The 56,396-nt window shown below is 63.1% G+C and carries 53 protein-coding genes and 2 tRNA genes (2 of these 55 cut by a window edge); 37 read left to right on the forward strand and 18 right to left on the reverse strand.

Annotation, left to right across the window (positions count from 1 at the left end):
• A protein-coding gene (locus tag EYW45_RS07290; protein WP_161134736.1) for a riboflavin synthase crosses the window boundary here: on the forward strand, window positions 1-339 show its 3' portion. 312 nt of this gene lie to the left of the window's left edge; the window shows 339 of its 651 coding nt (coding positions 313-651); its start codon lies beyond the left edge, outside the window; its stop codon occupies window positions 337-339.
• A 204-nt stretch (window positions 340-543) separates the two neighbouring features.
• Window positions 544-633: transfer RNA gene (locus tag EYW45_RS07295), tRNA-Ser, on the forward strand.
• Between the two features lie 159 nt (window positions 634-792).
• Here the strand turns inward: EYW45_RS07295 and EYW45_RS07300 are convergent.
• The 3 genes from EYW45_RS07300 to EYW45_RS07310 all read right to left on the reverse strand — a co-directional run bounded on the left by EYW45_RS07300 (window position 793) and on the right by EYW45_RS07310 (window position 4,719).
• A complete protein-coding gene (locus EYW45_RS07300; RefSeq protein WP_161134737.1) occupies window positions 793-1,749 on the reverse strand; it encodes an arsenic resistance protein in 957 nt (318 codons plus the stop codon).
• A gap of 203 nt (window positions 1,750-1,952) precedes the next feature.
• Window positions 1,953-3,329 carry a methyltransferase domain-containing protein gene (locus EYW45_RS07305; protein ID WP_328703601.1) on the reverse strand — a complete coding sequence of 459 codons (1,377 nt, stop codon included), beginning with the start codon at window positions 3,327-3,329 and terminating at the stop codon, window positions 1,953-1,955.
• Between the two features lie 496 nt (window positions 3,330-3,825).
• Window positions 3,826-4,719, reverse strand: a complete 894-nt coding sequence (locus EYW45_RS07310; RefSeq protein WP_161134739.1) for a hypothetical protein — start codon at window positions 4,717-4,719, stop codon at window positions 3,826-3,828.
• 357 nt (window positions 4,720-5,076) lie between these two features.
• On the opposite strand from EYW45_RS07310, the gene EYW45_RS07315 reads away from it, so the two are divergent.
• The 6 genes from EYW45_RS07315 to EYW45_RS07340 all read left to right on the forward strand — a co-directional run bounded on the left by EYW45_RS07315 (window position 5,077) and on the right by EYW45_RS07340 (window position 11,285).
• Window positions 5,077-5,970, forward strand: coding sequence for a DUF3034 family protein (locus EYW45_RS07315; RefSeq protein ID WP_202444634.1), 894 nt, complete (start codon window positions 5,077-5,079; stop codon window positions 5,968-5,970).
• A 19-nt stretch (window positions 5,971-5,989) separates the two neighbouring features.
• Window positions 5,990-6,433 carry a group I truncated hemoglobin gene (locus tag EYW45_RS07320; RefSeq protein ID WP_161134741.1) on the forward strand — a complete coding sequence of 148 codons (444 nt, stop codon included), beginning with the start codon at window positions 5,990-5,992 and terminating at the stop codon, window positions 6,431-6,433.
• Window positions 6,434-6,466: 33 nt separating this feature from the next.
• Window positions 6,467-7,207, forward strand: a complete 741-nt coding sequence (locus tag EYW45_RS07325) for a methylamine utilization protein (protein WP_161134742.1) — start codon at window positions 6,467-6,469, stop codon at window positions 7,205-7,207.
• 10 nt (window positions 7,208-7,217) lie between these two features.
• Window positions 7,218-9,593, forward strand: coding sequence for a putative bifunctional diguanylate cyclase/phosphodiesterase (locus EYW45_RS07330; RefSeq protein ID WP_328703602.1), 2,376 nt, complete (start codon window positions 7,218-7,220; stop codon window positions 9,591-9,593).
• Window positions 9,590-10,516, forward strand: coding sequence for a flagellar brake protein (locus tag EYW45_RS07335; protein WP_161134743.1), 927 nt, complete (start codon window positions 9,590-9,592; stop codon window positions 10,514-10,516). The genes EYW45_RS07330 and EYW45_RS07335 overlap by 4 nt, the downstream gene beginning before the upstream one ends.
• A 70-nt stretch (window positions 10,517-10,586) precedes the next feature.
• A complete protein-coding gene (locus tag EYW45_RS07340; RefSeq protein ID WP_161134744.1) occupies window positions 10,587-11,285 on the forward strand; it encodes a TVP38/TMEM64 family protein in 699 nt (232 codons plus the stop codon).
• Window positions 11,286-11,342: 57 nt separating this feature from the next.
• Here EYW45_RS07340 and pepE read toward each other — a convergent pair whose 3' ends face one another.
• A complete protein-coding gene (pepE, locus tag EYW45_RS07345; RefSeq protein WP_161134745.1) occupies window positions 11,343-12,071 on the reverse strand; it encodes a dipeptidase PepE in 729 nt (242 codons plus the stop codon).
• A 24-nt stretch (window positions 12,072-12,095) separates the two neighbouring features.
• Window positions 12,096-12,863 carry an IclR family transcriptional regulator gene (locus EYW45_RS07350; RefSeq protein WP_161134746.1) on the reverse strand — a complete coding sequence of 256 codons (768 nt, stop codon included), beginning with the start codon at window positions 12,861-12,863 and terminating at the stop codon, window positions 12,096-12,098.
• 234 nt (window positions 12,864-13,097) lie between these two features.
• Between EYW45_RS07350 and EYW45_RS07355 the strand changes: the two genes are divergently transcribed.
• The 10 genes from EYW45_RS07355 to EYW45_RS07400 all read left to right on the forward strand — a co-directional run bounded on the left by EYW45_RS07355 (window position 13,098) and on the right by EYW45_RS07400 (window position 22,246).
• Complete coding sequence (locus tag EYW45_RS07355; RefSeq protein WP_161134747.1) at window positions 13,098-14,363, forward strand: ABC transporter substrate-binding protein; 1,266 nt, start codon at window positions 13,098-13,100, stop codon at window positions 14,361-14,363.
• Between the two features lie 108 nt (window positions 14,364-14,471).
• A complete protein-coding gene (locus EYW45_RS07360) occupies window positions 14,472-15,359 on the forward strand; it encodes a branched-chain amino acid ABC transporter permease (protein WP_161134748.1) in 888 nt (295 codons plus the stop codon).
• 10 nt (window positions 15,360-15,369) lie between these two features.
• Window positions 15,370-16,350, forward strand: coding sequence for a branched-chain amino acid ABC transporter permease (locus EYW45_RS07365; RefSeq protein WP_161134749.1), 981 nt, complete (start codon window positions 15,370-15,372; stop codon window positions 16,348-16,350).
• On the forward strand, window positions 16,347-17,084 hold the full coding sequence (locus EYW45_RS07370; protein ID WP_161134750.1) for an ABC transporter ATP-binding protein: 738 nt from the start codon (window positions 16,347-16,349) through the stop codon (window positions 17,082-17,084). Before EYW45_RS07365 ends, EYW45_RS07370 begins: the two co-directional genes overlap by 4 nt.
• Window positions 17,065-17,781: an ABC transporter ATP-binding protein gene (locus EYW45_RS07375; RefSeq protein ID WP_161134751.1), complete on the forward strand. Its 717-nt coding sequence runs from the start codon at window positions 17,065-17,067 to the stop codon at window positions 17,779-17,781. The genes EYW45_RS07370 and EYW45_RS07375 overlap by 20 nt, the downstream gene beginning before the upstream one ends.
• Before the next feature lies 1 nt (window position 17,782).
• On the forward strand, window positions 17,783-18,616 hold the full coding sequence (locus EYW45_RS07380; RefSeq protein WP_161134752.1) for a transketolase: 834 nt from the start codon (window positions 17,783-17,785) through the stop codon (window positions 18,614-18,616).
• A 16-nt stretch (window positions 18,617-18,632) separates the two neighbouring features.
• Window positions 18,633-19,592 (forward strand): transketolase family protein, encoded by a 960-nt coding sequence (locus EYW45_RS07385; RefSeq protein WP_235938960.1) that lies wholly within the window; start codon window positions 18,633-18,635, stop codon window positions 19,590-19,592.
• A 1-nt stretch (window position 19,593) separates the two neighbouring features.
• On the forward strand, window positions 19,594-20,700 hold the full coding sequence (locus EYW45_RS07390; protein WP_161134754.1) for a glycerol dehydrogenase: 1,107 nt from the start codon (window positions 19,594-19,596) through the stop codon (window positions 20,698-20,700).
• Window positions 20,701-20,712: 12 nt separating this feature from the next.
• Window positions 20,713-21,429 carry an SDR family NAD(P)-dependent oxidoreductase gene (locus tag EYW45_RS07395; RefSeq protein WP_161134755.1) on the forward strand — a complete coding sequence of 239 codons (717 nt, stop codon included), beginning with the start codon at window positions 20,713-20,715 and terminating at the stop codon, window positions 21,427-21,429.
• 28 nt (window positions 21,430-21,457) lie between these two features.
• The gene (locus tag EYW45_RS07400) at window positions 21,458-22,246 is read left to right on the forward strand and encodes an IclR family transcriptional regulator (RefSeq protein WP_161134756.1); all 789 of its coding nucleotides are present in this window, start codon (window positions 21,458-21,460) and stop codon (window positions 22,244-22,246) included.
• Here EYW45_RS07400 and EYW45_RS07405 read toward each other — a convergent pair.
• Window positions 22,235-23,401 carry an epoxide hydrolase family protein gene (locus EYW45_RS07405; protein WP_161134757.1) on the reverse strand — a complete coding sequence of 389 codons (1,167 nt, stop codon included), beginning with the start codon at window positions 23,399-23,401 and terminating at the stop codon, window positions 22,235-22,237. The two genes, EYW45_RS07400 and EYW45_RS07405, sit on opposite strands and share 12 nt — an antisense overlap.
• 180 nt (window positions 23,402-23,581) lie before the next feature.
• Here EYW45_RS07405 and EYW45_RS07410 point away from each other — a divergent pair, with 180 nt between their 5' ends.
• From EYW45_RS07410 to EYW45_RS07430, 5 genes are read left to right on the forward strand one after another with little or no spacing between them, the layout of a single operon-like run.
• Complete coding sequence (locus EYW45_RS07410) at window positions 23,582-24,367, forward strand: enoyl-CoA hydratase/isomerase family protein (protein ID WP_161134758.1); 786 nt, start codon at window positions 23,582-23,584, stop codon at window positions 24,365-24,367.
• Between the two features lie 12 nt (window positions 24,368-24,379).
• A complete protein-coding gene (locus tag EYW45_RS07415; RefSeq protein ID WP_161134759.1) occupies window positions 24,380-26,041 on the forward strand; it encodes a class I adenylate-forming enzyme family protein in 1,662 nt (553 codons plus the stop codon).
• An 8-nt stretch (window positions 26,042-26,049) separates the two neighbouring features.
• Window positions 26,050-27,060 (forward strand): quinone oxidoreductase family protein, encoded by a 1,011-nt coding sequence (locus EYW45_RS07420; protein WP_161134760.1) that lies wholly within the window; start codon window positions 26,050-26,052, stop codon window positions 27,058-27,060.
• A 14-nt stretch (window positions 27,061-27,074) separates the two neighbouring features.
• Window positions 27,075-28,256, forward strand: coding sequence for an acyl-CoA dehydrogenase family protein (locus EYW45_RS07425; RefSeq protein WP_161134761.1), 1,182 nt, complete (start codon window positions 27,075-27,077; stop codon window positions 28,254-28,256).
• An 8-nt stretch (window positions 28,257-28,264) separates the two neighbouring features.
• A complete protein-coding gene (locus EYW45_RS07430; RefSeq protein WP_161134762.1) occupies window positions 28,265-29,338 on the forward strand; it encodes an acyl-CoA dehydrogenase in 1,074 nt (357 codons plus the stop codon).
• Window positions 29,339-29,412: 74 nt separating this feature from the next.
• Here the strand turns inward: EYW45_RS07430 and EYW45_RS07435 are convergent, their stop codons facing one another.
• From EYW45_RS07435 to gloB, 5 genes are all read right to left on the reverse strand, one after another.
• Window positions 29,413-30,219 (reverse strand): HpcH/HpaI aldolase family protein, encoded by an 807-nt coding sequence (locus tag EYW45_RS07435; RefSeq protein WP_161134763.1) that lies wholly within the window; start codon window positions 30,217-30,219, stop codon window positions 29,413-29,415.
• A 188-nt stretch (window positions 30,220-30,407) separates the two neighbouring features.
• Complete coding sequence (locus EYW45_RS07440; RefSeq protein WP_202444635.1) at window positions 30,408-31,196, reverse strand: tellurite resistance TerB family protein; 789 nt, start codon at window positions 31,194-31,196, stop codon at window positions 30,408-30,410.
• 379 nt (window positions 31,197-31,575) lie between these two features.
• Window positions 31,576-32,361, reverse strand: coding sequence for an enoyl-ACP reductase FabI (gene fabI, locus EYW45_RS07445; protein ID WP_161134764.1), 786 nt, complete (start codon window positions 32,359-32,361; stop codon window positions 31,576-31,578).
• A gap of 40 nt (window positions 32,362-32,401) precedes the next feature.
• Window positions 32,402-33,808 (reverse strand): transglycosylase SLT domain-containing protein, encoded by a 1,407-nt coding sequence (locus EYW45_RS07450; protein ID WP_161134765.1) that lies wholly within the window; start codon window positions 33,806-33,808, stop codon window positions 32,402-32,404.
• A 7-nt stretch (window positions 33,809-33,815) separates the two neighbouring features.
• On the reverse strand, window positions 33,816-34,631 hold the full coding sequence (gene gloB / locus EYW45_RS07455) for a hydroxyacylglutathione hydrolase (RefSeq protein WP_161134766.1): 816 nt from the start codon (window positions 34,629-34,631) through the stop codon (window positions 33,816-33,818).
• 17 nt (window positions 34,632-34,648) lie between these two features.
• Here gloB and EYW45_RS07460 point away from each other — a divergent pair, with 17 nt between their 5' ends.
• Entirely contained in the window at window positions 34,649-35,422 is a 774-nt protein-coding gene (locus EYW45_RS07460) for a class I SAM-dependent methyltransferase (RefSeq protein ID WP_161134767.1), read from the forward strand.
• Window positions 35,423-35,451: 29 nt separating this feature from the next.
• On the forward strand, window positions 35,452-35,916 hold the full coding sequence (rnhA, locus tag EYW45_RS07465) for a ribonuclease HI (protein ID WP_161134768.1): 465 nt from the start codon (window positions 35,452-35,454) through the stop codon (window positions 35,914-35,916).
• A gap of 15 nt (window positions 35,917-35,931) precedes the next feature.
• Here the strand turns inward: rnhA and EYW45_RS07470 are convergent, their stop codons facing one another.
• The 4 genes from EYW45_RS07470 to EYW45_RS07485 all read right to left on the reverse strand — a co-directional run bounded on the left by EYW45_RS07470 (window position 35,932) and on the right by EYW45_RS07485 (window position 40,042).
• Window positions 35,932-37,044 carry an ABC transporter ATP-binding protein gene (locus EYW45_RS07470; RefSeq protein WP_161134769.1) on the reverse strand — a complete coding sequence of 371 codons (1,113 nt, stop codon included), beginning with the start codon at window positions 37,042-37,044 and terminating at the stop codon, window positions 35,932-35,934.
• A gap of 3 nt (window positions 37,045-37,047) precedes the next feature.
• Entirely contained in the window at window positions 37,048-37,851 is an 804-nt protein-coding gene (locus EYW45_RS07475; protein ID WP_161135371.1) for a carbohydrate ABC transporter permease, read from the reverse strand.
• Window positions 37,852-37,912: 61 nt separating this feature from the next.
• Complete coding sequence (locus tag EYW45_RS07480; RefSeq protein ID WP_161134770.1) at window positions 37,913-38,818, reverse strand: carbohydrate ABC transporter permease; 906 nt, start codon at window positions 38,816-38,818, stop codon at window positions 37,913-37,915.
• A 3-nt stretch (window positions 38,819-38,821) separates the two neighbouring features.
• Window positions 38,822-40,042 carry an ABC transporter substrate-binding protein gene (locus EYW45_RS07485; RefSeq protein WP_202444660.1) on the reverse strand — a complete coding sequence of 407 codons (1,221 nt, stop codon included), beginning with the start codon at window positions 40,040-40,042 and terminating at the stop codon, window positions 38,822-38,824.
• A gap of 428 nt (window positions 40,043-40,470) precedes the next feature.
• Between EYW45_RS07485 and EYW45_RS07490 the strand changes: the two genes are divergently transcribed.
• The 5 genes from EYW45_RS07490 to EYW45_RS07510 all read left to right on the forward strand — a co-directional run bounded on the left by EYW45_RS07490 (window position 40,471) and on the right by EYW45_RS07510 (window position 46,888).
• Window positions 40,471-41,514 carry a glucokinase gene (locus EYW45_RS07490; protein ID WP_161134771.1) on the forward strand — a complete coding sequence of 348 codons (1,044 nt, stop codon included), beginning with the start codon at window positions 40,471-40,473 and terminating at the stop codon, window positions 41,512-41,514.
• 149 nt (window positions 41,515-41,663) lie between these two features.
• Window positions 41,664-42,758 carry an efflux RND transporter periplasmic adaptor subunit gene (locus EYW45_RS07495; RefSeq protein WP_161134772.1) on the forward strand — a complete coding sequence of 365 codons (1,095 nt, stop codon included), beginning with the start codon at window positions 41,664-41,666 and terminating at the stop codon, window positions 42,756-42,758.
• Window positions 42,759-42,768: 10 nt separating this feature from the next.
• Window positions 42,769-45,852 (forward strand): efflux RND transporter permease subunit, encoded by a 3,084-nt coding sequence (locus EYW45_RS07500; RefSeq protein ID WP_161134773.1) that lies wholly within the window; start codon window positions 42,769-42,771, stop codon window positions 45,850-45,852.
• A gap of 41 nt (window positions 45,853-45,893) precedes the next feature.
• Window positions 45,894-46,631, forward strand: coding sequence for a DNA polymerase III subunit epsilon (gene dnaQ / locus EYW45_RS07505; protein ID WP_161134774.1), 738 nt, complete (start codon window positions 45,894-45,896; stop codon window positions 46,629-46,631).
• 182 nt (window positions 46,632-46,813) lie between these two features.
• Window positions 46,814-46,888 (forward strand) — tRNA-Val (locus EYW45_RS07510).
• Between the two features lie 214 nt (window positions 46,889-47,102).
• Here EYW45_RS07510 and EYW45_RS07515 read toward each other — a convergent pair.
• On the reverse strand, window positions 47,103-48,227 hold the full coding sequence (locus EYW45_RS07515; protein ID WP_161134775.1) for a saccharopine dehydrogenase family protein: 1,125 nt from the start codon (window positions 48,225-48,227) through the stop codon (window positions 47,103-47,105).
• Between the two features lie 171 nt (window positions 48,228-48,398).
• Between EYW45_RS07515 and EYW45_RS07520 the strand changes: the two genes are divergently transcribed.
• Together EYW45_RS07520 and EYW45_RS07525 are read left to right on the forward strand one after the other, a co-directional pair.
• The gene (locus EYW45_RS07520) at window positions 48,399-48,851 is read left to right on the forward strand and encodes an Lrp/AsnC family transcriptional regulator (protein ID WP_161134776.1); all 453 of its coding nucleotides are present in this window, start codon (window positions 48,399-48,401) and stop codon (window positions 48,849-48,851) included.
• A 213-nt stretch (window positions 48,852-49,064) separates the two neighbouring features.
• Window positions 49,065-49,976, forward strand: coding sequence for a TIGR01777 family oxidoreductase (locus EYW45_RS07525; protein WP_161134777.1), 912 nt, complete (start codon window positions 49,065-49,067; stop codon window positions 49,974-49,976).
• Between the two features lie 140 nt (window positions 49,977-50,116).
• Here the strand turns inward: EYW45_RS07525 and EYW45_RS07530 are convergent, their stop codons facing one another.
• Window positions 50,117-51,625, reverse strand: coding sequence for a SulP family inorganic anion transporter (locus tag EYW45_RS07530; RefSeq protein WP_161134778.1), 1,509 nt, complete (start codon window positions 51,623-51,625; stop codon window positions 50,117-50,119).
• Window positions 51,626-51,724: 99 nt separating this feature from the next.
• Complete coding sequence (locus EYW45_RS07535; RefSeq protein WP_161134779.1) at window positions 51,725-52,033, reverse strand: hypothetical protein; 309 nt, start codon at window positions 52,031-52,033, stop codon at window positions 51,725-51,727.
• On the opposite strand from EYW45_RS07535, the gene EYW45_RS07540 reads away from it, so the two are divergent.
• The 5 genes from EYW45_RS07540 to EYW45_RS07560 all read left to right on the forward strand — a co-directional run.
• Window positions 52,032-52,811 (forward strand): IclR family transcriptional regulator, encoded by a 780-nt coding sequence (locus EYW45_RS07540; protein WP_235938961.1) that lies wholly within the window; start codon window positions 52,032-52,034, stop codon window positions 52,809-52,811. The genes EYW45_RS07535 and EYW45_RS07540 overlap by 2 nt on opposite strands.
• Entirely contained in the window at window positions 52,808-53,941 is a 1,134-nt protein-coding gene (locus EYW45_RS07545; protein WP_161134780.1) for a thiolase family protein, read from the forward strand. Before EYW45_RS07540 ends, EYW45_RS07545 begins: the two co-directional genes overlap by 4 nt.
• A complete protein-coding gene (locus EYW45_RS07550; protein WP_235938962.1) occupies window positions 53,938-54,309 on the forward strand; it encodes a Zn-ribbon domain-containing OB-fold protein in 372 nt (123 codons plus the stop codon). Before EYW45_RS07545 ends, EYW45_RS07550 begins: the two co-directional genes overlap by 4 nt.
• A gap of 119 nt (window positions 54,310-54,428) precedes the next feature.
• Window positions 54,429-55,415 (forward strand): tripartite tricarboxylate transporter substrate binding protein, encoded by a 987-nt coding sequence (locus EYW45_RS07555; protein WP_161135375.1) that lies wholly within the window; start codon window positions 54,429-54,431, stop codon window positions 55,413-55,415.
• Between the two features lie 77 nt (window positions 55,416-55,492).
• Window positions 55,493-56,396, forward strand: the start of a protein-coding gene (locus EYW45_RS07560) for an acetate--CoA ligase family protein (RefSeq protein ID WP_161135376.1). 1,277 nt of this gene lie beyond the right edge of the window; 904 of the gene's 2,181 nt are visible here — the first part of the coding sequence; its start codon is at window positions 55,493-55,495; its stop codon lies beyond the right edge, outside the window.

The following is a 56,396-nucleotide window of genomic DNA, read 5'->3' on the forward strand; positions in this document are numbered from 1 at the left end:
CACGTTGACGGCATGGGCGACGTGCTGCGGTTCGATGCCGTGGGCGAGTCGCGCGAATTGGTGATCCGGGTGCCGGAATCGCTTGCCAAGTTTCTGGCTTACAAAGGTTCGGTGACGGTGAACGGCATCAGCCTCACGGTCAATCGCGTGGAAGACACGCCCGACGGTTGCGAGATCAGCATCAACATCATCCCGCACACGCAGGAGGTCACCACGCTGCGCCATATGCGGCCCGGCGACCGCGTCAACCTCGAGATCGACACGATTGCCCGGTATGTGGAACGCATGATGAGTGCGGGCGCCGCCGACGGCGATTCCCGGTCGGTGGCCTGGCTCTGATCGCGATTTGTCAGTGGCCAACGCTGATCGCGATTTGCGCTCCGCGGCATGGCGCTGACGGACTTTCCCGCAATCTGCTAGAATCGCGGGCTGATGTTTTGATGGACAGGTTTTAACGAACCGCGGCGATGCCGTATCGTTTGCCGAGGCATCAACCGATCGAAGTGGCTACGTCGAAGTTGTCGTAGCCGAGATCACGAATCAGGACAGGTGGCCGAGCGGTTGAAGGCGCACGCCTGGAAAGCGTGTATACGTGCAAACGTATCGGGGGTTCGAATCCCCCTCTGTCCGCCAAGAATTTGACGGTGTTGCCTCGCAATGCCTTGAAACCCGCACCAGTGCAAGCTGTGCGGGTTTTTTAACGCCCCTGTTTTCCTGGCTGCGTATGTTTTCGCTGATGCGATATGCCGGTGCCGTGTTTTAAATAGCCGCCAGCGTGCCTAAAAATCCCGCTTAATCCCGCCCAAGCCGCGGCATCACTCGCACGTAAACCAGCTGACTCAGCAACTCCACCAGTGTTTGCGTCACGATCACCACCGGCAGGATCGGCATGGCACCCGGCACGGCCAAGGCAAGCGGCAGCACCACCAGCGAATTGCGGGTGCCCGAACTGAAGGCCACGGCGCGCGCCGCGCAGGCATCGAGCTTGAAGCATCGACCGGCGAGCCAGCCGATCGCAGGCGCGCACGCGGCGAAGGCGACATAGATCGGAAGCACAGCCAGCACCGTATCGAACGCCGACTCAAGTTGCGGCATGACCGTCGCGATCACGATAAACAACACGAGTGCGGTAGCGGGGACCGGCAGTACGCCAAGCCCGGTTGCCACACGCTTTCCACGATCGCATTTATTTGCCCAGTACTGTGTGAGTGCGGCGAAGATCAAGGGCAGCGCGATCAACCAGACGAATGCGTGAACGAAGGGGCCGGGTTCGACGAGACTTGCCGCATCCCCGCCGAGAAACAGTCTCAGGTAAGCAGGCAACAGCAGCATCTGAACGATCAGCAGGCTGGGCGTGGCCGCGAGCAGCAACCGCGCGTCGGCGCGGCCCAGATGGGCGAACGTGACGACGTAGTCGATGCAAGGGGTCAACAGCACGAAGAGCACGCCTAACCGGATCATTGGATCGTGCGGCGCCATCTGCAGCAAGACCGCCGCAAGCCCCGGAATCAAAATGAAGTTGGCGATGAGCAAGGCGCTCAGGAAGCGCATGTTGCCCAACGCCTGACGAAGCTGGGCCATCGGCACTTGCAGGAAGGTCACGTACAACATCAACGCCAACGCGGGGTTGATGAACGGGTCCAGTCGGTTGGTGCCGGGCACGCTCCAGGCGAGCGCCGCTGCTGCGATGATCGCGCAAAAGTAAATGGCGATCTGGCGGTGCTCCAGAAAGTCTCGGGTTTGTCCCATCGATGTTCCGTTTGGCGTGTCGTCGCCAGGGCATTGTATGGGGGACGATGACCGCATTGCGAGCACACGTGGCGGCGCGGAATCCTGAGCAGTAATGTTTGCACCTGGGTTTCAGCCTTTATTGCCGGCGTCGCTTTCTGAGCGGGTCAACTTCTGTGTGCGGGCAACTCCCGATGTGGGCGCGAAACCAACAGCGATCTCCGTTACGTCATCCGGCGGACCGCATTCATCAAGCGTCTCAATGGTGCCGTCACTTTCCAGCTGGTTGACATTCGCATGGCCAACACCGTCGCGTTGAGTCGTTGAATGTCGTCGGTCAGTCGTTGGCGCTCATCGCTCAGGCGCTGGCGTTCTTCCTGGGCAGCGGTCAACATTGCAGCGTGCGAATGTTGCGCGCTGTGCTGCGCCTCAATCGCCCGGTTGATGTCATCAAGACGTTGTGCCGAGCGCGCCGCGATGTCGCGTAAATTTTCGAGCGTGCTCTCCAGCCCTGACGGTCGCGCTGGTTGGGAAGTCGCCTCGTCCGCTGTAGACGCAACCTGAGGCGGGGTCGGGTCGGGCTGAGTCGCGTTCAGTCGTGCGGTTGCCCCTTGTGTGGAGGTTTCTGCCGCTTCATCGAGAATGCGATGCAGCAGCTCATTGCGAAGTATCTCGTAGTCGGCAGGCCGCAAAACAGCAGGATCCGTGGCGACGCGAAGATGAGCGAAAAAGTCGACGCCGGGGGAATCGGACATTTCCACGATTTCGAAGTCGATCAGTCCAAGGTAGGCGCAATCGCGCACCAACAGCTCGAAAGAAGATGGCGTGAAGACCGAGCAATGGGCATCTTCATACGCCCGGTCGTTCGAGGATGCGTTCGCCTCCCATTCTTTGAAATGGCGCTCGAACGTCATCGCGGGTGTAACAGCAGCGGGCGGAGCCCCTCGGAAAAAGCTCCCATAGGGCACGCCGTGATGGTCGTAACTCGCGCGCACCCATTTTTCGTCGAAGTTCTGGGTCAGGGTAGGTTGGTTTCGATCGGCGAAGTATGCCTCGAGCCAAGCTGAAAGCGGCGTAGCGGGCCGGAAGTAGTCATAACACGCGCGACGATCGGGTATGGCCATCGAAAGCATGCCGCCAGGCTTGAGTACTTTGGCGCAGCCCTGGAGAAAGCGGATGGGATTGGGCAGATGTTCGAAATTGTGCGACGACACCAGGTAATCGAATTGCCCCAATTTTCCGTGCTGTTCGACGACCTTGTCGATATGAGTGGATGAACCCAGCAAATCGACATCTTCCAGCAACTCGCATTGCTCCTCGGAAATGCCGACGTTTTCTCTGGCCATCTTTTTCAGCGTGGCCAAATCGAAAACATCCATCACCAAGCAGTTATAGCCGTCCCGCTTTGGCGTCAGTGGCGAATGGAACGGTCCAATCTCGATACCCTGTTTCTCTTTGGTGATGTACTTCAGAATAACCTCGCGACGATCCATGCAACTCTCCCGTAATCGATGAAAGTACTCACGCTTACCAGGCCGGAGGTTGTCGTTATATTGTGTCGGACGGTTTGTTGCGCTTGATCGGTCACTGCAATCATGCACTGTAAAGGAGTCGGCGGCGGGACGCCAGACTTCACCGAAGTTCGGTAGCGGCAGCTTCCATCTCTAGTGGGCTGCATGGGTCAAATATGCCGAACGGCCGGCATCGCTCGAAGGGTGACTGCATCAATGCAGTTGTTAAGCCGACTTTCGCAATGGAGATTTGAGGCAAGGCGTCAGGGCGCATCGCGTGCCTTCACGGCCACCCACTTATCATCGCCACCCGCTCCCCAGCACTGCGAGTAACCGCCGAATGGCAGCAAGCCTGCCCGGCGATGTGCGGGGCAGGCTTGTGCTTATTTGAAGGCGGCATTAAAAAATGCCGATGGTTGTTGGCTCGCGATAGGGTCTAAGGACAGGACTCGAGGGATTGGTTCGATGAACCGGGTCGAAGCGCCGGGTTGGAGGACGCACCCCAACCGTCCGCAAGAATTGCCCGTCGCCCGATACCTTCAACGGCCATCGCGCGACATCCACAACGGCCTATCGCGCAACACCGTCAACTATCGCGCTTCGCCTGGGAGCGTCGCGTCTGGCCGCGTTGGTGTGCGCCGATGCTCAGCGCGCGCGAGCTCTGACCGGCGGCGCCTTTGCCGACGGCGCGAGCTTGAGCGCTCACATTGCCTTTTTGCGTGGCGAGGTCGAGCGGGTTTGCGGCCGGCGCTTTGGCCGATTTGGAGGGCGCTTTCTTCGCTGACGCTTTCTTGGTGACGGCTTTCTTCTTGGCCAATAGCGTCGACGGCGTGGTCTTGGCGCCGGATGTCTTCACCGCCGTTTTGGCCGACGATTTTTTGGTCGCCGTCGTGCGCTTGGCGGCCGTAGGCGATTTCTTTGCGGCGGCTTTGGTGGCCGCTTTGGTGGCTGCTTTGGTGGCCGCCTTCGTGCTCGACTTGGTTGCCGTTTTCGCCGCCGACTTCGCACCTGAGGTCGTCGCCGACTTGGCTGTTGCGGTGCGCTTAGCGGCCGACGTACGCGCCGTCTTCTTCACCGCAGTACCGGATTTGGCGCGGCCTGCCGTCTTGGTGGCACCGGCACGTGCCGATTTCGCAGCAGCCGACTCGAATTTGGCGAAATCGCGATCTTCCTCTTTCTCGATCTGCGCGAGACGCGTCTCGAAGCGCACGACGGATTCGGCGAGGATCTCTTCTTTTTGTTGGGTACGCAGGTTGGCCGTATCTTGCGTGCCGGACTTCGATCCGGACTTGCCGCGCAAGGCAACGCGCTGGCGGCGATGGAGATCGCGGTACTTGTCGCGCAGTTTGCGGCTGCGCTCGAGTTTGCTGCGCAACTGGGATTTGCTGAGCGATTTGATTTCTGTCGTGCGGCCTGCATCGAATAGCGCGAGCTCAGGTGCCGTCAGGAGTTTTTGTGCTTGTGTACGTTGGTATGCCATCAAGTACCTCCAATATTTTAGTGATCGGTGGGTGTGCTCAGCAATTAGCCTGCCTGTTTGTAACGTGCGTTGATCAGGGCGGCTCGGTGTTGGCACATAAGGTTCCCACGTGCAATCCGCTTCTGTTGTGATCCTAGGACGCTTGGAGCTACCGACATCGATGTGTGGAGCCGCCAACGTCGGCGAGTGGAGCGGAGGGCATCGACACGTTCCCGTTTGAATTCGAATCCAATTTCGGAAAATTTGGCAGCGCCGACTAAATATTGCCGAGATCGTGTCGTTATCGGTAATGAGTCCCCCTCTGCAGGGCGGCTCGTCCCGTGCGCGCCGCGCGCCCTCATGCTTTCGTTGTGTCTCATGATTCTGTCGCCCGCGCCGTTCTTGTTCTTGCGCGCTTTCCTCGCCGCCGCGTTGCTGGGCCAGTCGTTTGTGGCGATGAGCGCCGAGTCGCCAGTAGGCGGCAAGTTGCTGCTCACCGGCGGGGTGTCGCAGATCGAGGGCGCTGCGGGTGGTGGGCTGACGCCATGGGCGGTGATCGGCGGCTACGGCACGCGGGAGCAGTTCGGTGTGAATGTGCACACGACATTCGTGCGCACGCAAGACTATTCGTTGGGCGCCTATGGCGTAACCGTTGGCTTGGCCGACCGCGTCGAGTTGTCGTTGAGCCGGCAGCGCTTCGATACGCGCGATGCGGGCACCACGCTGGGCTTGGGACGCGGTTACGCCTTCAACCAGAATATCGCAGGCGCCAAAGTGCGCGTGCTTGGCGATGCCGTACTCGATGCCGACACATGGGTGCCGCAAGTGGCCGTTGGCGCGCAGTACAAGCACAACGAGCAAGGGGCGGTACTCGATGCGATCGGAGCGCGAGGCGACTCGGGCGTCGATTACTACGTCTCGGCCACGAAGCTTTTGCTCGCGCAAAGCATTTTGCTCAACGGCACCGTGCGCATGACCCGCGCCAATCAATTCGGCCTGCTGGGATTTGGCGGCGATCTCAATCATCGCCATCAGCCGCAGCTTGAAGGATCTGCCGCCTATCTGTTGTCACGGCAGGTGGCCGTGGGTGTGGAGTATCGGCAGAAGCCCAACAATCTGGGATTCGCGCGCGAGCAAAACGCGTATGACGCGTTCATCGCCTGGGCGCCGTCCAAGCATGTGTCGTTGACGTTGGCGTGGTTGTCGCTGGGCGATATCGCCACGATCAAGAATCAAAGCGGCGTATATCTTTCCGCGCAAGCGGGCTTTTAGGGCAGACGGCACGATACATATGACTTCCGCTCGTTGGGTATCAAGAGGCTTGAGCGCCGTGGCCATTGCCGGCGTGCTGCTGATGGCCGCAGCACCCGCGCACGCGGATGACGCGGTCTATCGCGCCTTTGGCGGCGCGGACGGCATCCAGCGCGTCGTGAACGATTTCGTGGCGGATGTGCATGCCGATCCGCGCACGCGCCCGTACTTCGCGAAAGCGTCCGACAAGCGCCTGCGCATCATGCTGGCCAAGCAATTCTGCAGCGTGACGGGCGGGCCTTGCGTTTATGACGGCAGCTCGATGAAAGCGGTGCACAGCAATCTGAAGATCGACCGCGCGGCATTCAATGCCGTGGTGGAAGTACTGCAGGGCGCGATGGAAAAACACGGCGTGCCGTTCCGCGCGCAAAACCAGTTGTTGGCCAAGTTGGCGCCGATGTATCGCGACATCGAGACGCGGTAGCACCGCGCCTCGGCTTCCACCAAGGATATGACTATGGCGGTTCCGGATTCTTTGCAGCGTGCCGCGCTTTGCGCAGCGGCAATCGCATTGGCGCTGCTGCTCAGCCCTGGTGCAGCGGTGGCGGCCGATGCTTCGGCAACACGGACGGTGGCGTCGCCCTCGGCGGCCACACCCGCGAAGATAAACGCGACCGCGGGTGGGCACGCCAGCGCTTCCTCTGCTGCAAAGGGTATCGGCGACATAACGGTGCCGATTACCGATATGAAAGGCGTGCCACTTGCCAATGCCGTGGTGTACGCCAAGCCCAGGCAAGGCGCCGTTCCCGCAGCGCGGGCGTCGGCGATGAAAATCGATCAGGTCGACCGCGAGTTCGTGCCGTTGGTGTCGGTCGCGCAAACCGGTGTGGCCGTGTCGTTTCCCAACACAGACGACGTCGAGCATGATGTGTATTCGTTCTCGCCGGCGAAGCGGTTTCAGTTGCCCCTGTATTCGGGCACGCCCTCACATCCAGTGATTTTCGATAAGCCGGGGTTGGTGGTGCTGGGCTGCAATATTCACGACTCGATGGTGGCGTTCGTGCTGGTGGTGGACACGCCTTATTTCGCCAAGACCGGTGCTGATGGCATCGCCACGCTGGCGGGGTTGCCGGCCGGCGAGTATGTGTTGACCGTATGGCATCACGCACTGCGTGACGCGCAGCATCTGCCCACGCAGGCGTTGCCTGCGGGCGTTCACACGGCCCCGGCGTTCGCGTTGGCGGTCGATGTCCATTAGGGCCTGATACGTGCTTAAGCCCTCCACCTTGAGCTTGCGCACCAGCATCGCGCTCGCATTCAGCGGGTTGCTGTTGGTGATCCAGGTGGTGGCGTTCGGCTCGATTTCGGCGATCATTGCCAATAACGCGCGACGCAACGTCGATGAGCAGTTGGCGGTGGCGCAGAACGTGGTGGAGCAGATCATCCGGTCGCGGCGCGAGCGGCTCGGGCAGGCCGCCAACGTGCTGGCCGCCGATTTCGGTTTTCGCGAAGCGGCAGCCACGCGCGATCGCGCAACGATCGTGTCGGCCTTGCGCAATCATGGCGATCGGATCGGCGCCGAGGTGTTGCTGCTCATCGGGCTGGAAGGGCAATTGATCGCCGATACCCGCGCCGAGCCGCACGCCCTCAATGCCGCGACGTATCAGTCGTTGATCGGCGAGGCCAAGCGGCAGGGGGCGGCGACGGCGATCGGCATGATCGATGAGCGCATCTACGAGTTGGTCGCAGTGCCGGTGCGGGCGCCCCTCACCATCGCGTGGGTAGTGATGGGATTCGAGATCGACGAGCGGCTGACCGACAGCATGCGCAAGATTGCGTCGCTCGATGTGTCGTTTCTCGCGCGTACACCCGAGGGGGACTGGCGGGTGATGGCCTCTTCGCTACCGCCCAGCGTGGAGCAGGGGTTGTTGCCGGCCATTGCACGCGACACCGCAGTGCCGAATCAGGCGACCACGATCAAGATCGACGATCGCGAATTTGCCTATCGCCGGGTACGGGCCGCCCCTCGCGACGATTCGATCCTGATCGTCTTGCAGCATTCGCTCGATGCTGCGATGGCGCCGTTTCACCGCTTGCAGTCGATGCTGGCGTTGCTGACCGTGGCCGGGGTGCTGATCTCGATTGTCGTGAGCGTGCTGATTGCCCGCAAGGTGACGCGGCCGGTGAATAAGCTCATCGACTTCGCGAGGCGCATCAGTAGCGGGGAATATCCCAAGCCGATTCACATCCAGGAAAACAACGAGATTCGAGAGCTGGCCCATGCGTTCAATCACATGCGGGGCGCCTTGCTCGATCGCGAAACACGCATTACCGCGTTGGCATATCAAGACGTATTGACCGGGCTTCCCAATCGCGCCCGTTTCAATGATCGCGTGCAGCAGGCGATCGCGTCGGCCTGCGAGAACGACACCACGTTGGCGATCATGATGATGGATCTGGATCGCTTCAAATATGTGAACGACACGCTGGGTCACCACATCGGCGACCTCTTGCTGGTTGAAGTCAGCCGACGATTGAGCGCCGCCTTGCGGCACGATTACGACACGGTGGCGCGATTGGGGGGCGACGAATTCGCGGTGCTGTTGCCCGGCGGCGATCTGGCGACGGCCACGGCCGTGGCTGTGCGCATGACCGAGGCGTTGCAGCGGCCAATCACGGTGGAGGGACAACTCGTCGATGTGAGCACGAGCATCGGTATCGTGACACTGCCGCATGACGGCACCGATATGAATACGCTGATGCGGCGCGCCGACGTGGCCATGTACGCGTCAAAGCGCGCGGGTGAAGATTACGCGCGCTATGACGCCACGCACGACAAGCACACGCCCGAGCGGCTGACGCTGATGAGCGAGTTGCGCTATGCCGTCGAACACGATGAGCTCACGCTGTACTACCAGCCGAAGCTCGATCTGGGTACGGGCGTGGTCAAGTACGTGGAAGCGCTCGTGCGTTGGGAGCACAAAACACGCGGGTTCGTGTCGCCCGATCAGTTCATCCCGTTTGCCGAGCAAACCGGCTATATCAAATCGATCACGCGGTGGGTCATCGATCGCGCCTTTGCGCAATGTGCCGACTGGCACGCGCGTGGCATCGATTTGCAGGTGTCGATCAATGTATCGGCGCGCGATCTGCTGGGGCCGGATCTGCCGGGGTTGCTGGCGCGCCTGCTCGATCGGCATCGTCTCGACCCCGCGTGGATCTGGATCGAGATCACCGAAAGCGCCGTCATGGATGATCCGCTGCACGCCATGGACACGCTGGATCGTCTGCACGCGCTCGGCTTGCGATTGTCGATCGACGATTTCGGCACGGGCTATTCATCGCTCGCCTATCTGAAGCGCATGCCCGTGGACGAATTGAAGATCGACCGCAGTTTCGTCATGGGCATGGCGCACGACAAGGACGATGAAACCATCGTGCGATCCACCATCGATCTCGGGCACAATATGGGCCTCAAGGTGGTCGCCGAAGGGGTCGAAAGCGAAGCCGTGTTGCAGCAGCTCAAACTGTTGCATTGCGATCTGGCGCAAGGCTATTTCATGTCGCGGCCGCTCCCGCCGGGCAAGCTGGAATCATGGCTTGAGGTCTGGCACGCCAGTCACGATACGAGGATTTCCGCATGACTCAGGACAGCACCGTCGCGCCCCACGCCGCTACTGCCGCCTCCGCCAAGCTTGCGCCCAGTGTGCCGCTCGACCCGGCGCTGGTGCCGGTGGCCGAGCCGCTGCCTTGGGATGTGGAAGACGCCGACGGCACGGTGCTGCTGGACCAGGGCATGGTGCTGCACGACCCCGACGCGGTGGCCTTTCTTTTTCAGGCGTTTCGTCCGTGCTATCGGCCGCCGGCCGACGACGGCGCGGCCAGCCTGCAGGATGCGCCGGGCAATTCCTCGTTGAACGTCGAAGACATGCGCTTGTCGATCGGAATGATGCTCGGCATCAAGCCGCAATCGGCGGTGAGCGGCAAGATGAGCCCGAGCCGGCTGATCGGGCGTTCGCCGCAGCAGGCGTTGTTCGTCACGCCGCCCCTGGTCGATGGCCGCTACCTGTCGCTTGAGGTGAATCAAAATGTCGACCTGGTGGCGGTGTCCAGCCAGGGCGTGTTTCGGTTCGTGTGCACGGTGCAAGCCGTATGCAAGAAGCCGTTCGATTATCTCGTGCTGTCGGCACCGGGGCCCATTCAGTTGCTGCGCGAACGCAAGTCGCCGCGCGTGGGTGCGCGTCTGGCCGTACGATTCAAGTCGATTGCGGGCGATGATCGTTACGATGGCTTGGGCGTCGCGCGCGACATGAGCGTATTGGGGATGTCGCTGGCGGCTACGCGTGCGATATGGCCGGTGGGCGAGCGCGTGCAGATTGCGTTTCGGCTCAAGTCAGCCGCGGTGAATACCGACATCGAGGTGGCCGCCGTGGTGCGTAATGTGGTGCCTGCTTCCACCAGCGAATCGCTGGTCGTGCACGGACTCGAGTTCGTCGAGGTGTCGGCCGCACAGAAGCTGAGCCTCACGGCGTTCGTTTTCGACAGCCAGCACGTGGCTTTTCGCTAATGCGCGAGACGGCGGCGGGGCGATTGGGTCATCGGAATCAGGCCCGCGACTTGCGTCTTTCGCGCCCGACATGTCATCAACCACCGAATCCTCTTCCCGCGTAGGCCGCTACGGCTTCATCGCTGTGCTCGTCGTCGTCGCCGGCCTTCTGGCGGCCCTGTGGACGGCCACGCCTTTGCGCGAGTACATGTCGGTCGAGGCATTGACCGAAGTTGCCACCGATCTGGAAACGACGCGTTTTGCATTTCTGATCGTGCTGGCCGTTTATGTGTTCGGCGTGTTGTGCGCGGTGCCCGTCATGTTGCTCATCGCAGTGACCGGTCTGGTGTTCGGTTCCTGGCCGGGGGTGGGCTATGCCTTCGCCGGTACGATGTTGAGTGCGGCGACCTCATTCGCAATTGGTCGCTGGTTGGGTGAAAACCGGTTGCGCAAACTTGCCGGTGCGCGGGTCGAGTCGATCAGCAAGCGGCTTGGGCGCGAAGGGATCAAGGCCGTGCTCGCGGTACGACTGGTGCCCGTTGCGCCCTTTGTATTGATCAATATTATCGTGGGTGCGTCGCATGTGCGCTTTCGCGATTTCATGATCGGCACGGCACTGGGAATGTCGCCCGGCATCCTGCTCAAGATCGTGTTCTTCGATCAGTTGGCGGATGCCGCCCGTACGTCCAATGAAAATGCGCTGCTGACGGCCGCCGGCATTGCGGTGGCGCTGGTGGTGCTGGGGTTGCTCGCTCGCCGACTTTACGGCGGCAAGCGGCGCGATAGCTGATCGCGCAACGACGCCAATCGCTGCGCCAAGCAACCCGAAAACCGATCGAACAGCGGCTCAAGCCACCGCGTTTGCGCTTTTGCGTTGCGCGATAGTGATCACGCCGGGGACGAGCAAGCCTGGTGCCTCGGTCCCTGAAAACAGGGGCGCATCCTCTCCCAACAACGTGGTCGTGTGGCCCTCGATGCGCAGCGCCGACCCTTCCCGCAGACCGATCACAGGCATCGCGGGATTGCGTGTGCAGAATTCTGCCAGCCGTTGATCGCGCGTTTCGCCACGGTGGCCGGCGGGATGCGCATTGGTGTAATGCGGATTGATTTGATAGTCGATCAAACCGAAGGCGTCGAATCCGCCCGGATCGGTGATGGGCATGTCGTTAGTCGTGCAGACTGTGGGGCAGGCCAGGTTGGCACCGGCGCTCCAGCCCAGATACGCCGCGTCGCCTGCGCGTACGCGCGCCGCGATCGGCGCCAGCAAACCGCGCGTGCGCACTTCGCGCAGCAGGTTGAACGTGTTGCCGCCGCCCACCACGATCAACTGTGCTGCGGCGATCGCGGCTTGTGCGTCTGTGCAGGTATGCAAGCCTTCCAGCACGATGCCGACGGGGGCCAGCGCATCGTTCACCGTTTGCGTATACGCGTCCCAACTGCGCGTAACACCTGCGAAGGGCAGGAAGACCGCGGGGAACCCCGCCGGCAACCCTTGCGTCAGGGCTTGGATGTGCGGCAGCGCATGCACGAGGTAGCCCGCTTCACTGCTGGAATTGCTCAACAACAACAGATTCATGCTTCAAGGTCCGTAAGAGAAAAATCAAGTCGTCCAATAGGGATCGCCGAGTTGTCGACCGAGGGCACCGACCTCGCCCAGCACGAGCGACCGCAGGGCGTTCACCGTGCTGCAATCAACCTGAAAAGAAAGAAAGGTGAGGCACAGGCCGCGTAATGTCTGCGTAGCGGGATCGCGTACGGCAGCCCCGACGGCGCCGATGCCGGGCATCGATTCATCGATGGCCACGGCATGACGGGCGGCGTGCGCCTGGGCCACGCGCTTGCGCAAGGCCGCCACAGTGCGCGGGGTGTCGCGTCCCGTGGTGGGCAAGGGGGCACGCGTATCGTTGCCGAATGCCGCGATGAACTCCGCATCGCTCAATCGCGACACCAATGCGCGCCCGACTGCGGTGTAGGAGGCGGGTCGCTGGGCTCCGGGCTGCGACAGCAGCTGCAATGGGTGCGCGCCGTTGAGCCGCTTCAGCACGACGGTGTCGGCACCGGAAAGGGCGCACAGGTAGGTGGTGAGCCCGCTCGCTTCGCACAGTCGGTCCAGGGCAGCGCTGCAGGCGTCGTCCAACGGCGTCGTGGGGACACGCGGGTTTACCGCTGCAGACAAGAGTGCCCCCGGCCGATAGCGGCGCGTCGCGACGTCCTGATCCAGCAACTGGTACGCGTGCATCTGATTGAGCAGGCGCGACGCCGTGCTGCGGGGCAGGGCCAGGCGCGCAGCAACCTCCGAAAAACTGAGATCGGTCGCACCGGTGCCGAACAAGGTCAGCACCTTTTGCACGCCATCCAGAATACTCATTCAAGTTCCATAAATCGGAACAAAAGTTCCTATAAACAGAACAACTATAGGAAATTGTGCTGCACGGCGTCAAACGGATGGATCACGCTGTGCACGTGCGTTCGCACTTGCAGCATGCCGCCCCGGTAAGGGAAACCGCTATGTGCACTATATGAACAGCGCACGGAATTATTTTTGCGGATGCACTGACCGGCTCGCACACTGCCCGAACTATAAAAAATATCGGAGACAAACATGAACGGCTTACGTGTGAGCACGCGCGCGCTGTGGTCCGGTGTCGCGTTATGCGGAGGGTTGATCGCCGGCGGTCCCGCTCTGGCGCAAAGTGCGGTGAAAATCGGGTGTGTATTGCCACTGAGCGGTGGTTCGGCGGCTGTTGGCAATCAGACGCGAGTAGGCGTGGCCGCGGCCGTGGCGCAAATCAATGCAGCTGGCGGCATTGCGGCCATGAACGGCGCCAAGCTCGAAGCGGTGTTTGCCGATTCGCAATCCAAGGCGGACGTGGGGGTATCCGAAACCGAGCGGCTCATCCAGCGTGAGAACGTCGCGGTGCTTTGTGGCGCGTTCAATAGCGCGGTGACGTTTCCCGCCACCGAAGTGGCCGAACGCAACAAGACGCCCTGGGTCGCCGTGGGTGCCGTAAAGGACGAGATCACCGAGCGCAAGTTTCGCTACATCTTTCGGGTGAACAACAAGGCCTTGTATGACGCGCGTGAGCAGGTCGAAGCGATGACATTGCTGGCCAAGGAGACCGGCCAGCCCGTTCAAACCGTCGCGCTGTTTTTCGAAGGTGGCGATTGGGGGCGGTCGCACGCGTCGAACTTCCGCAAGCTGATCGCGGACAAGGGCATCAAGGTGGTCTTCGACGAAGCGGCGCCGTTGAACTCGGTCGACTTCACGCCGCAGTTGCTGAAGATTCGATCGGCCAAACCCGATGCGCTGGTGCTTGCGCTCTACACGCCGGATCAGTTGCTGTTCTCCCGGCAGTTGGCGGAGCAGCGACTTGACTTGCCGTTCGGCGTGCACTCCGCCGGCGGGGGCACCGAAGATCCCGCCTTCTATGCCGCCATCAATCCGAAGTTTCCGGCCTACTACTTCGTGCAGGAAGATTGGCAAGTGGATATTCTGGCCAACAATCAGGATCCCCTGCTGCACGATGCCGACAAGCAGGCCAAGGCCGCGTTGGGCTACGGCTTGAGCGCCTACGGTGCGCAAGGCGTGGCCGCCACGTACGTGATCAAGGATGCACTGGAGCGGGCGAAGTCGGCCGATCGCGAGCAAGTGCGCGATGCGCTCGCGGCCACCGACATCACCAGTGGGCCGGCGCTCTTTCCAGGTTATCAGCGTGTGAAGTTCGACGAGAATGGGCAGAACACGTTTGCGCACGGCGTGATCTCGGAAAACATCGACGGCCGTCGCCGCACCGTCTGGCCGCTCGAAAACCGTGCTTCCGATACCAAGCCGGTGTGGCCCGTGCCCAAGTGGTCTGCGCGCCAATAACCGCCGCAATACCCTGACCCGGCTCGCCGTGCTCGATGTGCCGCCTGTTGTGTGGGCGGCGCGTCTGGCGAGCCTTCGTTCGACTGATGTGTTCGGCGAGGTGGCACAGTGGATGGTTATGTCCTGACTTATTCAGCACTCAATGGGTTGTTGGTGGGCGCCATGTTCGGCGGCATCGCGTTGGGACTGAGCTTGATTTTCGGCGTGCTGCGCATCGTCAATTTCGCGCACGGCTCTTTCCTGATGGTCTCGATGTACGTGGCATTCTGGTTTCAGAAGATCGTGGGACTGGATCCTTATGTGAGCGTGCTCATTGCCGCACCGTTGATGTTTGCGCTTGGCTTCGCCGTGCAAGCCGTGATCATCGGTCCGCTCATCCGGCGCGAGCGGGCCCTGGTGGTCGAACCGGTCAGTGCCCTGCTGCTAACTGCCGGCGTTTACATTCTCATGGACAACGGCGTGCTGATGTTGTTCGGCCCCAATGTGCAGTCGGTGACCTCCGCGATCACCGTGACCTCGCTGATGGTGGCGGAATTTCCCATCAACGTCTTCCGCTTGGTGGCCGCCGGTGCGGCGCTGGTGCTGGCCGCTGGCCTGGCGCTTTGGCTGGCGCGCACCGACACCGGCCGCGCGATTCGCGCGACGGCGCAGAACCGCGATGCCGCCGCGCTGTCGGGCATCGATGTGCCCTTCATCTACAACCTCACGTTCGGCATCGGTTGCGCCATCGTGGGTGTGATGGGTTGCCTCATCGCACCCTTCATCCCTTTGACGCCCAACGTCGGACTGGCGTTCGGCATCAAATCGTTCATCGTGGTGGTCCTGGGCGGCATCGGCAGCATTTCGGGCTCGCTGGTAGGCGGGCTGGTGATCGGTCTGTTCGAGTCGGTCGCCTCGCAGTTCTATTCGGCACCGGCGGCATCCATCTTTTCGCTCGGCCTGTTCATTCTTATTTTGCTCTGGCGCCCACAAGGCCTGATGGGCAAGAAGAAATGAGGACCCTACGATGACTCGACAATCGAACGCCTGGTTGCCGGCACTATTGCTCCTGCTGGCGTGCGGGCTGCCGTTCCTGGTGGACAGCTTCATGATCCACTCTCTCATCATGGTGCTTTATTTCGCCTATCTGGCGTGCGCATGGAACCTGATGTGCGGCTACGTGGGCCAGATTTCCTTCGGTCACTCGGTATTCAGTGGGGTGGGCGGATATACCTCCGTGCTGCTGCTGACGGGGATGGGCATGTCGCCCTGGTTGGGGATGCTGGTGGGCGGTGTGCTGGCCGCCATTCTGGCCGTGGCGATCGGGTATCCCACGATGCGTTTGCGCGGGCCGTATTTCGCTTTGACCACGATTGCGGTCGCCGAAATGGTGCGCATCTGGGTGGAGAACACCGATAACTTCTTCGGTATCGCGCTCAAGGGCGCAGAGGGGCTTTCCGTCCCGCTGCTGGGCACCAACTTCGCGCTGTTCCAGTTCGAGAGCAAGGTGCCTTACTACTACATCATCCTGGCATTGCTGGTAATCGTGATGGGCATGACATGGCTCATGGAGCGCAGCCGTCTGGGGGCCTGCCTCAAAGCCATCCGGGGCGATCGCGATGCCGCCGAGTCGCTGGGCATCAACCCCACGCGATATACCTTGATGGCCTACGCGATGAGTGCCTTCATGACGGCCTTGGGCGGGAGCTTCTACGCCCAGTTCGTTCGCTTCATCAATCCCGAACGCAATATGGGCATCGAGCTGTCGATCGACATGGCGCTCATGACGATCATCGGCGGGCAGGGTACGGTGTTCGGGCCGCTGATCGGCGCACTCTTCCTGGCGCCGATCGCCGAACTCACGCGCATTTATCTCGGTGGACGGTTCATCGGCCTGCACTTGGCGATGTACGGGTTGGTGCTGATCATTTCGGTGCTCTATCTGCCCAAAGGCCTCTGGCATCCGATCAAGGCGCTGGGGCGGCGATTGAGGGGGCGTGTGCGATGAGCGACAACCTGCTCGAGGTGGAACGCATCGCCAAACGCTACGGCGGCGTGCAGGCCGTCAAGGACGTGTCGTTCAATCTGGCCCGCGGCGAAATTCTTGGGTTGCTGGGCCCCAACGGTGCCGGAAAAACGACCGCCTTCAACATGATTGCCGGATTCGTCGCGGCCGACAGCGGCCGCATCCGCTTGAACGGACGCGACATCACGGGCAAGCGTCCCTGGGGCGTGTGCAAGAGCGGACTGGCACGCACATTTCAATTGTCCAAACCCTTCGGCGGAATGACCACGCGCGAGAACCTGATCGTGGGCGCGTTGGTGAAAACGAACGATCGCAAGTACAGCGTCGAGCGGGCCGATGAGCTGCTCGATTTCTTGGGCATGCGCGAGATCGCCGACGTGGACGCCGACAACCTGACGGCGTTCGAGCGCCGCAAGGTGGAACTGGGCCGGGCGCTGTCCACCGATCCGGCGTTGTTGCTGATGGATGAGGTGGTGGCGGGCGCCACGCCGCAAGAGGCCCTGCTGATGGTGCAATTGATCAAGCAGGTACGCGACCGTGGTGTGACCATCCTCATCATCGAACATGTGATGAAAGTGATCATGGGGTTATCGGATCGGGTGATCGTGATGCACCTGGGCGAGTTGATCGCCAACGGCGCGCCCACCGAGGTGGTGCGGCAACCCGATGTGCTGAAAGCCTATTTTGGAGACGACTATGCCGGCGCCGATGCTTGAGGTGCGCGATCTGGCCGTGGGCTACGGCGATGCCGAGGTGTTGCAGGGGCTGTCACTCAGCGTTGACGCCGGTCAGATGGTGGCGCTGATCGGTGCCAATGGCGCGGGCAAGACGACCCTGTTGCGCACGATCTCCGGATTGTTGCGGCCCACCCGCGGCGCGATCGCGCTGGACGGCGACGCCATTGAGGGCCTGCCGCCGCACAAGGTGGTGCAACGCGGGTTTGTGCAGTCGCCCGAAGGCAAACAGCTCTTCCTGGATATGTCGATCCGCGAAAACCTGCTGGTGGGTGCGCACAATGCGCGCGCCCGGGCGGTGCGCGATCGCACGCTGGCCGAGGTGTTTGCGCTCTTTCCGATTCTCGAAGAGCGCCAGCGTCTGTCGGCCTCCACGCTATCGGGCGGGCAGCAACAGATGGTGGCCGTGGGACGTGCGCTGATGGCCAAGCCGAAGCTGCTGGCGTTGGATGAGCCCTCGCTGGGTCTGGCGCCGATCATGGTCGACCGCTTGTTCGAGTCGATTTCCGGTATCCGCGCATTGGGTGTGACGGTGCTCGTGATCGAGCAGAACGTTTTCAAGGTGCTGCAGATGGCCGACTACGGCTACGTGGTGGAGAACGGCGCGATTTCGCTGTCTGGAACCGGCTCCGAACTGATGAACAACGCGCATCTACGCGCAACCTATCTGGGAATTTGACATGGACACGATGCAGCCATCGGAAGCCTTGCGGCTACGCGCAATCGCGCTCAACCTGCGCCGGCACATGATCGTGCAGGCGCGCGGCAAGGGGCAGGGCTACCTCGGGCAGGGGCTCGGATTGGCGGATTTTCTTGCCGTGTTGTATTGGCATGTATTCGACGAAGACGATTGGCGTTTCGACGATCGGGATCGACAGCGGTTTTATCTCTCCACCGGCCATTACTCGATTGCGTTATGGGCGGTGTTTGCCGAGCTGGGAACGATCGATCCTTCGGAGCTCACGACCTACGGCGCCGATGGCGGGCGGCTGGATATGAGCACCATGGAAGGGCATGTACCAGGCGTGGAGATGACCGGGGGATCGCTGGGCCATGGGCTGGGCATCGCGACTGGAGCGGCGCTGGGTTATCGGCTGGATGGCAAGCGATCGAACATCCATGTGGAAGTGTCTGACGGCGAGTTGCAGGAGGGGTCGACCTGGGAGGCCGCCAATACGGCGGCTGCCTTTCATCTCGACAATCTTGTCTGCTGGGTGGACTGCAACGGCATTCAGGCGGACGGCCCCATCGTGGTATCGATCGAACCGGTGGCCGATCGGTTCGCCGCGTTCGGCTGGGACGTAAAAGAGATCGACGGCAATGACATGACGCAACTGCTGGCGGCGGCCGACTGGTCGCGTGCCCGTGGCGGCAAGCCGCGCGCCATCGTGATGCGCACGCATCCGGGGCGTGGGGTCAAACGGATCGAGCAGCGGGATCGCGCGCATTTCGTGCGCATCGATGCCGACGAATGGGAAGACGTGGCGCGCGAACTGGAGGCTGAAAATGCGTGAAGGCAGAACCCTTGCAATGAGCGAGTCCGAGGCGGTGGTGGGCCGCGATGCAGTACGTGCACCGTTTTCTCAGGGCATGATGCGGGCCGCCGAGCATCACCCCGAGCTGGTGCTGCTGACCGCCGACCTGGGGAAATACACCGATACGGCCGACTTCAGCCAGCGCTATCCCGATCGCTACTTCAACGTGGGGATGGCCGAGCAGGCCATGGTGATGGCCGCAGCCGGCTTGTCCAAGGTAGGCAAGGTGGCGTATTGCACAACGTATGGCACGTTCGCCACGCGTCGCGCGTACGATTTTCTGGCGATCGCGTGCGCGCACAGCAATGAACGCGTCAAGATGTTTGCCGGCAATCCCGCCCTGCAGTCGGGCTACGGCGGCACCCATCAGGCCAATGAGGATCTGGCGTTGATGCGCGCCATTCCAGGCATGACCGTGCTCGATCCGTGCGACGCCACCGAGATGATGCAGATTGCCGAGCAGGCCGCCGATTGGCCCGGCACGATGTATTGCCGCCTGCTGCGTGCGAACGTGCCGGTGGTGTTCGACCCCGCCACGCACAAGCTCGAAGTCGGACGTGGGCATGTGGTGTGGGGCGACGGCGATATCGGTTTCGTGTCGACAGGATCGATGACCGAACGCGTGTTCGATGCCGTGGCGCAGTTGGAACGCCAGGGTGTGGGCGCGTCGATCTTTCACACGGCATCGCTCAAACCGTTCGATCACGCGGGTCTGGTCGAATTCGCCGGATCGGTCAAGCGGTTGGTGGTGTGCGAAAACCATGTCGCCAGCGGCGGGCTGGCGTCGTTAGTGATCGAGTCGCTGCACGATGCGGGGCTGCAACGGCCAGTGCTGAAGATCGCGATTCCCGACACGTTCACATCCTGCGGTTCGCATGCGTTTCTGCTCGATCGCTACGGACTTTCTACCGATCGTATCGTCACGCGCGTAGGAAGTTGGCTGGAGGCCGCCTGACATGAACGCAAGCGAGATCAGGGCATTTGGCGCCGCGCATCGATATTTCCAGGGACCGGGCGCCGTGGCATTGATCGGCGAATGTGTGGCTTCGCTGGGACGGCATCCCGTGCTGGTGTGCGACATCATTGTTCGTGACCTGGTGCAGGCCGGTGTCGTGGCATCGTGCGCGGCGCAGTCGCAATCCTTGCGCTGGCTGGAAGTGCGCGGCGATGTCACACACGCTGCGGTGGCGGCGTTGTGTGCTGAGGCGCGTGCCGACGGCGCCACGCCGGACGTCGTGATTGCGGCAGGCGGCGGCAAGGGCGTGGATACGGGCAAGGCCGTCGCACGCGAATTGGGCGCACGGCTGGTGGTGTTGCCGACCTCGGCTTCCAACGATGGTCCGTGCAGCAAGGCCTTTGTGTTCTACGACGATCACCATCGCCTGTTGTCGGTCGAGCAATTGCCGCGTAACCCGGATGCGGTGGTCGTGGACACCCGTTTTCTGGTGCGGGCACCGCGTGCGCTATTGGTATCCGGCATCGGCGACGCCTTGTGCAAACTGTATGAAGGCGACCAGACGCGGCTGGCCGGCGGCCGGAATCTGTTTGGTGGCGTGAGCACGATCGCGGCAGAACAGCTGTCGGTGGCTTGCGATCGGGTGATCCGCGCCGACGCCGAAGCGGCATTGTCGTCGTTGGGCGCGGCCGAGCCCAACGCCGCATTCGAACGGCTCACCGAAGCGCTGGTGTTGCTCAGCGGTCTGGCGTTCGAGAACAGCGGCCTGTCGATCGCGCATTCGATGACGCGCGGCCTGCCGCGGGTGCCTGAACTTGGCGCGGCATTGCATGGCCTGCAGGTGGCCTATGGTCTCTACGTGCAGTGGCAACTGGAAGGCCGTTCCGAGGCGTTCATGGCGCAACAAGCACGGTTTTATCGCGCGATCGGTTTGCCGCGAACGCTGGCCGAACTCGGAGCGCCGGAGGTGAACGACGCCATGATCGAATCGATCGCCGCAGGCACGATGCAATCGCCGCATTTGAAGCACTTCCAGCGCCCCTTGGCACAGGCCGACTTCGTGGCCGCCATGCAGCGCGTCGAAGCCCTTTCCTTTTCTCCTGCCTGAGTACAACGCATCATGACGGATACCTCTTCAACTGCGCCGCTGGCCATCGTGACGGGCGGCGGCACAGGGCTGGGCCTGGCCTCGTGCATCGAACTGCGCGCCCGCGGCTTTCGCGTGCTGGCGCTGGGCCTGGACACCGAACCTGCGATCGAGCACACGGATATCGACTTTCGGCGCATGGATATCACGGATGAGGCGGGGCTGCAGGCGATCGCCGCTGCGGAGCCGCGCGTGGATGTGCTGATCAATGCGGCCGGGATCATTCTGCATGACAACGCCGAGCATACGGTCGCGGGTTTCAAGCGGGTGGTCGATGTGAATCTGCTCGGCACGCAGCTCGCCTGCGTGTTGTTCCGCCACGCGCTGGGCGCGGCGCGCGGCAATATCGTCAACTTCGCGTCGATGTGGAGTTTCTTCGGCTCGCCGCGCAATCCGGCCTACGCCGCCAGTAAAGGCGCCGTGGTGTCGCTGACCAAGTCATTGGCTGCGGGGTATGCCGCCGAGGGGATCCGCGTGAATGCGGTAGCACCCGGCTGGATCGATACGCGCATGTCGGCGACCGCCTTCGCCGATCCTGAGCGCAGTGCTGCCTTGCTCAAACGATTGCCGATCGGCGCCTGGGGCGTGCCGCAGGACGTGGCCAAGGCCGTCGCTTTCCTGTGCTCGGCCGATGCGCGCTACATTACGGGCGTCACGCTGCCTGTCGACGGCGGATACAGCATCGCGTAACTGTTGGCTAACGGTGGGGAGTCGCTTGATGACAACCGCATTGATGGGCATACGAACCACGGATGACGGCAGCGGCGTGCGCGGCACGCAAAGCTTGCGGCGGGCCTTGGCGCTATTGCGGCTGGTGGCGCGGCGGGGCGATGGGGGCGTGCGGTTGACGCAACTGGTGAAAGAGTCGGGGTTGGATCGCAGTACCACCTACCGGCTGATGAGCTGCCTGGTCGAAGAACAGTTCATCGATCGCGACGACGATCAACGCTATCACCTGGGGCCGGAAGCGGTGTTGCTGGGCTCGCTCCTGCCGAGCCCGACGCCCCTCATCACGCGGTTCATTCCGGCAATGAAGCGCATTGCGCGCATCGCCGGCGACACGACCTTCCTGATGATTCGGCAGGGCGACTTCGTGCAATGCGCCCATCGCGAAGTCGGCAGCTCACTGGTGAAAGTGTTGACCACCAATATCGGCCAGCGGCGGCTGCTGGGCACGGGTACCTGCGGTGTAGCGGTACTGGGTTTCATGACTGCAGCCGAGATCACCTTGACCCATCAGCGCAACGCGGCCGAGTATGCGGAACGACATATCGGACTGGACCGCTTGCTGGCGATGGGCACTGCGGTGCGTGAACGGGATTGCGCCATCACCTTCGAAGCGTTTGAAGTGGGTGTGGCGGGCATCGGCGTGGCGTTCAAGCTGGGTGAGCATGCGATGGGCGCCATCAGCATTGCCACGCTTACGTTGCGCTTTGGCCCCGAGCGGCAGCACGCGCTGCAGAAACTGTTGACGTCCGAATTGCAGCAGCTCGACCTACACACGTAACGGCCGGAAGAAGGCACGGATGTCGTGTGCCAGCGCATCCGGTTGTTCGAGCGCGGCAAAGTGGCCGCCGTGGGGCATCTCGGTCCAACGCTGAATGTCCGTGAAGGTGCGTTCGGCGAGCGCCCGGGGCGGACGCACGATCTCGGCAGGGAACGCCGCATAACCCGTTGGCACCTTCACGCCCCCCGCCGGTGGAAACGGCCATTCGCCTTGATGGCGGGCGTAGTACGGCCAGAACGAGGCATTGATCGAGCCCGTAAACCAATACAGACCGATATGAGACAACAGCTCATCGTGGGAAAAGCAGGCGTCGATATCGCCGCCGCAATCCGACCAGGCGCGAAATTTTTCTGCGATCCAGGCGGCCAGACCGGCCGGCGAGTCGGTAAGCGCATAAGCCAGGGTTTGCGGGCGGGTGCCTTGTATCGTGCTGTATCCCGTTTCCTGTTTGAGCCAGAGGTGCACGGCGTCGAGATACGCGCGCTCTTGCGCCGTGGGCGCGTCGAAGGCATGCGGATCGCGCGGCAGCGGCAGCATGTTGAGGTGGATGCCGGCGACTTTGTCTGGATAGGCATGCCCCAGGCAGGCCGAGACCGACGCGCCCCAGTCACCGCCTTGCGCACCGAAGCGCGTGTAACCCAGCACATCCGTCATCAGCGCCGCGAAGAGGTCGGCCATGCCTTCGACGGGAACGCGAGGCGCTCCCGCTTTGAACGACAGGCCGTAACCGGGGAGACTGGGCGCGACCACGGTGAAGGCGTCGGCGGGATCGCCGCCGAATCGGGCCGGGTCCGTCAGCCGCGGAATCAATTGCAAAAACTCGAAGACGGATCCAGGCCAGCCATGCGAGAGCACCAACGGAAAGGGCGCGGGACCCTGGCCGGCCGCATGCAGAAAGTGCAGGGTATGCGGGCCGATGTCGACGGTGAAGTTATCGAATGCATTCAGCCGGGCTTCCTGCGCCCGCCAGTCAAACGCCGTGCGCCAGTAGTCGACCAGCTTGCGCATCCATGCCAGGTCCGTGCCGGTCGTCCATGCAGGTAATGCCGGTTGATCCGGAAATCGGGTCAGCGCGAGGCGTACGTCGAGATCGGCAATCGCGTCATCGGTGACGCGCAAGGTAAACGGTTGCGGGTGTGAGATAGCACGTTTCATGAGCGAGCCTCCGGGCTTGGAGCGGCAGCATGTGGATGTTTTGCAGCACTGGCAAGTGTTATGCCGTGTGCAGTGCACAAGATGCACGAGCGATCACATCGTGAACATTCCAGCATCGGACGCTTGGCGCGTGCCGCAACCGCCCATCACACTGTGCGCACAATAATCAGGAGACACAGCATGTCGGATTCGTCTTTGCTGTTGGATATCGAGGATGGCGTGGCGCGCATTACGCTCAATCGGCCGGAGCAGCTCAACGCAGTGGCCGGCCCCCTGCACACCGCGCTGTCGCGGGTGTTCATCGACCTGGCGGCGCGGCGCGATCTGCGGGCCATCGTGCTGACTGGCGCAGGCAAAGCCTTTTGCGCCGGCGGCGACATCGAGTGGATGAAAGCGGCAGTGCGCGATCCCGAGGATTTCGAGGTCGTGACGTGGGAGGCCAAGCGCATCGTGTACTCGATGCTCGACTGCGAAATTCCCATCATCGGCCGCATCAACGGCCATGCGGTGGGGCTGGGCGCCACGCTCGCCTTGCTGTGCGATATCACCGTGATGGCCGACGGTGCACGCATCGGTGATCCGCACGTGCGCGTGGGATTGAACGCCGCCGATGGCGGCGGCTTTCTGTGGCCGGCAGTCATCGGTTATGGCCGTGCGCGCGAGATGCTGTTGACGGGCGACCTGCTCACCGCACAGGAAGCTTATGCTTTGGGCGCGATCGGTCATGTCGTCGATCCCGCGGATCTCGACAGCACGGTCGACGGCATTGTCGCCAAGCTGCGTCACGGGGCCGCCAAGGCGATTCGCTGGACAAAGGCGGGCTATACGATTCCGCTGCGCCAGCTTGCCCACGGTCATATGGATGCAGGGACGGCGTATGAGTGCCTGACCAATCTGACCCAGGATCATCGCGAAGCGGTCGAGGCCTTCGAGGCCAAGCGCAAACCCGTCTTCACCGGTCGATGAGTTGGCGTTCGCATGGACCGCTTCAATGAGCTTGCCGGACTGACGATTCCGGCGTTGCTACGCCGGCGCGCCGGCCCGTTGCGCTTCAAACTCGCCTTGTCGGCACCGTCTTATCGCGGCTATCGCGATCGGCTGACCTATGCGCAACTGGTGCATCGCATGACGGCGATGGGACAGGCGTTGCGCGCGCGTGATGTCAATGCAGGCGATCGGGTGGCACTGTTCCTGGCCAATACTGTCGTGCGCGAAGGCGTCCTGACGGCGTTGGGCTGCTGGGAGGTGGGCGCGATTGTGGCGCCTCTGAATGTGCGGGCATCGGATGATGAACTCGCGTTTGCCCTCGAGTTGATTGCGCCTGCCGTCATTGTGGCGGAGGACGCGGATGCCGCGCGGTTGCGGCGGTTGGCGCCGGCGGCGCGCTTGTGGTGTTTAGGCGGTGGGGAAGATGTGCTGGCGGGCGCTGAACGTTGGCCGGATCCGCAGGATGGCGTGGCGGGCGCTGCGGCGGCATCGTCGGCCACGCCGAGCGATTGCGCGGTCGCACTCAAGGCGGTTGCGTTGCCCGATCCTGAAGCACCCAGTGTGTTGTTGTTCACGTCCGGCACCACGGCGCGCGCCAAGGCGGTGGTGCATACGCAACGCTCGCAGTTGCATGCCGGCCTGGCCGTCGGCGGCGCGATCGGTTTGACCGACGCCGATACTTATCAAGGCGCGTGGCCGCTTTTTACCAGCTCGGTGCTCAACATGGCGTGCCTGTCGTCGTGGGTATACGGTGCCGGTGTCGTGCTCGAGGAGAACACGCTGGATAATGCCGCCCGGTTGCGGTTGATTGCCGCCGAAGCCACCAGCGTCTATCACGGTGTGACGTCGCCGTTGCACTTCATGATCGATGAGTACGCGCGCGGCGGTTATGACCTCACGTGTCTGCGCCGTCTGGGCTATGGCGGGGCGGTGATGCCCGTCGAGGTGATCGAGAAGTTTCGCCGGCATTTGCCATGGGTCGATCAGGTGCATATCTGGGGCATGACCGAGACCGGTCCGGCGGGTACGTTCCTGCCATCGTGGTTTCTGCCCCGCAAGGCCGGCTGCATCGGTCAGGCCATGCCGGGCTGCGCCGTGCGCATCGTCGACGATGTCACGGGCGTGCCGGTGCCCTGCGGTGCTACCGGCGAAATCGCGTTTGCCGGGCCGAGCGCGGCGCTGGGCTACTACCGTAATCCGCAAGCCACCGCGCAAACGTTCGTCGACGGCTGGGTGCGCACCGGGGACATCGGACGGATCGACGACGAAGGCCATCTGCATTTCGTGGATCGCAAGAAAGACATCATCAATCGCGGCGGCTTGAAAGTCGCGTCCGCGGCGGTGGAAGAGGTGCTTTACCGCGATCCCCAACTGAAAGAAGCGGCGGTGATTGCCGTGGCGCATCCGGGTTTGGGCGAAGACGTGGCCGCCTGCGTCGTGGCGCGAGACGGCGCCCAGCTCGATTTGCAGGCGCTGGCGCAACGCTGTGCCGATCACCTGGCCGATTACGCCTGCCCGCGGCAATGGTTCGTGCTGCCGGCGCTTCCCAAGAATCCGATGGGCAAGATTTTGAAGCGCGAATTGCGCGACATGATCGCGACGCAGACGCCACAGCGCATCGACGTTGCCCCACGCCGCTCCGGCACGACGTGAGAACCACCATGCACACTGCTCAAGCGATTCAGATCGCGGCTTATGGCGATCCCGATGTCATGCATCTCGTTCGCGTCGAGGTGCCCGATCCCTCGGCGGGCGAGGTGCAAGTCGTTCAGCACGTTGCCGGCGTCAATTACCTGGACACCTATCATCGCCGGGGCGTGTTCCCATTGCCGCGCTTGCCCGGTGTTCTGGGCGTCGAGGGCGCGGGTGTGGTCGCGGCGGTTGGGGAGGGTGTCGAGGGATTTGCGATCGGCGATCGCGTCAGTTATGCCTGCCGCCCGATCGGCGGCTACACCACGCGGCGCAACCTGCCGGCCGCGACCCTGCTGCACTTGCCGGATGCAGTGAGTTTCGAACAGGCGGGGGCCGCGACCTTGCGCGGTCTCACGGCGCACATGGTGCTGCGGCGCGTGGCGCCGGTGGGGCCGGGCGACACGGTGCTCGTGCATGCTGCGGCAGGTGGCCTTGGATTGTTGCTGTGCCAGTGGGCCCGATTGCTGGGCGCACGCGTGATCGGCACGGTCGGCGCTCCGGACAAGGCGCAGATCGCCGCCGAGTTCGGCTGCGATCACGTCATTCAGTATCGTGAGCACGCCTTTGTCGATGAAGTGCGCCGGCTCACCGACGGCCGCGGCGTGGACGCCGTGTATGAGGGGCTGGGCGGACAGGTATTCCACGACTCGCTGACGGTGTTGCGGCCCTTCGGACATCTGGTCAATCTGGGGCAGGTGGCAGCCGGTTTGCCTTCGGTGGCGCTCGGCGATCTGGGGCCGGCGCGGTCGTTGACGGTGTCGGTGCCCGGCGTCTTCGCCTACGTGCACGGCGGCGCCGATTTGCCGGCGGCAGCGGCGGAAGTCTTCGGGTTGATCGGCAGCGGCGCGCTGCGCGTGCACGTGGGCGCAACCTTCGCTCTGCGCGATGCCGCCCTTGCGCACGATGCGCTTGCGTCCCGTCATACGGTGGGCGCGGTGGTGCTGTCGACCACAGATGACCGCCAAGTCGGCGAGCGGTAGAGGAGAGCAACATCATGGGCCTTTTCGACACGCCTGAATTGCGCGCCTTTCGAAGCGACGTGCGCGCCTTTATTGCGCGCGCGTTGCCGCAGGAACTACGTGCCGCCACGTGCGCCGGGCTGCATTTGTCACGCATGCAAATGGCGGCATGGCAGGGCATTCTTGGTCGCCAGGGCTGGGGCGCGCCGCACTGGCCGGCTGCACACGGGGGGCCCGGTTGGACGGCGCTGGAACGCTACGTGTTCGAAGAAGAGTGTGCCTTTGCCGATGCGCCGCCAGGCGATGTGCTGGGCTTGTATCTGGCGGGCCCGATGTTGATCGCCGCCGGCAGTGCCGCGCAATGCGCCCGTTACCTGCCGCCGATTTTGAACGGCACCGAATTCTGGTGCCAGGGCTTTTCGGAGCCCAACGCGGGCTCGGATCTGGCGTCCCTGAAAACCACGGCCCGCCGGGACGGCGATATGTGGGTGATCGACGGCACCAAGACGTGGCTGTCCAGCGGGCATTACGCCGACATGTTGTTCCTGCTTGCGCGCACCGACCGGCAGGCCAAGCCGCAAGCGGGCTTGTCGATGTTCATCGTGCCGATGTCCACCCCCGGTTTGAAACTCGACCCCATTCTGACCATCGATGAAGGGCACAGCGTCAATGCCCTGTTTCTCGACGATGTGCGCATTCCGGCCGATCACCTGATCGGCCAGGAAAATCGGGGATGGGACTACGCAAAGGATCTGCTCGCCCGCGAACGCGTGAACAATGCCCAGGCGCCGCGCACCAAAGCCGATATCGTGCGGCTGGACGCAATGGCCCGCACGCTGTGCGACGCTGCCGGGAAACCCCTGATCGAAGATCCCGTCGTGCGCCGGCGGCTGAGTACGCTGACGGCAGACTTTCTGGCGTTGGAGTCGGCGGTGCTGGGGGTGATCGGCCGCCAGATGCGTGGCGGAGAGCCGGGTCCCGCGGCGTCCACGCTGAAAATTCGCGGCTCCGAACTGCAGCAACGGGTGACCGAAACGGCGATCGCCTTGCTGGGCACGCGGGCGATCGTATTGACGCCCGGCTATGGGGGCGGCCCCTGCGACGCCGCCGCCTCGGGCTGGATCGAAAGACATCTTTTCCGCCGCGTGGTCACCATTTATGCGGGTGCCAATGAAATTCAACGCACCATCATCGCCAAGTCGATCTTGGGCATGTAGGAGCCGCTATGGACACGCAGGATGTTGCGATGGTGATCGAGACGGCAGAGCGCTGGTTCGGTGCGCAGGGTGCGCCGGTGAGGCCACCCTTGGCCGGCGCCGACACGCCTGCTTCTTTCGATTTGGCGGACGGTGCGGCCGATCGTCAATGGCATGCCTTCGCGGAGTTGGGATGGTTGGGGCTCTCCATCCCCGAAGCGGACGGTGGGTTCGGTGCCGACCTGATCACGGTATTGACCTTCATCCGGTTGGCGGCGCGGCACGAGTGTCAGTCGCCGCTCGACCTGCATCTCGTCCTCGCGCCGCTGCTTTTGCAGTCCATCGACGATGCTGCGAAACGTGCCGGGTTGGCGCAAGAATTGATCGAGGGCAGTGTGCGACTGGCGATGGCGGACGGGCCGTGTGCGAGCCACACGCCCGATGTTGTGACTGCCCGGCGCTTGGCGTTCTATGGCGGCCAGCGCGCCACGCATGCCGTCCTGTGGGTGAGCGATCCGCATGCCGAGTCGGGTGCGTGGCTGCTGGATTGCCAGGCCTTGGGCGGTGGTTTGCAGCGCGCGCGTTGGCTGGACGGCCGCCCCAATGCGGTGGCGGCGCAAATCGAGGTGGCCGTTCAGGCGTTTGGCACGGCAGGCAGACTTGTGCCGGCTTATGCCTGCGTGGCGCAAATCGCCGATGCCTGCGGCACGTTCGAAGCCGCCTTCGCGCTGACGCTCGACTATCTCAAGCAGCGCGAACAGTTCGGCCGGCCGTTGGCCGCGTTGCAGGTCGTGCAGCATCGCATGGCCGATGTATTTTGCGATCTGCAGCAATTGCTGGCGTTGGTCGATCGTCTGGGCCGCGCAGACGACGCGTGGTCGGGCGTGGATCCCATCACGCTTGCCGCGGCCAAAAGTCATGTTGGACGCCGCGCGCTGCGTGGCGTGGGGCAACTGATTCAGCTGTCGGGTGGAATCGGGGTGACAGACGATTATCGCCTTGGCCGTCTATACAAGCGTTTGCATGTGGCCGCCGCGCTATTCGTTTCGTCGGAGGCGGCACTGCAATCGCTTGACGCAAAAACGGCGCTACTGCCTGCGTAGCGCCGTGTTGGTCCTGCGCGCGTGGTGCTTCAGTACGCGATGCGCATGACATGCGGCCTCAGCGCGCGTGACGCCTAGTACGTGGCCGAGCTGCTCGGTACGTCGCCGCCGGTCTTGAACTTGGCGGCTACCGCTTCGGCGCCGCGTGCCAGAATCAGCATATCCATGGCAACCGCCACGAAGAGCGCACCTTTATCGAGCGCATCGCGGGCACGTACTTCGTCGGTCAGCAGGATGCCGGGCGCCTTGCCGCAATCGCGGATGCGGCGGATGGCGCTGTCGATGGCGGCACGCACATCCGGATGGCCGGTATCGCCGGGATGGCCCATGCTGGCCGAGAGATCGGCCGGGCCGATGAACACACCATCCACGCCGTCCACGTTGGCGATTTCTTCCAGACGATCGAGGGCTTCCTGCGTTTCCACCTGTACCAACAGGCACAATTCCTGTTCGCACTTTTGCGCATAGTCGGCCACCCGGCCGAAGTTGGACGCGCGTGTCGAGCCGCCCATGCCACGAATACCGTGTGGCGCATAGCGGATTGCCGAGACGGCGGCGCGCGCTTCATCGGCGTCCTGCACGAAGGGCAGCAGGATGGTTTGCGCACCGATGTCCAGGTAGCGTTTGATCAGGACGGGATCGTTCCAGGGCGGGCGCACGATCGCCGTGGTCTTGCTGTCGCGTGCCGCCGACACGGCTTGCAACTGATGCAACATGCCGGGCACGTCGGTCGGGGTGTGTTCGGTGTCCAGCAAGATCCAGTCGTAGCCGCAGCCGGCCACGATTTCCGACACGTAGGGGTGCGGCAGCGTGGACCAGATACCGATCTGGGGTTGCTTGGCGGCAAGGGCGCGCTTGAACAGGTTGGGGGCCAACTGCATGAAGGTGTCTCCTCGATGTGATCGAGGAGAAGCATCGCGCATCGCGAGGCCGCGGTCAAACCTGACGGCGTGCGAGGCGCGGTGATGGCTCAAGCCTGGTGTTGCTGGCGCCATCACGAGCCGCACGACGGATCGATCGCCGCGAGCCGGTGGCGCGGCGACGGTCCGTCATGGCGCCGCGTCGTCGATCAGGCGGTTTCCTGCTTGACCTGATTTTCCAGGTGAACCTTCAAGTCGGGATCCAGCTTCAGTTGGCGCGCCAATTCGTCGAGATAAGCCCGTTCCATATAGCTCTCGTCGTCGACCATCAGCACGCTGGCCAGATACATCTCAGCGGCCATTTCCGGCGTGGCGGCTGCCTGCGCCACCACGGCCGGATCCAGGGGTTTGGCGAGTTCGGCTTCGAGCCACTGGCGATCGGACGCATCGCTGGCGAGCTTGCCGAGTTCGCCGTCGAGCAATTGGCGTTCTTCGGGGCCGATGTGACCGTCGGCCTTGGCGGCTGCGATCATGGCGGTCAGCACGGCGGCGCTATGGCGCTCGGCTTCCGGCGCGGGCAAGCGATCCATGGTCTGCGGTTCGCCTTGCGGGGCATCGGCTTTCTGCTGCTGCCAGTTGCCGTAGGCGCGGTAAGCCAGCACGCCCAGCGCCGCCATGCCGCCGTAGAGTGCAACCTTGCCGCCCACCTTGCGCACCTTCTTGTTGCCCAGCAGCAGGCCGATCGCGCCGCCGCTCAAGGCGCCGCCACCGAAACCGGACAGCATCGACGACAAGCCGCCGCCATTGCCGCTGCCGCCGCCCTTATTGCCGCCAACACTGTTGAGCAGCGAGTTCAGACCATCCGCCAATCCGCCGCCGCCCAGCCCACCAGCCTGCTGGCCCGGCGCACCCTGGCCCGGCGCGGACGATCCTGCGCCGCCTCGCATGAGGCTTTGACCTTGTTGCAGTAGTTGATCGAGCAAATTGCGTGCGCTCAAGGCACTCTCCAGAATTCATAAAGGACACGATACGACCGAAAGCGCGTTGAAAGGTTCAGCGGGGTGTAAGCAATGGAAAACGAGGCTTCGCATTGTGGGGAACGCGCCCGGCTGAGCGCACAGGGCAAAGAGAACGGATTCGCTGGCGCCACGAACGGGATTGAAAGCGGCAGGTAGCATCATCAGGCCCGATCAGCCCCAGTGATCACGGCCCGTTAAAGCTTCTTGCCCTATAGCGTCGATTTTTGAGCTGGAACCGGTGCGTCGTCATGTAGGAGGCCCCGCGCGTCGTCATGCAAAGGGCCCGCGCGTCGATATGAAAAAAGGCTCCCGGAGGAGCCTTTCTGTATTGCTGCGTGCATCCAACGGAGGCGGTGACTTAGCCTTCCATGCCCGGCACGACGGTGGAGAAGCCCGAGTCGACGTGGGTGATTTCGCCGGTGACGCCGGCCGCAAGGTCGGACAGCATGAAGGCGGCGACGTTGCCGACGTCTTCGATCGTCACATTGCGGCGCAGCGGTGCGTTGGCTTCGACGAACTTCAGAATCGACGAAAAGTCCTTGATGCCGGCTGCGGCCAGGGTTTTGATCGGGCCGGCCGAGATGCCGTTGGCGCGAATGCCGCGCGGACCCAATGCCGTGGCCAGATAGCGCACGCTAGCTTCGAGCGACGCCTTGGCCAAGCCCATCGTGTTGTAGTTGGACACCACGCGCTCGGCGCCCAGGTACGTCAATGTCAGGACGGATGCCTTGCGGCCCTCCATCATCGGCAGGGCAGCCTTGGCCAACGCGGGAAAGCTGTATGCCGAGATGTCGTGCGCGATGCGGAACGCTTCGCGCGACAACCCTTCCAGGAAGTCGCCTGCGATCGCTTCGCGCGGGGCAAAGCCGATCGAGTGCACCAGGCCGTCCAGGCCGTCCCAACGTTCGGCCAGCGCGGTGAACGTGCCCTCGATCTGGGCGTCGTCGCCCACATCGCAAGGCAGGACGATGTCGCTGCCGAATTCGGTGGCGTATTCGGTAACGCGATCTTTGAAGCGGTCGCCCACGTAAGTGAAGGCGAGCTCGGCGCCTTGCTGGTGGCACGCGCGCGCGATGCCGTACGCGATGGAGCGGTTGGACAGGACGCCCGTCACGAGGATGCGTTTGCCGGCGAGAAAGCCCATGTTGTGTTTCCTTGTTCGATCTAGAAATTCGGGTGCGATATTAGCCGCGTACGTTCGTGCCGGGAATACGCAATGACGAGCCAATCTTCAAATTGGCGTTTTTGCCCTTCATATTGTTCAAGGCGCGCAGCGCGTCCACGCTGGTGTTGTACTTTTGCGCGATGCCAAAGAGGGTGTCGCCATTTTTGACGCGATGGGTACGCACATTCGGCTTGTTGCGCGGATTGCGATTGGCCGGCACGGCCACCACGGCGCGCGTACGCGACGACGAGACGGCTTCCACAGCTTCGCTCGGCGTTTCGAGCGAAGCCAGCTGCACGTTGTTCTTGCCGGGCACCAGCAGCGTCTGTGCGGCAGTTGCCCGCTTCAAACCTGCAACACCGTTGACGCTGCGCAAGACCGATTCGCTGACACCGTGACGCTGCGCGATGCTGGCGAAGCTCTCGCCTTTCTGGGCGCTGTATACCTTCCAGGTGGACAGCTCGCCCTCGTAAGCGTCGATATTGGCATTGAAGCGTTCGAGGCGATCGGCGGGCAACAGCAACGCAGGCGAGTGTCCTCCGCGAATGACGGGACGGTTGAACGACGGGTTGAGCGCCTTGAATTCTTCCACCGGCATCTCAGCCAGCTTGGCCGCCAGTTCGACGTCCATGTCCTTGTTCTTGCGCACCGTAACGAAATAGGGCGTGTTGCTCACCGGCGGCAAGGTGACGGCGTATTTCTGCGGATTGGCGAGGATGTTCTTGATGGCCTGCAACTTGGGCACGTAGTTGCGGGTTTCGTCCGGCATGTTCAGAGACAGATAGTCGGTGGCGGCACCGGCACTGCTGTTCTTCTCCATGGCACGTCGCACCGAGCCTTCGCCCCAGTTGTACGACGCCAGCGCCAGATACCAGTCCCCCTGCATATCGAACAGGTATTCGAGGTAATCGAGAGCGGCATTCGTGGATGCCACAGGGTCGCGGCGCTCGTCGAGCCACCAGTCTTGCTTCAGGTTGTACTGCGTGCCGGTGGCCGGAACAAATTGCCACAGCCCGGCTGCACGCGCGCTGGACAGCGCGGTGGGGTTGTAGGCGCTTTCAACGAAGGGCAGCAACGCCAATTCGGTCGGCAGACCCCGGCGGTTGATCTCTTCGATCACGTAATACAGGTACTTGCCGGCACGCTGCGTCATCCGGTACATCGACTCAGGATGCGATGCGTAGTAGTCCGTCCACTGCTGTGTGAGCGCGGTATCCATGTTCGGGATCGCGAAGCCGCGGCGGATTCGCTCCCAGGCATCGGTGGGCGGGTGGGTGAGATCGACCGTGCGCGAGGTATCGCGAGCGATATAGCGATCGGTGTATCCGGGTTGTTTGACCAGTTTTTCGTCAGGCTTTTGGGGTACCCCCGAGCAACCGGCAAGGGCGGCAAGCAGCAGGGGAATAAAAAGTCTTAGCGCATTCATTGAGGCGTCACTTGAAGTTGTTCTTCCATTCTCGCAAAGCGGCGAATACCTCGACTGGCGCGGCGAGCGGTCTTTCAGCCCACGCGGCGGCAGCTTCGGCAACAGTGGCTTGCCGGGTACGCAGGAAAGGATTCGTCTCCCGTTCGCGGCCGATGGAGGTCGGCAGTGTGGGCTCCTGGCGTGCTCGTAACGCCTGCGCATCGGCAAACGTTTTTTTCAAGGCGTGATTCGACGGTTCGACCGCCATTGCCCATCGCAAGTTGGCTAGAGTGTACTCGTGACCGCAAAAAACCAGGGTGTCGGCAGGGAGATTATTGAATTTATCAATCGAATCAAGCATTTGCGCAGGCGTTCCTTCGAAAAGCCTGCCGCATCCCGCCGCAAAAAGGGTGTCGCCCGAGAACAGCACGTGCGCGTGTCCGGCCACCTGGCCTGTGAAGGCGATGTGACCGGCGGTGTGTCCTGGCACGTCCAGCACCTGCATCGTGAGACCCACGTCGGCGATCTCGACGCGATCGCCTTCCTTCAGGGGCACGTCGCAACAGGGGAGCCGCTCCGAGGCCGGGCCATATACCGTCGCCCCGGTGGCCTGCGACAATTCGAGCGCACCCCCCACATGATCGTTATGGTGATGGGTAAGTAGAATGGCGAGCAGACGCAACCCGGTCGACTTCAAATAGGCTGATACCGGTGCTGCTTCACCCGGATCTACGACAACGGCGCAGTCGCCTGCGCGGATGAGCCAGATATAGTTATCGGAAAATGCCGGAATCGGCACGATGTGGGCGGCGTGGGCGCTATCCGCATTCGGCACAGGCTTCATAGAGAGGGATCCATTGCGTGGCTGAAGAGACGTCGCCTATTGTAGAACTGGCCGAATGGCTGACCACGCCCCCCGGGCAGTACGTGCTCGCCTGGGAGCGGGCGCAGTTCGATTGCGCTGTGGCGGATGTGTTCGGCTTTCATGCCGTTCAGGTCGGCCTGGCCGAGATCGATCTGCTGCGCAATAACCGCATGCCGTTCAAGGCCTATGTGGGCGAAGTCATGCCCACGAAGGCCGTGGCGGCAACCTGGCAAGGATGCGCAGTCGCCTCCCCCGAAGCGCTGCCGCTCGCCGCGCAGAGCGTAGACCTGCTGATCCTGCCGCATGTGTTCGAATGCACCGATGAGCCGCATCTCGTGCTGCGTGAAGTCGAACGCGTGCTGATGCCCGAAGGGCGCGTGATCATTTCGGGTTTCAATCCCTGGAGCCTGTGGGGTGCGCGCAACCAGATTCCCGGGATTGATCCGTTCTTGCCGCATCCCCCGTCGGCGCAGGTGTCGCTGCCGCGCTTGAAGGACTGGCTCAAGCTGCTGTCTTTCGAGGTGGATCGGGGGAAGTTCGGGTGCTATGCGCCCGCCTGCGAAAGCGAGGTGTGGCTGAATCGCTGGCATTTCATGGAAGGGTTGGGGCAGCGCTGGTGGGGGCTGGCGGGCTCGGTGTACGTGGTGTCGGCCGTCAAGCGCGTGAGCGGCATGAAAATCATCGGTCCGGCGTGGAAGAAGCCGCGTCAGAGCGCCCGTGCGGCGACCGCCGTTGCGCAGGCCCGGGCCGCGCGCAAGAATGCGCTTTAATGGCGCCTTCGTTCAAGATTGAGAGCACGATGACGCAAGAACAATCCGTCGAAATGTGGACCGATGGCGCATGCAAGGGCAATCCGGGCCTGGGCGGCTGGGGCGCGCTGTTGATCAGCGGCACGCATGAGAAAACGCTGCATGGCGGTGAACCGGTGACCACGAATAACCGCATGGAGCTGACGGCACCCATCGAAGCCTTGCGCGCGCTGACGCGGCCTTGCACCGTCACGATTCATACCGATTCGCAGTATGTGATGAAGGGCATGACCGAGTGGCTGGTCAACTGGAAGAAGCGCGGCTGGATGACGGCCGATAAGAAACCGGTCAAGAATGCCGACCTGTGGAAGGCGCTCGATGAGCAGGTGCAACGTCACCAGGTGTCGTGGCGCTGGGTACGCGGCCACAACGGCGATGTGAACAACGAGCGTGCCGACGTGCTGGCCAATCAAGGCGTGGACGAGGCCCGCAAGATGGCGAAGCAGACGGCCTGAGGCCGATAGGCTCGTTCAAGCAATGCGGCGGCCAGAGTCGCGGTCAAAGAGCAGCGACTTCGACAGATCCACGATGAACGGCATGGGCTGCCCAGGCACCGCCGCTTCGCCTGGATGCACCCGACAGCAGGTTTTGGTGTCGTTCAACTGAATGCTCACGAGCGTGTCGGCCCCAGTGGGCTCGGTCAGATCGACTTCGGCAATTAACTCCGGCAGATCGGCCCGATGGGCAGTTCGGCGGTCGGTGATCTGTTCGGGCCGAACGCCCAGCAGTACCGTGCGGCCCAGCCATGCGCCAAGATCGGAAGAGCGGCGCGGCAGCGTCCAAACGGCCGCGGGTTGGCCTTTGGGTTGTACGCGGCAGGTGAGCCCTCCGGAGGCTTCGGCGAGTTCGACCGGAATGAAGTTCATGCCGGGTGAGCCCATGAACGCTGCAACGAAGAGATTGGCTGGCGTATCGTAAATCTCTTGGGGGGCGCCGAATTGCTGAACCACGCCGTCGCGCATGACGGCGATACGGTCGCCCATGGTCATGGCTTCGATTTGATCGTGGGTGACGTAGACGATGGTGGCGCCCAGCCGCTGATGCATTTGCTTGATCTCGAGCCGCATCTCAACCCGCAGCTTGGCATCCAGGTTGGACAGCGGTTCGTCGAATAGAAAGATTGCCGGATTGCGTGCAAGGGCGCGGCCCATGGCAACGCGCTGCCGCTGGCCGCCCGACAGCTGCGCCGGCTTGCGATCGAGCAGACTGCCCAGTTGCAGGATATCGGCGACTCGGGCGACCGTCGCCTCGATTTCAGCCTTGGGCCGCTTGCGGATCTCCAGGCCAAAGGAGATGTTCTTTCGCACGGACATCGAGGGATAGAGCGCATACGACTGGAACACCATGGCGATGTCGCGGTCCTTGGGCGCGAGCGTATTGACCCGCGTGTCGCCGATCAGGATGTCACCGCTCGAAATGGATTCGAGTCCAGCGATCATGTTGAGCAGCGTCGATTTACCGCAGCCCGAGGGTCCCACGAGGATAAGGAACTGGCCGTCATCGATCTCGATGTCGATGCCTTTGAGAATATCCGGTCCGTGATGATAGGTTTTGCGGACGTTGCGAATGGAAAGCGCAGACATGGTTCAGCCTTTGACGGCACCGGCGGTCAGGCCGCGGACGAAATAGCGTCCCGCGACGGCATACACAGCGAGGGTGGGCAGGGCGGCGATGAGCGCGGCTGCCATGTCGACGTTGTAGGCCTTGACGCCAGTGGTGGTATTGACGAGGTTATTGAGCGCCACGGTCACGGGTTGGGCTTCGCCGCTGGCGAAGACCACACCGAACAGGAAGTCGTTCCAGACCTGGGTGAATTGCCAGATGATGCACACCATGAAAATAGGTGTGGATAGCGGCAACACGATGCGTTGGAAAATCCGCCAGAATCCTGCGCCATCGATGCGGGCCGCATGAATGAGCTCGGCGGGCAGCGTGACATAGAAGTTGCGAAAGAACAGCGTGGTGAACGCCAATCCGTAAATGGCGTGCACCATGACCAACCCCGTGGTCGTGCCGGCGAGGCCGGCGGCGCCCAGCAGCCGGGCCATCGGCAGGATGACGACCTGGAACGGCACGAAACATCCCACCATCATGGCAGTGAAAAGGACGTCCGCGCCGCGAAAGCGCCATAGCGCGAGGACGTAGCCGTTGAGGGCACCGATCGCCGTAGAAATCAGGACCGCCGGAATCGTCATCCGCAAGGAGTTGAAGAATGCGTCGCGCATGCCGCCGCAGCCGGGCCCATCGCAGCGGCCTTGCCATGCCGCGTGCCAGGCCGATGCGGTCCAGGCCGAAGGCGGTGTGAGCAGCCCGCCGCCGTGGATTTCATCGAGCGGCTTGAATGCCGTGATGATCATCACGTACAGCGGCACGAGGTAGTAGGCGGCCATGGCGATAAGCGCCAGATAGACGATCCATCGGCCCCAGCGGCGCTTGGATGAGTGAGGTGAATTAGTGTTTGCCGGCACTGCGCGTCTCCAGATACATGAGCGGAACCAGTACGGCGATGACGGTGATGAGCATCATCATGGCGGAGGCCGCACCCATGCCGAGCTGACCGCGCGTGAATGAAAACTGGTACATGAAGATGGCGGGAACATCGGTGGAAATGCCTGGTCCGCCGCCCGTCAGGGCCATGACCAGATCGAAGCTTTTGATGGCAATGTGCGCCAGGATCAGGATCACGCTGAAGAACACGGGTCTCAGGCTGGGGATGACGATGCGCAGATAGATTCGCGGCAAACTGGCGCCGTCGACCTGCGCAGCCTGGATGATGGCGGTATCCACACCGCGCAGGCCAGCCAGAAACAACGCCATCGCGAAGCCCGAGGCTTGCCAGACGCCGGCGATCACCACGGTGTACAAGGCGCGTTCGGGGTCGACCAACCAGTCGAACCGGAAGGTGCTCCAGCCCCAGCCCCTGACGAGGGTCTCGATCCCCAGGTCGGGATTGAGCATCCATTTCCAGACGGTGCCGGTGACGATGAACGACAGTGCCATCGGGTAGAGGTAGATCGTGCGCAATGCGCCTTCGGCACGGATACGTTGATCGAGCAATACGGCAATGAACAACCCCAGCACGACACAGGCGCCGACGAACAGCACGCCAAACAGGGCGAGATTGCCGGCCGCCGTCCACCAGCGGGCATTGCCCATTAAACGAACGTATTGCTCCAGACCCACCCAGTCGTTGACCGGGAGCAGGCGCGACCGGGTCATGGAGATCCACGCCGTCCACGCAATGAAGCCGTAAACGAAGACGGCACACAGCGCAACGCTGGGCGCGAGCACGATGCGCGGCAGCCACGCGTCGGCCCAGCGTTGCCGCCGGCTGGCGATGGCAAGACGGCGTGCCATTGCTCAGGACGCCTTGACGGCTGCCGCCAGTTGGGCGGCCGCAGCCTTGGGACTGAGGCTGGAATGCATGAAGCGGCTGACGACATCGACGATGCCACCTTCCACGGCCGGCGACATGGCCATCTTGTGGGAGAAGCTGGGGATCAACGTTTGCGCCGAAGACGCCGCTCGCAGGTCGGCCGACGACTGCTGTGCGCATGCATCGAACCGATCGAGCGGCACATCGATGCGCGCCGGGATCGAGCCCTTGTTCAGATTGAAGACGGTTTGGAATTCGGGGCTCATGACGGCTGTGGCCAGATGCGCTTGCGAGCTGCGTGCTTGCGGACTGGACTGGGTGAACATCGCCAGGCTGTCGATGTTGTACGTAAAGGCGCCAGCGGTGCCCGGGGCCGGCACGCAGAGATAGTCGGTGCCGGCGACTTTGCCGGCAGCGGTGAATTCACCTTTTGCCCAGTCACCCATGAATTGCATCGCCGCCTTGCCGTTCATGACCATGACGGTGCCGAGGTTCCAGTCGCGGCCCGGCGAGCCTTTGTCGATGTAGCCCTTGATACGCTGCATGGCGTCGAACACGGCAACCATGGTGGGGCCGGAAAGCGTGGCCGCGTCGAGCTCGATGAAGGCTTTGCGATAGAAGTCCACCCCGCCCACGCCCAGTGCGACCGATTCGAATAGCGTGGCGTCTTGCATCGGATCGCCGCCATGCGCGAGCGGCAGCATGCCCGCCGCCTTCAGCTTGTCGGCGGCTTCGAAGAAGCTCGCCATTGTGGTGGGCACCGTGGCGCCGGCCTGCGCGAGCATCGCGGGATTGACCCACAACCAGTTGACGCGGTGCACATTGATCGGTGCGGCAACGTAATGACCCTGGTACTTCATGATGCTGGCGATGGCCGGCGGCAGCACGGCGTTCCAGTTACCATCGGTCGCGATGGCGTCGATATTGGCGAGTACGCCTTCGGCACCCCATTCTTGAATCTGCGGACCTTTGATTTGAGCGGCCGTGGGCGGCTGACCCGACACGACGCGCGTTTTGAGTGCCGTCAGGGCGTTGTCGCCACCGCCCCCCGCCACGGCATAGTCTTTCCAGGTATCGCCCTGCGCGGTGATCATGTCGCGCAGCGCTTGCGCGGCACGGGCTTCGCCGCCAGAGGTCCACCAGTGCAGCACTTCGACTTCGCCCGCGTGGGATGGCGTCGTGGCCGAAAGTGCGACGGCCGCCATCGCTGCGGCGGTCAACACCGTCAGACGCAGCCGGGCTGCCGAGGGGCGTTTGGATCCTGCGTGCGCAGCGTGCGTTGCCGGTGCCTTGCGGAAAGGGGAGTTGACGTTTGCGCGAACCATATCGATGTCTCCGATGAGGGGCCGGTGAGCGGCCTCGAGTGACGAAAGCAGCCCCGGGAAGGGCGTTGAGCGGGCCAGGAACCGGATCATTACAGGCGCTATCGACGACCCTAACAATCCGGAATTCGTCCTATTTTTCTGGGATCATTCGGCTGCGTCATGGGCAAAGTGACGAGCACGCCGCTATTGGCAGACGAGCTTGATGGAAAGCGTCAAAACGCAGTTTTTTCAGTGCGGTACTCTTGATGAGGCGTCGCGCGGCCGATCGCGCAGTGATTGGCTTTTTCCGTTTTTGAGAGGTCGTTGGCATGGTGTTGGATTCCGCAGAAACGTATCCCCGGTTGCTGGGCGACGTGGGGGGCACGAACGCGCGCTTTGCGCTGGAAACGGCGCCGCATACCGTGGCTCAGGTCGCCGTGCTCGCGACCCGCGACTACCCCTCGCTCGAGGCGGCGATGCGGTCCTACCTCGAACGTTGCGGCGAGCTGGGCGCGCAGGTGCGTCATGCGGCGGTGGGGATTGCCAATCCGATCTATCGCGATCATGTGCAAATGACCAACCATTCGTGGCAGTTCTCGATTGCAGGCATGCGCCGGGCGCTGGGGCTCACCACGTTTCTGGTCATCAACGATTTCACGGCGTTGGCCTACGCCCTCCCGCAATTGCCTGCGGGCGATCTCGAGCAGATCGGCGGTGGCACTGTTGAACATCGGTCGCCGCGGGTCTTGGTCGGGGCGGGCACCGGCCTGGGTGTGTCCGGTCTCATCCCCGCAGGCAACGGCTGGGTGGCCCTGGCAGGCGAGGGCGGGCATGTGAGCTTCGCGCCGGTGGACGATGAGCAGGTGGCGCTCTGGTCGTTCGCGCGCGAACGCTATGGTCGGGTATCGGCCGAACGCCTCTTGTGCGGATCGGGCCTCGAGCTCATTTATGAGTTCTTGCGTAGCCGTGCACCGTCGGATGCCGGGCCGTTCAAGCGCAGTGCACCCGAAATCACTGCCGGCGCGCTCGACGGCGACGAGTCGCTGAGCTCGCATGCGGTGGATCTGTTTTGCGGCCTGCTGGGCACCGTTGCGTCCGATCTGGCGCTGGTGCTCGGCGCCCGAGGCGGGGTCTACATCGGCGGCGGGATCGTCCCTCGGCTGGGGCCCGTGTTTGCCCGGTCCCCCTTTCGGCAGCGCTTCGAGGACAAGGGGCGTTTTGCCGAGTATCTTGCAGGCGTGCCCACGTTCGTTATCCGTACGTCCCTGCCGGCTCTGGGTGGCCTGTCCGCCGCGCTGTCGCATCATCTGACCGAAGCGCCGCTGGCCCAACCGCCCGATAACGACGCCGTGGAGGGTGGCACGGCAGGATAAGCGACCGTACTTCGGGTTAATACGTCGCGCGCCAGAGGCGAAGCGATGCTACATTCTTCGAGCTTCGGTCGCTCGGCCGCGAGTCGCGCCCGGCGCGCCGGATACCCTCTTTCTGACGCTGCGACGGCGATGGCGCGGCGATGCGTGGCATGAATAAAGTTGCATTGACTTCCCTGGTGGTCGCGGCCGTAGCCGTAGGCGTGTTGGCCGGTATCTACGCGCCGCGCTGGTTGCCCAATGGCACGCCTGCGACGGCCACCGCGACCGCGTCCAAGAATGCTGCCCCGGCGCGCAAGGTCGAGCCCACGCGCGTCGCACTGGCCGATGTGGCATCCATCGATTTCACGCGCGGCATTTCGGCGGTGGGTAGCCTGCGATCCGACGAAGCCGTCGTGTTGCGGCCGGAGGTCGCGGGACGGATTCGCACCATTCGCTTCAAGGAAGGGCAGCCGGTCGTCCGCGACGATGTGCTGGTGCAGCTGGACGACGCGATTCCACGTGCCGAGCTGGCGCAGGCCCGGGCCAATCTCAGTCTGGCGCAAAGTCAATATCGCCGTGCTTCCGAATTGCAGGGGCGCGGCTTCGTGAGCCAACAGGCGCGCGATGAGGCAGGCAGTACGCTGAAAGTGCAGGAGGCCGCGGCTGCGCTGGCGCAGGCCAAACTCGACAAGCTGACGATTCGCGCCCCGTTTTCGGGGGTGGCCGGATTGCGCAGTGTGTCGGAAGGCGATTTCGTGGACGCGGGACAGGATCTCGCGCCGCTCGAGGCCATCGATCCGCTGAAGGTCGACTTCCGGGTGCCTGAAATGTATTTGAGCCGGGTGCAGACCGGGCAAACCTTATCCGTGCGGCTGGATGCGTTGCCGGGCGAGTTGCGCGAAGGCAAGGTCTATGCGATCAGCCCGCTGGTTGACGCGGGTGGGCGCTCGATTCTGCTGCGTGCGGTTGTGCCCAATGCGGATCGGCGTCTGCGGCCCGGGATGTTTGCCCGCGTGCAACTGACTTTCAGCCAGGACCGTGCCAACGTCGTGCCCGAGGCGGCGCTCTCGCCGTCGGGCGATTCGCAGTATGTGTTCGTGGTGCGGGATGGCGTGGCGCATCGGGTCGAAGTCGCCATCGGCGAACGGCGCGACGGACGTGTCGAAGTGATCAGTGGTGTCTCCGCCGGCGATCGCGTGGTGGTGTCGGGCTTGCAGCGTGTGATCGACGGCGGTCCGGTAGTCGACGCCGGCCCGGGCGCCTGAGGGGTACGGCATGGTCCTGTCCGACCTCTGCATCCGCCGTCCGGTGTTCGCATCGGTGCTCTCGCTGATCATCGTATTGATCGGCCTGATTTCCTATTCACGTCTGACGGTACGCGAGTATCCGCGCATCGACGAGCCCGTGGTGTCGGTGGATACCACCTATAAAGGCGCGTCGCCGGAGGTGATCGAGTCACAGGTCACCAAGCCGCTGGAAGATCAGTTGGCCGGTATCGAGGGCGTGAACGTCATGACCTCGCGTAGCCGATCCGAGCGCAGCCTGATCAATATCACGTTCAATCTGTCGCGCGACCCTGACGCTGCGGCAGCCGAAGTGCGCGACAAGGTTTCGCGTGCACGCCGCTTTCTGCCCGACGAGATCGATGAGCCCATCATCGCCAAGGTCGAGGCGGATTCGCAGCCGATCATTTACATCGCCGTTGAGTCGGGCAACTACTCGGTGATCCAGACCTCGGATTACATCAACCGCTACATCAAGACGCGTTTATCGGTGTTGCCCGGGGCAGCCGAAGTGCGGGTGTTTGGCGAACGCCTGCCGTCGATGCGGGTGTATGTGGATCGCGACAAGCTGGCCGCCTACGCACTGACGGTGCAGGACGTCGAGACGGCGCTGGCCAACCAGAACGTGGAAATTCCCGCCGGCCGGATCGAATCGCAGGCCCGTGAATTTTCGGTGGTGTCGTCCACCGACTTGCAAACGCCGGCGCAGTTCGAGAGTGTGATCGTCGCCAACGTACGGGGTTACCCAGTGCGGCTGCGCGATGTGGCGCGCGTCGAAGTGGCGGCCAATACCGACCGGATTGTGTCGCGTTTCAACGGGCGGCCCGCCATCAACATCGGGATCACGCGGCAGTCCGTCGCCAACCCGCTGGATCTGTCGCAGGCGGCGCGCGTGGAAGTCGAGCGCATCAACGAGACCTTGCCCACAGGCATGAAGCTCACCATTGCCTACGACACGTCGGTCTTCATCGAAAAGTCGATTGAGTCGGTTTATCACACCATCCTCGAAGCCATCGTGCTGGTGGTGCTGGTGATCTTCTTCTTCCTGCGTAATCTGCGGGCCAGCATCATTCCCATCGTCACCATTCCTGTATCGCTGGTGGGTGCGTGCGCGCTGATGTACATGTTCGGTTTTTCGATCAATACCCTCACATTGCTGGCGATGGTGCTGGCGATCGGGCTGGTGGTGGATGACGCGATCGTCGTGCTGGAGAATATCTATCGGCACGTCGAGGACGGCATGCCACGGCGAGAAGCGGCGCTGCGCGGATCGAAGGAAATCGGCTTTGCGGTCGTGGCCATGACCCTCACGCTGGTCACGGTGTATGCGCCGCTGGCGTTTGCCACCGGGCGCACGGGACGCCTGTTCATCGAGTTCGCGCTGGCGTTGGCAGGTGCCGTGGTCGTATCGGGCTTTGTGGCGCTCACGCTCACACCCATGATGTGCTCGGTGATGCTGCGGCACCAGAAGGGCCATAACCGCGCCTACACGATGATCGAGAATTGGCTCGAGGCGCTGGGCCGGGGATACGGTCGGGCATTGGGTCTGGCCTTGCGGCACCGCATGATCGTGATCGTGCTGGGACTATTGGTGGCGGCGAGCAGCGGCGTATTGTTCAAGGTGGTCAAGAGCGAACTGGCGCCGATCGAGGATCGCGGGGTGGTGTTTGGTGTGGTGACGGCACCTGAAGGCGCCACTGTGGGCTACACCGAGCAAAGCATGGCAGCGATCGAAAAGCTCTACGCCAGCATCGAGGAAGCCAGCGGCAATCAGGTCACCATCGGATTTCCCACCGTGACCGACGGCACGGCCATCTTGCGCCTGAAGCCGTGGGAGGAGCGCTCCCGCAAGCAACAAGAGATCACGCAGTTTCTGCAGCCCAAGTTTGCAGCGCTGCCCGGTGTGCGTGCCACGCCGACCAATCCGCCGTCGTTGGGCCAGCGCACGCGCTCGCGGCCCATTGAATTCATCATCATGAGCCAGGCACCGTACGCCGAGCTTTCCAAGATGGTGGATGGCTACGTCGCAGCTTTGGCCGACTATCCAGGGCTGGTCAATATCGAAACCGACCTGCGCCTGAACACCCCTGAGCTTCGCATCAAGGTCGATCGCGACAAGATGGCCGACGTGGGCGCCAACGTCGCTACGGTGGGCCGCACGCTCGAGTCGATGCTGGGCGGGCGTCAGGTCACCCGCTACAAGGATGGGGGCGAACAATACGATGTGATCGTGCAGGTCACACCGCGCGACCGGGCCAATACGCGCGACATCGCCGGCATTTACGTGCGCGCACGTGATGGCAGCATGGTGCAGCTCGATAACCTGCTGACCGTGGAAGAGGGCGTGTCGCCGCAGTCGCTCAATCACTTCAACCGCCTGCGCGCGGTCAAGATCGAAGCGGTGGTGGGGCCAGGGTATGCGTTGGGCGAGGTGCTCGACCACATGAATGCGGTGGCGCGCGAAACCTTGCCCAACACCGTGATCACCGATCTGGATGGGCAGTCGCGCGAGTATCGCGATTCCGCGGCCAGCATCTATCTCGTCTTCGGGATGGCGCTGGCGTTCATCTACCTGGTGTTGGCGGCGCAGTTCGAAAGCTGGCGCAATCCCTTCATCATCATGCTGTCGGTCCCGCTCTCGATGACCGGCGCCATGCTGGCGCTGTGGCTGTCGGGCGGTACTCTGTCCATCTACAGTCAGATCGGGTTGATTACCTTGGTGGGCCTGATTACCAAGCACGGCATTCTCATCGTCGAGTTCGCAAACCAGTTGCGAGACGAAGGGGTGGCGCGCGTGGAGGCGGTCACACGCGCCAGCATCATGCGGCTGCGGCCGATTCTGATGACGACCGGCGCCATGGTGCTGGGCACCATTCCGCTGGCATTGGCAACGGGCGCAGGCGCCGAATCGCGCCAGCAGATCGGGTGGGTGCTGGTGGGTGGGCTGTCACTAGGTACACTACTGACCTTGTTCGTTGTGCCGGTTGCGTATTCGTTGATCGCCTCGGACCGCCCTGAGCAGGTCCCGGCAGCCGAACCGCAACCCGTGCGACCCGCCGACGCCACGTCCCATTAGTCGGGGCCGCGTCGCGCGGCGACTTTTTTTGCAGGACACTCATGCGCCAGATCATTCTCGATACTGAAACCACCGGTCTCGAACCCAGCCAGGGCCACCGCGTTATCGAAATCGGTTGCGTCGAAGTCGTCAACCGTACGTTGACCGGTCGCAACCTGCATCTGTATCTCAAGCCTGATCGCGACAGCGATCCCGAGGCGTTGGCCGTACACGGCCTGACCAATGCATTTTTGGCCGACAAGCCGAAATTCGAGGCGATTGCCGACGAGTTCCTGAACTTCGTGGCCGATGCCGAGCTCATCATCCACAACGCGTCGTTCGACACCAAATTCCTGAACGCCGAACTGGCGCGCATGGGGCGCGGCACGTTGGACAAACACTGCGGCAAGATTACCGATTCGCTGATGCATGCCCGACTGTTGCACCCGGGCAAGCGCAACTCGCTGGATTCGCTGTGCGACCGTTACGGCATTTCGAATGCCCACCGTACGCTGCACGGGGCGTTGCTCGACTCGGAATTGTTGGCCGAGGTGTGGTTGGCGATGACGCGCGGTCAGGATGCGCTGTTGATCGAGCCCGAGGAAACGCCCGCCGGCGGTGCAGGGGATCTGGTGGTCGGTGGCTTCGACGCCTCCGTGCTGCGCGTGGTGACGGCCTCGGCGCACGAGGCGGCTGCTCATGATGCCTACTTGAAGGACCTGGACAAGGCGGTTGGCGGTAACTGCTTGTGGCGCACGATTGAGCCGAAGGTCGAGGCTGCGGAAGCTGCACCGGCCTAGTTCAAACACACAGCGCGAACATGGCAAGTGACCCCGTGGAAGCAGGGCAGGAACGTAGAGGCAGGGCAGCCTCCACTAAAGGATGTGGAAGCCTGCATTCACGATGATGTGCCTTCCACTACGAATTTCTTGATCGGCTCTTCCCAAACCCAAATTTTTCGTGCTAGAATCTTTGTCTCTTTGGGCGGTTAGCTCAGTGGTAGAGCACTGCCTTCACACGGCAGGGGTCACAAGTTCGAAACTTGTACCGCCCACCAAAGAGCCCAATACGTCGAAAAAGCCAACCTTAGCGGTTGGCTTTTTTGTGCGCGTCCGGATCCGAGCGCGTTATCCGATATCCATTCAGCCCAACGTATATCGACGCAACGCCGCCCGGCGACGCGTCCCGACTGCATCCTCGCGACGGCGCCGTTCGAGCGCAACTTTCCCGACGCCGACGCCTCGAGCGGCGCGGCCATCAGCCATCAGCCATCAAGCCATCACCGCCAGCGTCGTCGCCTGTGTGACGGCCACCGGCTCGCCGCGATACACCCGTCCAAATCGATTGGCCAGGAAATCCCTGAGCACGATGGTTTCCTGGCCGATGAACCCCGATTGCGGCAAGGTGCCGTCGGCCACCAGGTCCAGCGCAGCGCAGATGCCGCAGGCGGTGGTGAGCTGAATCGCCGATAGACGATGGCCGTCCACTTCCGCGCCCAGGATGCTGGCTTTGAAGACGGTTTCGCTGAATCGAGTGCCGAGATACCCGCTGGCGCTGGCCACGATCACGATGACATCGTCGTCCGTGGCCGGCAAGGCATGCTCGAACATCTCCAGCATCAGTTCGCGGCGATCACGCAGGCGCAGGTCGTTCAGCAGCAACTTCAGGATGGCGCAGTGACCGGGATAGCGGATGGACTTGTAATCCACGCTGCGCACGTGGCCCAGCAACGTATCCGGCAACGTGCCCAAACCGCCGGACGTGTTGAAGGCTTCGTATTCGACGCCGTCCAGCACGAAGGTTTCGAGTCCTTCAAGCGCCAATACCTGCGTTTTCTCGCCTTCGACGATGGCTTCGCAAGGATTGCAGTATTCGTTGATCAGCCCCTCGGTGCTCCACGTGAGGTTGTAGCGCAGCGCATTCATCGGAAAGCGCGGCAACGCGCCCACGCGCATCTTGACGTCGAGCACGCGATCGAAGCTTCTTGCCAGATCGTTACCCACGATGCCGATGAAGCCCGGCGCCAGGCCACACTGCGGCATCAACACATGCGTGGCGTCACCGCTCAGTTGCCGAATGGCCTGGGTGTTTTCGACGTCTTCGGTGAGATCGAAATAGTGCACGCCACGCAACGCGCATTGGCGCGCGATGGCGTAGGCAAACTGAAACGGCAGGGCATTGAGCACGGCGTCCTGACCGTCGATGGCGCGGGCGGCGTCTTCGCTGGAGTCGAGCAGCAGGGTGGCGCACCCCAGGGCGGCCACGCGTTCAAGGCGGGCCGCGTCGCGGTCGGCGACGCGCACCTCATAGTGTGCCGTGCGGTGCAGAAGCAGCGCGATGGCAAAACCGATTTTCCCTGCGCCGAGCACGGTGACGTGGCGTACGGTGGTGGACATGTTTTTCCCCTTGAGTGAATCGGGCTGCACAGGGGCCACTGCGTGACCTTCGACGTGCGCCCGCGTTTACGATTTTTTTATGCTACCGGCAGGTGTGGTCAATGTTTAGCTGCCAAAACGTCGAAGTGTTGGTATCTTTGGTCGGAACGACTAACCAAACGGACATTTACGATGATCGACGCGCTCGATGCAACCGACCGGCACCTGCTCAGCCTGCTGCAGGCCAACGCGCGTGAACCCGTGGCAACGCTTGCCCGCCAGCTGGGGTTGGCGCGTACCACTGTGGTGGCGCGCATTGCGCGGCTGGAGCGTACGGGGGTGATCGCGGGATACGGGGTGCGGCTGGGGCGTGCGGTGGAGGCGGCTTCGGTGCGGGCGTACTGCTCGATCAACGTGGGTGCGAAAACCGGCGTTGCCGTGATGAATGCACTCAAGCGATTACCGGAGATCGAAGAAGTGTCGGCGGTGAGTGGCGCCTTCGACTACCTGGTGCTGCTGCGCTGTGCGGACACCGAGCAGTTGGATGCCCTGCTGGATCACATCGGAATGATCGACGGCGTCAATCACACGCAGACGTCGGTGGTGCTGAGTCGCAAGCTGGATCGGCGCGCGGCCGTGGCGTAACGGCGCCCTCGGCGAGCAAGTATGCGCGCGCATGCGGCAGTCCGTACCGATAGCAGGTGTCTGGCCGAAGAAGCAGATCGATGGGACGGTCTCGGTGCAGCGGCGCAAGGACCGTGCACCTGTTCTGCGTCATTGACTATCGGTGCGCGATTTATGGTTTGATGGGGCAGGCTGCGGGCTCACAACGCGGGCTCTTACAACGGGGACATCATCATGACGGAACACACCGGTCGACGCGTATTGATCACAGGCGGCACAGGCTTTATCGGCAAGGCACTGATCAAGCGGCTGCTCCTGGCCGGGGACCGGATCACCGTGCTCACCCGGCGTCCGCGCCAGGCCAGCACGAGCCTGGGCGGCGCGGTGCGCTGCATCGAAACGCTGGCGCGGTTATCTGCCGACGAGGAATTCGATGTGGTCGTCAATCTGGCGGGTGCCCCCGTCGTTGGCCCGCCATGGTCCAAGCGGCGTAAATCGGTGTTGATGCACAGCCGCGTGGGCACCACCCGCGCGTTGATCGAGTGGCTGGGACGAACGGCGCACAAGCCTGCCGTGTGGATTCAGGCCTCAGCCATCGGCGTGTATGGCGTGCGCGATCCCGAGGAAGTGCTGTCGGAAGACAGTGCCGTGGGCAGCGGCTTCATGTCCGAACTTTGCGTGGCATGGGAGGCCGCCGCGCGCGCGGCGGTGCCGTTGGGGGTGCGCCAGGCGGTACTGCGCTTCGGACTGGTCTTCGGCCCCGGCGGATCGTTGCCGTTCATGCTGATGCCCTATCGTCTGGGCCTGGGCGGCCGATTGGGCAGCGGGCGGCAGATGCTCAGCTGGGTGCATCTGGACGATGTGCTGGCCGTGATCGTGCGCGCCATCGATCAGCCCGAGATGACGGGGGTGTACAACATGGTCGCGCCTCAGCCTGTGCATCAGTCCGATTTCGCCGCAACGGCCGGCCGGGTGTTGAAGCGGCCGACCTGGCTGTCGCTGCCGGCGGCGCCCTTGCGCATGCTGGCGGGGGAAATGGGGCAATTGTTTCTCGACGGGCAACGCGTGATGCCCACACGCTTGCAGCGCGAAGGTTATGTGTTCAAGCATCCAACGCTGGAAGGCACGTTGCGCGATCTGACATAGCTGGCCGGGCGCTCGGCAGCCGGCGCTGGGGACGGCGGCCAGCGCACGCGCCGGCAATGTCAGGCGCTGTCAATGTCAGGCACCGGCAATGTCAGGCGCCGGCAATGTCAGACACCAAAGCGTCGCCCCTAGCTGAGTCGTCAATGCGCGCCTGGAACGCTATCGGCACCCGGTTTGTCATGCACGCCATATCGGTCCACCATCGTTGCACTGGCGGCATTCAACCCCTGCACAGTGACGTCGGCGCCGTGCCGCCGCAACCGCGCCACCACCTTGTCCAACGCGCCCACGGCCGTGATGTCCCAGAAGTGCGCCTGCGACACGTCGATGGCGATGCGGGTCTCCGAGGGCGAACCCGCATCGACGATCGCGTCGTCCGCCCGATCGAACCCCGCGGCAAATGCCTGCGCCGTGGCGAAAAAGATCTGCCCGCCGACGGCGTACGTCACGGTCTTGCCGTCCGCGCTGGCCCGGCGATCGATGGTGACCAGACGGCTGATCTTGTTGGCGAAAAATACCGCGCTCAACAGCACGCCGGCCAGTACCCCGCGGGCCAGGTCGTGGGTGGCGACCACCACGATCACCGTTGCCAGCATCACCACGCTCGAACTGGTGGGGTGCCGCCACAGATTACGCACCGACACCCAACTGAAGGTGCTGATCGACACCATGATCATCACGGCCACCAACGCAGCCATGGGGATACGGCTCACCCAGGGTCCCAGGAACACGACCAGGATCAGCAGGACCACGCCCGCCGTGAGGGTGGACAGGCGCGTGCGGCCACCGCTTTTCACATTGATCACGGATTGCCCGATCATCGCGCAGCCGGCCATGCCGCCCAGCATCCCCGACGCCAGATTGGCCACGCCCTGACCCACGCATTCACGGCGCTTGTCGCTGGGCGTGTCGGTGAAATCGTCGACGATCGTGGCCGTCATCATCGACTCCAGCAAGCCCACCACCGCTAGCGTGGCGGCATACGGCAGGATGATGCGCAAGGTGTCCCAGGTGAACGGCACGTCGGGAAACAGAAATGCCGGCAGGCTATCCGGCAGTGCGCCCTTGTCGCCCACCGTGGAGATGTCCAGACCCAATGCCATGGAGACGACGGTCAGCACCACGATGCAGATCAGCGGCGACGGTACGGCGCGCGTGATGTAGGGGAATAAGTAGATGATGGCGAGGCCGGCGGCGGCCATCGCATACATCACCCAGGTGGCGCCGACGAATTCAGGCAACTGCGCGAGAAAAATCAGAATGGCGAGCGCGTTGACGAAACCGGTGATCACCGATCGCGAGACGAATCGCATCAAGAGGCTGAGTTTGAATACGCCGGCCAGCATCTGCAGCACGCCCGTAAGCAGGGTGGCGGCAAACAGGTACTGCAAGCCGTGATCGCGCACCAGGTCGACCATTACCAGCGCCATGGCGCCTGTGGCCGCACTGATCATGGCGGGGCGGCCGCCCGCAAACGCGATCACGACCGCGATGCAGAAAGAGGCATACAGACCGACTTTGGGATCGACACCGGCGATGATTGAAAACGCGATGGCTTCGGGAATGAGGGCGAGCGCGACGACGAGGCCCGCGAGCAGATCGCCGCGCACGTTGGAAAACCACGCGCGCTTGAGCGTTTGAAGAGACATGGGAAAGAACCTTGAACACACCGGCGCCATTGCGGCGGCCAATCGATAGCGAACACGGCGCGCAAGGCCCGGTGCTTCATACCGAGAAGCGTGTGGGGCTCAAGCGTTGCCGAAAGCGAAACGAAACGAGGGGTGGGGTGTTAAGGCGGTGTCATGCGAAAGAAAGTGGGATCGCCGCAAGAGAATCGCGAGACTGAGGGAATTGTAGCGCGCGATGCGCAACTGGCGCGGCCGGTGCGCCGCAGCACGTTCGTCGAGGTGCGCCATCGCACGATCGTCGAGGCCCGACGGGTGTCGCAAAAAAAACGCGACATTTTCATCAGACGAAAGTTTGCTGCGCCGCAGCTTTACGGCTGACGAGACGACTTCTATGGTGGCAACACTTCTTCGAATGTGCAGGACGTACATGATGGCCGCCGTTGTTGAATCGCCCGTATCCGCTACACAAAAGACCTGTCGAGTACTGGCCAGCCTGGCGGATCCGCGCGTGAGCCGCTTGACCGACATCGCCGCGGCGACGCATCTGGACGTGTCCACAGCCTTGCGTATTCTGAAGGAGCTGGAGGGTGAGGGTTTCGTGGAGCGAGACCCGGAAAGCAAGCGATATGTGCTCGGCACGCAGGTGTACGCCGTGCATCGCGCGATGATCAGCGGCATCGATCTGGTCGCGTTGGCCCGCCCGTCGTTGATCCGCCTGGCACGCCGATTCGGCGATACGGTGATCCTTTCAGCGCCCACGGGCTGGGAGTCGGTGTGTCTGGATCAGTGCTTCGGCGATTACCCCATACGTGCCAACTATCTGGATGTGGGCAGTCGCAGGCCGCTCGGTGTGGGGGCCGGCAGTCTCGCCTTGCTGGCGGCATTGCCGGTTGCCGAGGTGCGCACGATCCGGCCGCTGGTCGACGAACGTCTGGCCGAACGTTATCCCCGCTACCCGGCGTCGCTGATGACCGCACGGCTGAACGCCGCCAGGCGCGCCGGGTACGCCGTGCTGCTGGACGTGGTGGTGGAGAAAATGGGCGGGATCGGTGCGGCAATTCTCGGGCCGAGCGGCGCGCCACTGGGCGCGCTCAGCATCGCGGCGTTGAACGAGCGGATCGAGTCGCGCGAGCCGGCATTGGCCGAGGCCCTGCAAGGCGAGGTGCAGGCGATTTCACATGCGTGGCTGCCGGAGCAACGGGCATGAACCACGCGTATGTGTTGTCTGCCGCCAATACGCCCTTTGGCCGCTTTCCTGAACGCAGCGCGATGGACTTGATGGCGTCGGCGGCCAATGGCGCCATCGCGGCGGCCGGCGTCGACCGCCGCGAGATCGATGGCGTGCTCTGCGGCTATGCCACGACGTTTCCGCACCTGATGCTGGGCACGCTGCTCTCCGAAAAACTGGGTATCGATCCGCACTATGCGCATGGGGTGCAAATGGGCGGGGCCACGGGCGCGGCGATGGTGATGCTGGCCGGCGAACTGGTGCGGTCGGGCCGATGCCGCCGGGTGCTGGTGGTGGCGGGCGAGAACCGGCTCACGGGGCAAGCCCGGGATGCATCGATTCAGACGCTGGCGCAAGTGGGCGATGCCGACATGGAGGTGCCCAATGGCGTATCGGTGCCGGCGTACTACGCGCTCATGGCATCGTCGTATATGGCGCGCACCGGCACGAGCGGGGCAGATCTGGCGGCATTTGCAGCAAAGATGCGGGCCAACGCGGCGCGGCATCCTGACGCGCATCTGCGCGACCCGATTTCGGTCGAGGACGTGTTGGCCTCCAAACCCATCGCCTCCCCGCTGCGCTTGCTGGATTGCTGTCCCATTTCGGACGGCGGGGTGGCGTTCATCGTGAGCGATGCCGGGCCGGTCAAGATTGCCGGAACGGGTCAGGCGCACCGGCACCAGCATCTGTCGGCCATGCGCGACATCATGGATACGGGGGCGTCGCGCGCTTTCGGGCGCGCGTTGCAGGATGCTGCGGTGAAACGCGAGGAGATCGACCTGCTGGGCGTCTACGATTCATTCACGATCACGTTGTCGATGTTGCTCGAAGAACTGGGCTTTGCTGCGCGCGGCAAGGCTGCAGAGCGCCTGCGCGCCGGCGACTTCGACAGCGATGGCGCGTTGCCGCTCAATCTGCATGGCGGCTTGCTCTCGTTTGGCCACAGCGGTGTGGCGGGAGGCATGGCACATATCGCCGAGGTGTGGCGGCAACTGACGCAGCAGGCCGGGGCACGGCAGGTGTCGCCCCGGCGCTGCGCAGCCGTGCATGCCGATGGCGGGGTGATGTCGGCCCATGTCAGCTTGATCCTGACCGCGGAGGGCGTATGAACGCCGACGTACCCGCACATGACGAGGGCGCGTCTTCGGATGAGCAGATGGGTGTGCTGCGCTGCGCCGACTGCGGCACTTGGTGGGCGCTGAGCCCTTACGCCTGCGCGCATTGCGGCGGTGTGAATCTGGTGCCGGCGAAGGTCAACGGCCGCGGCGTGGTGCGTGCCCATAGCGACATTGCCCGGGCGCCGGATGACCGGTGGCGGGCGCTCCTGCCCTACACGCTGGTGCTGGTGCAACTGGAGGAAGGGCCCACCGTGATGGGCCATCTACAAGGCGCGGCCGCCATGGGCGATCGCGTGTGCGTGCAGCGCGTTCGTTTGAGCGATGGCACGCCGGTCTGGCAGTTTCGCGCCATGACGTAGACGATCGTCAGGGCGATTTACCGGCCAATCGCGAATCCTGTCGCGATGGACCCACCATCCAGTCGAGGAGATGACGTATGTGCAAACGCGCAGGGGGCTCGCACGCCCAGGGATTCCGTATGGCAGGATACTCGCCGCGATGGCGCTGGGGGATTCCCCTGGCGGCTGCAGCGCTGGTGTGGAGCCTGGGCGCAGGCGCCGCGCATGCCGCCTGGCCTGATCGGCCGGTGACGCTGGTGGTGCCGTACCCACCGGGTGGCCCCACGGATATCGTGGCGCGCGTCGTGGCGCAGGGCCTGGGCGATGCGCTCAAGCAAACGGTGATCGTCGATAACCGCGCCGGTGCCGGCGGCAATATCGGCGCCGATATGGTGGCCAAAAGCGCGCCGGATGGCTACACGCTGTTGATCGCCACCACCGCGCACGCCATCAACATGTCGCTGTTCACCAATCTGACGTACGACACGCGCAAGAGTTTCGCCCCGGTGTCGCTCTTGACGAGCGGGCCGCTGGCGGTCGTGACGCGCCCCGATCTGCCGGCCACCGACATCGCGTCGCTGATTGCGTTGGCCCGAGCGCAGCCGGGAAAAATGACCTATGGCTCATCGGGCAACGGCCAGTCGACGCACTTGTCCGCCGCAATGTTCAACGTGATGGCGGGCACGACGATGGTGCATGTGCCCTATCGGGGCAGTGCACCGGCGCTGACGGATGTGATGGGCGGCCAGACCGACATCATGTTCGACACGATGCTCTCGTCGATGCCGTACGTGAAAGGCGGCAAGCTCAAGCTCCTTGCCACCACCGGGCGTACGCGATCCGCCGCAGCGCCCGATACGCCCACCGTGGCCGAGGCCGGTTTGCCGGGCTACGAAGCTACGGCCTGGAACGGGCTGGTGGCGCCGGCCGGCACGCCCGAGGCCGTGTTGACGCAACTGAGCGCAGCACTCAACACGGTGCTGTCCAAGCCTGACGTGCAGGAGAAGTTCGCCGCGCAAGGCTTCGCCGCGCAGTGGATGGCACCGCCCGCGTTCGCCACCTTCCTGAATGACGAAATCAACAAATGGGCCACGGTGGTGAAGACCTCGGGCGCCACGGTGAATTGATGATGACCCAAACCGCTGATCGCCTTACCTCGACGCCTGCGCACGCTGCTGTATCCGAAGGGCCGGCACGCGACGCGATGCCGCAGGGCACCCCTCACGAATCGCTCGAAAAATTGTTGAATCCCCGTTCGATCGCCATCTTCGGCGCCTCCGACAACGTCGACAAGATCGGGGGGCGGCCGATCTATTACATGGGCCAGCACGGCTATCGCGGCACGATCTACCCGATCAATCCGCAACGCGATCGCGTGCAAGGGTTGCGCAGCTATGCCGCGCTGCGCGATCTGCCGCATACCCCCGATCTGGCGATCGTGGCCGTGGCGGGCCAGGGGGCCGTGGATGCCGTGGACGCGTGCGGCGCCATGGGCGTGGGCGCGGCCATTGTGATCGCAGCCGGATTCTCGGAAACCGGCGCCGTGGGTCGCGCGCTGCAGGATGCGATGACGCAACGGGCACGCGCTGCAGGCACGCGCATCGTGGGCCCGAACTCACAGGGCATGGCCAATTTCGGCACTGGGGCGATCGCGTCTTTTTCAACCATGTTTCTCGAAGTGCCTCCCGCCGATGGTCCCGTGGCGGTCATCAGCCAAAGCGGCGGCATGAGCGCCATGATCTATGGGCTGCTGCGGCAGCGCGGCCTGGGCGTGCGGCATATGCATGCCACCGGCAATGAGGCCGACGTGACGGTGTCTGAGTTGGCGTGCGCCGTGCTGGCCGATCCTGATGTGCGCATCGTGCTGCTGTATCTGGAGTCTTTGCAGGACGCCGCGACGCTGGCGCGGGCGGCCGCGTTGGCCCGTGCGCGCGGTGTGCCGATCGTGGCCGTGAAGGCCGGCCGATCGGCCGGTGGCGCCCGCGCGGCGGCGTCTCACACCGGCGCACTGGCCAATGAGGATCGCAGCGTGACGGCGTTTTGCGAGCGCCACGGTATCCTGCGTGCCCGCGATCCGCAGGAACTGGCGCGCTATGCCGAACTGGCGA

The sequence above is a fragment of the Schauerella aestuarii genome (genome assembly GCF_009866805.1).
GTDB lineage: Bacteria > Pseudomonadota > Gammaproteobacteria > Burkholderiales > Burkholderiaceae_B > Schauerella > Schauerella aestuarii.

Excerpts from the sequence above, each read along its gene's own strand:
- EYW45_RS07300 (WP_161134737.1), bottom strand. The coding sequence starts at position 1,749 with ATGGGACAAACCCGAGACTTTCTGGAGCACCGCCAGATCGCCATTTAC.
- EYW45_RS07310 (WP_161134739.1), bottom strand. The coding sequence starts at position 4,719 with ATGGCATACCAACGTACACAAGCACAAAAACTCCTGACGGCACCTGAG.
- EYW45_RS07315 (WP_202444634.1), top strand. The coding sequence starts at position 5,077 with ATGATTCTGTCGCCCGCGCCGTTCTTGTTCTTGCGCGCTTTCCTCGCC.
- EYW45_RS07320 (WP_161134741.1), top strand. The coding sequence starts at position 5,990 with ATGACTTCCGCTCGTTGGGTATCAAGAGGCTTGAGCGCCGTGGCCATT.
- EYW45_RS07325 (WP_161134742.1), top strand. The coding sequence starts at position 6,467 with ATGGCGGTTCCGGATTCTTTGCAGCGTGCCGCGCTTTGCGCAGCGGCA.
- EYW45_RS07335 (WP_161134743.1), top strand. The coding sequence starts at position 9,590 with ATGACTCAGGACAGCACCGTCGCGCCCCACGCCGCTACTGCCGCCTCC.
- EYW45_RS07340 (WP_161134744.1), top strand. The coding sequence starts at position 10,587 with ATGTCATCAACCACCGAATCCTCTTCCCGCGTAGGCCGCTACGGCTTC.
- pepE (WP_161134745.1), bottom strand. The coding sequence starts at position 12,071 with ATGAATCTGTTGTTGTTGAGCAATTCCAGCAGTGAAGCGGGCTACCTC.
- EYW45_RS07350 (WP_161134746.1), bottom strand. The coding sequence starts at position 12,863 with ATGAGTATTCTGGATGGCGTGCAAAAGGTGCTGACCTTGTTCGGCACC.
- EYW45_RS07355 (WP_161134747.1), top strand. The coding sequence starts at position 13,098 with ATGAACGGCTTACGTGTGAGCACGCGCGCGCTGTGGTCCGGTGTCGCG.
- EYW45_RS07365 (WP_161134749.1), top strand. The coding sequence starts at position 15,370 with ATGACTCGACAATCGAACGCCTGGTTGCCGGCACTATTGCTCCTGCTG.
- EYW45_RS07370 (WP_161134750.1), top strand. The coding sequence starts at position 16,347 with ATGAGCGACAACCTGCTCGAGGTGGAACGCATCGCCAAACGCTACGGC.
- EYW45_RS07375 (WP_161134751.1), top strand. The coding sequence starts at position 17,065 with ATGCCGGCGCCGATGCTTGAGGTGCGCGATCTGGCCGTGGGCTACGGC.
- EYW45_RS07380 (WP_161134752.1), top strand. The coding sequence starts at position 17,783 with ATGGACACGATGCAGCCATCGGAAGCCTTGCGGCTACGCGCAATCGCG.
- EYW45_RS07385 (WP_235938960.1), top strand. The coding sequence starts at position 18,633 with ATGAGCGAGTCCGAGGCGGTGGTGGGCCGCGATGCAGTACGTGCACCG.
- EYW45_RS07390 (WP_161134754.1), top strand. The coding sequence starts at position 19,594 with ATGAACGCAAGCGAGATCAGGGCATTTGGCGCCGCGCATCGATATTTC.
- EYW45_RS07395 (WP_161134755.1), top strand. The coding sequence starts at position 20,713 with ATGACGGATACCTCTTCAACTGCGCCGCTGGCCATCGTGACGGGCGGC.
- EYW45_RS07400 (WP_161134756.1), top strand. The coding sequence starts at position 21,458 with ATGACAACCGCATTGATGGGCATACGAACCACGGATGACGGCAGCGGC.
- EYW45_RS07405 (WP_161134757.1), bottom strand. The coding sequence starts at position 23,401 with ATGAAACGTGCTATCTCACACCCGCAACCGTTTACCTTGCGCGTCACC.
- EYW45_RS07410 (WP_161134758.1), top strand. The coding sequence starts at position 23,582 with ATGTCGGATTCGTCTTTGCTGTTGGATATCGAGGATGGCGTGGCGCGC.
- EYW45_RS07415 (WP_161134759.1), top strand. The coding sequence starts at position 24,380 with ATGGACCGCTTCAATGAGCTTGCCGGACTGACGATTCCGGCGTTGCTA.
- EYW45_RS07420 (WP_161134760.1), top strand. The coding sequence starts at position 26,050 with ATGCACACTGCTCAAGCGATTCAGATCGCGGCTTATGGCGATCCCGAT.
- EYW45_RS07425 (WP_161134761.1), top strand. The coding sequence starts at position 27,075 with ATGGGCCTTTTCGACACGCCTGAATTGCGCGCCTTTCGAAGCGACGTG.
- EYW45_RS07430 (WP_161134762.1), top strand. The coding sequence starts at position 28,265 with ATGGACACGCAGGATGTTGCGATGGTGATCGAGACGGCAGAGCGCTGG.
- EYW45_RS07435 (WP_161134763.1), bottom strand. The coding sequence starts at position 30,219 with ATGCAGTTGGCCCCCAACCTGTTCAAGCGCGCCCTTGCCGCCAAGCAA.
- fabI (WP_161134764.1), bottom strand. The coding sequence starts at position 32,361 with ATGGGCTTTCTCGCCGGCAAACGCATCCTCGTGACGGGCGTCCTGTCC.
- EYW45_RS07450 (WP_161134765.1), bottom strand. The coding sequence starts at position 33,808 with ATGAATGCGCTAAGACTTTTTATTCCCCTGCTGCTTGCCGCCCTTGCC.
- gloB (WP_161134766.1), bottom strand. The coding sequence starts at position 34,631 with ATGAAGCCTGTGCCGAATGCGGATAGCGCCCACGCCGCCCACATCGTG.
- rnhA (WP_161134768.1), top strand. The coding sequence starts at position 35,452 with ATGACGCAAGAACAATCCGTCGAAATGTGGACCGATGGCGCATGCAAG.
- EYW45_RS07470 (WP_161134769.1), bottom strand. The coding sequence starts at position 37,044 with ATGTCTGCGCTTTCCATTCGCAACGTCCGCAAAACCTATCATCACGGA.
- EYW45_RS07475 (WP_161135371.1), bottom strand. The coding sequence starts at position 37,851 with ATGGCCGCCTACTACCTCGTGCCGCTGTACGTGATGATCATCACGGCA.
- EYW45_RS07480 (WP_161134770.1), bottom strand. The coding sequence starts at position 38,818 with ATGGCACGCCGTCTTGCCATCGCCAGCCGGCGGCAACGCTGGGCCGAC.
- EYW45_RS07485 (WP_202444660.1), bottom strand. The coding sequence starts at position 40,042 with ATGGCGGCCGTCGCACTTTCGGCCACGACGCCATCCCACGCGGGCGAA.
- EYW45_RS07490 (WP_161134771.1), top strand. The coding sequence starts at position 40,471 with ATGGTGTTGGATTCCGCAGAAACGTATCCCCGGTTGCTGGGCGACGTG.
- EYW45_RS07495 (WP_161134772.1), top strand. The coding sequence starts at position 41,664 with ATGAATAAAGTTGCATTGACTTCCCTGGTGGTCGCGGCCGTAGCCGTA.
- EYW45_RS07500 (WP_161134773.1), top strand. The coding sequence starts at position 42,769 with ATGGTCCTGTCCGACCTCTGCATCCGCCGTCCGGTGTTCGCATCGGTG.
- dnaQ (WP_161134774.1), top strand. The coding sequence starts at position 45,894 with ATGCGCCAGATCATTCTCGATACTGAAACCACCGGTCTCGAACCCAGC.
- EYW45_RS07515 (WP_161134775.1), bottom strand. The coding sequence starts at position 48,227 with ATGTCCACCACCGTACGCCACGTCACCGTGCTCGGCGCAGGGAAAATC.
- EYW45_RS07520 (WP_161134776.1), top strand. The coding sequence starts at position 48,399 with ATGATCGACGCGCTCGATGCAACCGACCGGCACCTGCTCAGCCTGCTG.
- EYW45_RS07525 (WP_161134777.1), top strand. The coding sequence starts at position 49,065 with ATGACGGAACACACCGGTCGACGCGTATTGATCACAGGCGGCACAGGC.
- EYW45_RS07530 (WP_161134778.1), bottom strand. The coding sequence starts at position 51,625 with ATGTCTCTTCAAACGCTCAAGCGCGCGTGGTTTTCCAACGTGCGCGGC.
- EYW45_RS07540 (WP_235938961.1), top strand. The coding sequence starts at position 52,032 with ATGATGGCCGCCGTTGTTGAATCGCCCGTATCCGCTACACAAAAGACC.
- EYW45_RS07535 (WP_161134779.1), bottom strand. The coding sequence starts at position 52,033 with ATGTACGTCCTGCACATTCGAAGAAGTGTTGCCACCATAGAAGTCGTC.
- EYW45_RS07545 (WP_161134780.1), top strand. The coding sequence starts at position 52,808 with ATGAACCACGCGTATGTGTTGTCTGCCGCCAATACGCCCTTTGGCCGC.
- EYW45_RS07550 (WP_235938962.1), top strand. The coding sequence starts at position 53,938 with ATGAACGCCGACGTACCCGCACATGACGAGGGCGCGTCTTCGGATGAG.
- EYW45_RS07555 (WP_161135375.1), top strand. The coding sequence starts at position 54,429 with ATGGCAGGATACTCGCCGCGATGGCGCTGGGGGATTCCCCTGGCGGCT.